Source organism: Streptomyces humicola (assembly GCF_024436035.1).
Lineage (GTDB): Bacteria > Actinomycetota > Actinomycetes > Streptomycetales > Streptomycetaceae > Streptantibioticus_B > Streptantibioticus_B humicola.
In genome coordinates this window covers 113,228-169,250 of record NZ_JANFNG010000003.1, presented here as the reverse complement: position 1 = coordinate 169,250, position 56,023 = coordinate 113,228, and the positions used below count along the sequence as shown (strand labels likewise).

Annotated in this window: 52 protein-coding genes, 1 tRNA gene, 1 pseudogene and 1 riboswitch (2 of these 55 cut by a window edge); of the genes and pseudogenes, 23 read left to right on the top strand and 31 right to left on the bottom strand. The window is 70.5% G+C overall.

What is annotated here, in order from left to right; all coding sequences use genetic code 11:
- The 5 genes from NGB36_RS06785 to NGB36_RS06765 form a co-directional block, all read right to left on the bottom strand.
- Window positions 1–901, bottom strand: partial view of an SIS domain-containing protein gene (locus NGB36_RS06785; RefSeq protein WP_255919188.1) — the 5' portion only. The gene continues 212 nt to the left of window position 1, outside the view; only the first 901 of its 1,113 coding nucleotides appear in the window; the start codon lies at window positions 899–901; its stop codon lies beyond the left edge, outside the window.
- 40 nt (window positions 902–941) lie between these two features.
- The gene (locus tag NGB36_RS06780) at window positions 942–2,528 is read right to left on the bottom strand and encodes a glycoside hydrolase family 3 protein (RefSeq protein WP_255919187.1); all 1,587 of its coding nucleotides are present in this window, start codon (window positions 2,526–2,528) and stop codon (window positions 942–944) included.
- Window positions 2,525–3,352, bottom strand: a complete 828-nt coding sequence (locus NGB36_RS06775; protein WP_255919186.1) for a carbohydrate ABC transporter permease — start codon at window positions 3,350–3,352, stop codon at window positions 2,525–2,527. The genes NGB36_RS06780 and NGB36_RS06775 overlap by 4 nt, the downstream gene beginning before the upstream one ends.
- Entirely contained in the window at window positions 3,349–4,389 is a 1,041-nt protein-coding gene (locus NGB36_RS06770; protein WP_372509386.1) for a carbohydrate ABC transporter permease, read from the bottom strand. Before NGB36_RS06770 ends, NGB36_RS06775 begins: the two co-directional genes overlap by 4 nt.
- Before the next feature lie 91 nt (window positions 4,390–4,480).
- Entirely contained in the window at window positions 4,481–5,776 is a 1,296-nt protein-coding gene (locus NGB36_RS06765) for an extracellular solute-binding protein (protein WP_255919184.1), read from the bottom strand.
- Window positions 5,777–6,096: 320 nt separating this feature from the next.
- Between NGB36_RS06765 and NGB36_RS06760 the strand changes: the two genes are divergently transcribed.
- The 3 genes from NGB36_RS06760 (at window position 6,097) to mctP (ending at window position 8,948) form a co-directional block, all read left to right on the top strand.
- Entirely contained in the window at window positions 6,097–6,909 is an 813-nt protein-coding gene (locus NGB36_RS06760) for a GntR family transcriptional regulator (protein ID WP_255919183.1), read from the top strand.
- A 126-nt stretch (window positions 6,910–7,035) separates the two neighbouring features.
- On the top strand, window positions 7,036–7,323 hold the full coding sequence (locus NGB36_RS06755; RefSeq protein ID WP_255919182.1) for a DUF3311 domain-containing protein: 288 nt from the start codon (window positions 7,036–7,038) through the stop codon (window positions 7,321–7,323).
- Window positions 7,320–8,948, top strand: a complete 1,629-nt coding sequence (gene mctP / locus NGB36_RS06750; RefSeq protein ID WP_255919181.1) for a monocarboxylate uptake permease MctP — start codon at window positions 7,320–7,322, stop codon at window positions 8,946–8,948. Before NGB36_RS06755 ends, mctP begins: the two co-directional genes overlap by 4 nt.
- 38 nt (window positions 8,949–8,986) lie before the next feature.
- Here mctP and NGB36_RS06745 read toward each other — a convergent pair whose 3' ends face one another.
- Window positions 8,987–10,144 carry an L-talarate/galactarate dehydratase gene (locus NGB36_RS06745; RefSeq protein WP_255919389.1) on the bottom strand — a complete coding sequence of 386 codons (1,158 nt, stop codon included), beginning with the start codon at window positions 10,142–10,144 and terminating at the stop codon, window positions 8,987–8,989.
- A gap of 59 nt (window positions 10,145–10,203) precedes the next feature.
- Here NGB36_RS06745 and NGB36_RS06740 point away from each other — a divergent pair.
- The 5 genes and pseudogenes from NGB36_RS06740 (at window position 10,204) to NGB36_RS06720 (ending at window position 16,149) form a co-directional block, all read left to right on the top strand.
- Window positions 10,204–11,148, top strand: a pseudogene (locus NGB36_RS06740) (LysR family transcriptional regulator).
- 54 nt (window positions 11,149–11,202) lie between these two features.
- The gene (locus NGB36_RS06735) at window positions 11,203–11,703 is read left to right on the top strand and encodes a GNAT family N-acetyltransferase (RefSeq protein WP_255919180.1); all 501 of its coding nucleotides are present in this window, start codon (window positions 11,203–11,205) and stop codon (window positions 11,701–11,703) included.
- A 28-nt stretch (window positions 11,704–11,731) separates the two neighbouring features.
- A riboswitch (cobalamin riboswitch) is annotated at window positions 11,732–11,889 on the top strand.
- A 120-nt stretch (window positions 11,890–12,009) separates the two neighbouring features.
- Window positions 12,010–14,367, top strand: coding sequence for a ribonucleoside-diphosphate reductase subunit alpha (locus NGB36_RS06730; RefSeq protein WP_255919388.1), 2,358 nt, complete (start codon window positions 12,010–12,012; stop codon window positions 14,365–14,367).
- Window positions 14,367–15,374 carry a ribonucleotide-diphosphate reductase subunit beta gene (locus NGB36_RS06725; protein ID WP_255919179.1) on the top strand — a complete coding sequence of 336 codons (1,008 nt, stop codon included), beginning with the start codon at window positions 14,367–14,369 and terminating at the stop codon, window positions 15,372–15,374. Before NGB36_RS06730 ends, NGB36_RS06725 begins: the two co-directional genes overlap by 1 nt.
- A gap of 127 nt (window positions 15,375–15,501) precedes the next feature.
- Window positions 15,502–16,149: a hypothetical protein gene (locus tag NGB36_RS06720; RefSeq protein WP_255919178.1), complete on the top strand. Its 648-nt coding sequence runs from the start codon at window positions 15,502–15,504 to the stop codon at window positions 16,147–16,149.
- Window positions 16,150–16,164: 15 nt separating this feature from the next.
- On the opposite strand, the gene def is transcribed toward NGB36_RS06720, so the two are convergent.
- The 6 genes from def to NGB36_RS06690 all read right to left on the bottom strand — a co-directional run bounded on the left by def (window position 16,165) and on the right by NGB36_RS06690 (window position 21,056).
- On the bottom strand, window positions 16,165–16,803 hold the full coding sequence (gene def / locus NGB36_RS06715) for a peptide deformylase (protein ID WP_255919177.1): 639 nt from the start codon (window positions 16,801–16,803) through the stop codon (window positions 16,165–16,167).
- 82 nt (window positions 16,804–16,885) lie between these two features.
- Complete coding sequence (locus tag NGB36_RS06710) at window positions 16,886–17,896, bottom strand: tetratricopeptide repeat protein (RefSeq protein WP_255919175.1); 1,011 nt, start codon at window positions 17,894–17,896, stop codon at window positions 16,886–16,888.
- Window positions 17,897–18,205: 309 nt separating this feature from the next.
- Window positions 18,206–18,520: a mycothiol system anti-sigma-R factor gene (gene rsrA / locus NGB36_RS06705; RefSeq protein ID WP_255919173.1), complete on the bottom strand. Its 315-nt coding sequence runs from the start codon at window positions 18,518–18,520 to the stop codon at window positions 18,206–18,208.
- Window positions 18,517–19,362 carry a sigma-70 family RNA polymerase sigma factor gene (locus NGB36_RS06700; RefSeq protein WP_269469877.1) on the bottom strand — a complete coding sequence of 282 codons (846 nt, stop codon included), beginning with the start codon at window positions 19,360–19,362 and terminating at the stop codon, window positions 18,517–18,519. Before NGB36_RS06700 ends, rsrA begins: the two co-directional genes overlap by 4 nt.
- Before the next feature lie 138 nt (window positions 19,363–19,500).
- The gene (locus tag NGB36_RS06695; RefSeq protein WP_255919172.1) at window positions 19,501–20,169 is read right to left on the bottom strand and encodes an alpha/beta hydrolase family protein; all 669 of its coding nucleotides are present in this window, start codon (window positions 20,167–20,169) and stop codon (window positions 19,501–19,503) included.
- A complete protein-coding gene (locus NGB36_RS06690; protein ID WP_255919171.1) occupies window positions 20,169–21,056 on the bottom strand; it encodes an SOS response-associated peptidase in 888 nt (295 codons plus the stop codon). The genes NGB36_RS06695 and NGB36_RS06690 overlap by 1 nt, the downstream gene beginning before the upstream one ends.
- Before the next feature lie 54 nt (window positions 21,057–21,110).
- Between NGB36_RS06690 and NGB36_RS06685 the strand changes: the two genes are divergently transcribed.
- From NGB36_RS06685 to NGB36_RS06665, 5 genes are all read left to right on the top strand, one after another.
- Complete coding sequence (locus NGB36_RS06685) at window positions 21,111–21,824, top strand: M50 family metallopeptidase (protein WP_255919170.1); 714 nt, start codon at window positions 21,111–21,113, stop codon at window positions 21,822–21,824.
- Between the two features lie 129 nt (window positions 21,825–21,953).
- The gene (gene aroA / locus NGB36_RS06680; RefSeq protein WP_255919168.1) at window positions 21,954–23,306 is read left to right on the top strand and encodes a 3-phosphoshikimate 1-carboxyvinyltransferase; all 1,353 of its coding nucleotides are present in this window, start codon (window positions 21,954–21,956) and stop codon (window positions 23,304–23,306) included.
- A gap of 9 nt (window positions 23,307–23,315) precedes the next feature.
- Window positions 23,316–24,320, top strand: coding sequence for a ribosome small subunit-dependent GTPase A (rsgA, locus tag NGB36_RS06675; protein ID WP_255919167.1), 1,005 nt, complete (start codon window positions 23,316–23,318; stop codon window positions 24,318–24,320).
- 104 nt (window positions 24,321–24,424) lie between these two features.
- Window positions 24,425–24,748, top strand: a complete 324-nt coding sequence (locus NGB36_RS06670; RefSeq protein WP_255919166.1) for a DMT family transporter — start codon at window positions 24,425–24,427, stop codon at window positions 24,746–24,748.
- 44 nt (window positions 24,749–24,792) lie between these two features.
- Window positions 24,793–25,248, top strand: a complete 456-nt coding sequence (locus NGB36_RS06665) for a GNAT family N-acetyltransferase (protein WP_255919165.1) — start codon at window positions 24,793–24,795, stop codon at window positions 25,246–25,248.
- Here the strand turns inward: NGB36_RS06665 and NGB36_RS06660 are convergent.
- Window positions 25,229–25,801, bottom strand: coding sequence for a TetR/AcrR family transcriptional regulator (locus NGB36_RS06660; RefSeq protein ID WP_255919164.1), 573 nt, complete (start codon window positions 25,799–25,801; stop codon window positions 25,229–25,231). The two genes, NGB36_RS06665 and NGB36_RS06660, sit on opposite strands and share 20 nt — an antisense overlap.
- Window positions 25,802–26,004: 203 nt before the next feature.
- Between NGB36_RS06660 and hisN the strand changes: the two genes are divergently transcribed.
- Both hisN and NGB36_RS06650 read left to right on the top strand, forming a co-directional pair.
- Window positions 26,005–26,811 (top strand): histidinol-phosphatase, encoded by an 807-nt coding sequence (gene hisN, locus NGB36_RS06655; RefSeq protein WP_255919163.1) that lies wholly within the window; start codon window positions 26,005–26,007, stop codon window positions 26,809–26,811.
- A gap of 162 nt (window positions 26,812–26,973) precedes the next feature.
- The gene (locus NGB36_RS06650) at window positions 26,974–27,357 is read left to right on the top strand and encodes a CBS domain-containing protein (protein ID WP_255919161.1); all 384 of its coding nucleotides are present in this window, start codon (window positions 26,974–26,976) and stop codon (window positions 27,355–27,357) included.
- A gap of 78 nt (window positions 27,358–27,435) precedes the next feature.
- Here NGB36_RS06650 and NGB36_RS06645 read toward each other — a convergent pair whose 3' ends face one another.
- Window positions 27,436–28,902 carry a catalase gene (locus NGB36_RS06645; RefSeq protein ID WP_255919159.1) on the bottom strand — a complete coding sequence of 489 codons (1,467 nt, stop codon included), beginning with the start codon at window positions 28,900–28,902 and terminating at the stop codon, window positions 27,436–27,438.
- 137 nt (window positions 28,903–29,039) lie between these two features.
- On the opposite strand from NGB36_RS06645, the gene NGB36_RS06640 reads away from it, so the two are divergent.
- Window positions 29,040–29,477: a Fur family transcriptional regulator gene (locus NGB36_RS06640; RefSeq protein WP_255919157.1), complete on the top strand. Its 438-nt coding sequence runs from the start codon at window positions 29,040–29,042 to the stop codon at window positions 29,475–29,477.
- On the opposite strand, the gene NGB36_RS06635 is transcribed toward NGB36_RS06640, so the two are convergent.
- Window positions 29,416–31,062, bottom strand: coding sequence for a HEAT repeat domain-containing protein (locus NGB36_RS06635; RefSeq protein WP_255919156.1), 1,647 nt, complete (start codon window positions 31,060–31,062; stop codon window positions 29,416–29,418). The two genes, NGB36_RS06640 and NGB36_RS06635, sit on opposite strands and share 62 nt — an antisense overlap.
- A 211-nt stretch (window positions 31,063–31,273) precedes the next feature.
- Between NGB36_RS06635 and NGB36_RS06630 the strand changes: the two genes are divergently transcribed.
- A complete protein-coding gene (locus NGB36_RS06630) occupies window positions 31,274–32,134 on the top strand; it encodes a trypsin-like serine peptidase (RefSeq protein WP_255919155.1) in 861 nt (286 codons plus the stop codon).
- A gap of 78 nt (window positions 32,135–32,212) precedes the next feature.
- On the opposite strand, the gene NGB36_RS06625 is transcribed toward NGB36_RS06630, so the two are convergent.
- From NGB36_RS06625 to NGB36_RS06615, 3 genes are all read right to left on the bottom strand, one after another.
- Window positions 32,213–32,286 (bottom strand) — tRNA-Met (locus NGB36_RS06625).
- A 60-nt stretch (window positions 32,287–32,346) separates the two neighbouring features.
- A complete protein-coding gene (locus NGB36_RS06620; protein WP_255919154.1) occupies window positions 32,347–34,161 on the bottom strand; it encodes a tetratricopeptide repeat protein in 1,815 nt (604 codons plus the stop codon).
- 145 nt (window positions 34,162–34,306) lie between these two features.
- Window positions 34,307–37,183 carry a UPF0182 family membrane protein gene (locus tag NGB36_RS06615; RefSeq protein WP_255919386.1) on the bottom strand — a complete coding sequence of 959 codons (2,877 nt, stop codon included), beginning with the start codon at window positions 37,181–37,183 and terminating at the stop codon, window positions 34,307–34,309.
- 143 nt (window positions 37,184–37,326) lie between these two features.
- Between NGB36_RS06615 and NGB36_RS06610 the strand changes: the two genes are divergently transcribed.
- Window positions 37,327–37,911 carry a PPA1309 family protein gene (locus NGB36_RS06610; protein ID WP_255919153.1) on the top strand — a complete coding sequence of 195 codons (585 nt, stop codon included), beginning with the start codon at window positions 37,327–37,329 and terminating at the stop codon, window positions 37,909–37,911.
- Window positions 37,912–37,947: 36 nt separating this feature from the next.
- On the opposite strand, the gene NGB36_RS06605 is transcribed toward NGB36_RS06610, so the two are convergent.
- From NGB36_RS06605 to NGB36_RS06590, 4 genes are all read right to left on the bottom strand, one after another.
- Entirely contained in the window at window positions 37,948–39,021 is a 1,074-nt protein-coding gene (locus tag NGB36_RS06605; protein ID WP_255919152.1) for a YlbL family protein, read from the bottom strand.
- Between the two features lie 85 nt (window positions 39,022–39,106).
- Window positions 39,107–39,286: a hypothetical protein gene (locus NGB36_RS06600; RefSeq protein ID WP_255919150.1), complete on the bottom strand. Its 180-nt coding sequence runs from the start codon at window positions 39,284–39,286 to the stop codon at window positions 39,107–39,109.
- A 153-nt stretch (window positions 39,287–39,439) separates the two neighbouring features.
- Window positions 39,440–39,895, bottom strand: a complete 456-nt coding sequence (locus NGB36_RS06595; protein WP_372509385.1) for a molybdenum cofactor biosynthesis protein MoaE — start codon at window positions 39,893–39,895, stop codon at window positions 39,440–39,442.
- Window positions 39,896–39,963: 68 nt separating this feature from the next.
- Window positions 39,964–41,076: an SDR family oxidoreductase gene (locus NGB36_RS06590; protein ID WP_255919148.1), complete on the bottom strand. Its 1,113-nt coding sequence runs from the start codon at window positions 41,074–41,076 to the stop codon at window positions 39,964–39,966.
- 210 nt (window positions 41,077–41,286) lie between these two features.
- Here NGB36_RS06590 and NGB36_RS06585 point away from each other — a divergent pair, with 210 nt between their 5' ends.
- Both NGB36_RS06585 and NGB36_RS06580 read left to right on the top strand, forming a co-directional pair.
- Entirely contained in the window at window positions 41,287–42,750 is a 1,464-nt protein-coding gene (locus NGB36_RS06585; RefSeq protein ID WP_255919147.1) for a zinc-dependent metalloprotease, read from the top strand.
- Entirely contained in the window at window positions 42,747–43,289 is a 543-nt protein-coding gene (locus NGB36_RS06580; protein ID WP_255919146.1) for an NUDIX hydrolase, read from the top strand. Before NGB36_RS06585 ends, NGB36_RS06580 begins: the two co-directional genes overlap by 4 nt.
- Here the strand turns inward: NGB36_RS06580 and NGB36_RS06575 are convergent.
- A complete protein-coding gene (locus NGB36_RS06575; RefSeq protein ID WP_255919145.1) occupies window positions 43,286–43,885 on the bottom strand; it encodes a M48 metallopeptidase family protein in 600 nt (199 codons plus the stop codon). The genes NGB36_RS06580 and NGB36_RS06575 overlap by 4 nt on opposite strands.
- Window positions 43,886–44,075: 190 nt before the next feature.
- Between NGB36_RS06575 and NGB36_RS06570 the strand changes: the two genes are divergently transcribed.
- Both NGB36_RS06570 and NGB36_RS06565 read left to right on the top strand, forming a co-directional pair.
- Window positions 44,076–45,194 carry a ThiF family adenylyltransferase gene (locus tag NGB36_RS06570; protein ID WP_255919144.1) on the top strand — a complete coding sequence of 373 codons (1,119 nt, stop codon included), beginning with the start codon at window positions 44,076–44,078 and terminating at the stop codon, window positions 45,192–45,194.
- A gap of 61 nt (window positions 45,195–45,255) precedes the next feature.
- A complete protein-coding gene (locus NGB36_RS06565) occupies window positions 45,256–46,605 on the top strand; it encodes an ABC1 kinase family protein (RefSeq protein ID WP_255919143.1) in 1,350 nt (449 codons plus the stop codon).
- On the opposite strand, the gene NGB36_RS06560 is transcribed toward NGB36_RS06565, so the two are convergent.
- From NGB36_RS06560 to NGB36_RS06540, 5 genes are all read right to left on the bottom strand, one after another.
- Complete coding sequence (locus NGB36_RS06560) at window positions 46,606–46,815, bottom strand: hypothetical protein (RefSeq protein WP_255919142.1); 210 nt, start codon at window positions 46,813–46,815, stop codon at window positions 46,606–46,608.
- Between the two features lie 137 nt (window positions 46,816–46,952).
- Complete coding sequence (locus tag NGB36_RS06555; RefSeq protein WP_255919141.1) at window positions 46,953–47,270, bottom strand: putative WhiB-interacting protein; 318 nt, start codon at window positions 47,268–47,270, stop codon at window positions 46,953–46,955.
- On the bottom strand, window positions 47,267–47,623 hold the full coding sequence (locus tag NGB36_RS06550) for a WhiB family transcriptional regulator (protein WP_308288810.1): 357 nt from the start codon (window positions 47,621–47,623) through the stop codon (window positions 47,267–47,269). Before NGB36_RS06550 ends, NGB36_RS06555 begins: the two co-directional genes overlap by 4 nt.
- Window positions 47,624–47,802: 179 nt before the next feature.
- Window positions 47,803–48,099 (bottom strand): hypothetical protein, encoded by a 297-nt coding sequence (locus NGB36_RS06545; protein WP_255919140.1) that lies wholly within the window; start codon window positions 48,097–48,099, stop codon window positions 47,803–47,805.
- A 149-nt stretch (window positions 48,100–48,248) separates the two neighbouring features.
- Window positions 48,249–50,468 carry an ATP-dependent DNA helicase UvrD2 gene (locus tag NGB36_RS06540; RefSeq protein WP_255919138.1) on the bottom strand — a complete coding sequence of 740 codons (2,220 nt, stop codon included), beginning with the start codon at window positions 50,466–50,468 and terminating at the stop codon, window positions 48,249–48,251.
- Window positions 50,469–50,610: 142 nt separating this feature from the next.
- On the opposite strand from NGB36_RS06540, the gene NGB36_RS06535 reads away from it, so the two are divergent.
- Window positions 50,611–50,868, top strand: a complete 258-nt coding sequence (locus NGB36_RS06535) for a mycoredoxin (RefSeq protein WP_255919137.1) — start codon at window positions 50,611–50,613, stop codon at window positions 50,866–50,868.
- Between the two features lie 230 nt (window positions 50,869–51,098).
- Here the strand turns inward: NGB36_RS06535 and nudC are convergent, their stop codons facing one another.
- The 3 genes from nudC to NGB36_RS06520 all read right to left on the bottom strand — a co-directional run.
- On the bottom strand, window positions 51,099–52,007 hold the full coding sequence (gene nudC / locus NGB36_RS06530) for an NAD(+) diphosphatase (protein ID WP_372509388.1): 909 nt from the start codon (window positions 52,005–52,007) through the stop codon (window positions 51,099–51,101).
- Window positions 52,008–52,116: 109 nt separating this feature from the next.
- Window positions 52,117–53,532 carry a dipeptidase gene (locus NGB36_RS06525; protein ID WP_255919135.1) on the bottom strand — a complete coding sequence of 472 codons (1,416 nt, stop codon included), beginning with the start codon at window positions 53,530–53,532 and terminating at the stop codon, window positions 52,117–52,119.
- A 139-nt stretch (window positions 53,533–53,671) separates the two neighbouring features.
- Window positions 53,672–56,023 carry the 3' portion of an ATP-dependent helicase gene (locus tag NGB36_RS06520; RefSeq protein WP_255919134.1) on the bottom strand. Its footprint extends 942 nt past the window's final position, so 2,352 of the gene's 3,294 nt are visible here — the last part of the coding sequence; the start codon falls outside the window, past its right edge — the gene reads right to left on this strand; the stop codon is at window positions 53,672–53,674.

Genomic DNA, 56,023 nt, shown 5'->3' with positions numbered 1-56,023 from the left:
CGCGCAGCCGGTCGAGCACCGGCTGCAGCGCCTTGCCGCCCTTGCCGTCGGTGACGATGGCGATCACCGGCGAGACGTTGTCGACCATCGCGAGCGGACCGTGCAGCAGATCCGCGCCGGAGAAGGAGAGCGCCGGGATGTAGCTGGTCTCCATCAGCTTCAGCGCCGCCTCCTTGGCGGTCGGGTAGCCGTAGCCGCGGGAGGTGAGGACCAGCCGCTCGGCGAAGCGGTAGCGGCCGGCGAGCGCCTTGACCTCGTCCTTGCGGGCGAGGATCTGGTCGGCGAGCTCCGGCAGCCCCTTGGCCGCCGAGCCGTCGCCGCCGCGCAGTCCCTCGACGAAGAGGTAGAGCGCGAGCAGCTCTGCGGTGTACGTCTTGGTGGCGGGCAGCGCCTTCTCCGGTCCCGCGAGTACGTCGATGTGGAACTCGGAGACCTCGGCGAGCGGCGAGTCGGGGTTGTTGGTCACCGCGAGGGTGATCGCACCGGCGGCACGGGCGGCCTCGGTGGAGGCGACGAGGTCGGGCGAGCCGCCGGACTGGCTGACGGTGATCACCAGCACGTCGGTGAGGTCCGGGCGGGCCCCGTACGCGGTCGTGGTGGACATCGAGGTCAGACCGGCCGGCTTGCCGAGCAGCACCTCGATCAGGTACTTCGCGTACAGGGCGGCGTTGTCGGACGTGCCGCGCGCGGTGAGCAGGACGAACCGCGGGTTGCGTGCCGCGATCCGCTCGGCGATCTCGCGGATCCTCGGCGCGCCCGCGTCGAGGATGCGGCGCAGCACTGCAGGCTGCTGGGCCATTTCGCCGGACATGATCCGTCCCGGCTGTCCAGCGGTTTCGGGCTGCACAGCGGCACCGGTCCCGGGGGCAGGAGCCTGCGGGGTCGGGTTCGTGGCGGACATGCGATGAGCCTCCAGGCTGTGTTGACTTCTCACCCGCGGCTCACAGGCCGGCTCCGTCGCCGGCGATGACTTCCGCGGCTGCGCGCCCGCAGACGCGGGCAGCGCCATGGGTCGCGATGTGCAGCGCTCCGGCCGGGGGCGCCTGCGGCACGCCCATCTCGACGACGACCGCATCGGGTCGTGCGGCGAGCAGGGCATGCAGTGCAGCCGCCATCCACCCGTGACGGTGAACGTCGCGAACCACGATGACGATCCTACGGTCCGCGGCTGACCGGAGCACATTTGCGACCAACGAGGTCAGACCCCTTTCCTGGGCGTCGGACTCGCGGTACGTGGCCGTGCCGGTGCCGGGCAGGAGGCGCTCCAGCTCGGCGCCGACCCCCCAGGGAGTGGTGTCGCCGACGGCGATGTTGGCCACGGGGGTGAAGGCGGCGACGTACACCGGGCCGGTGGGCGGATCGTACGGGCCTGCGTTGCGGGTCACACGCAGCGCCCGCCGCGCGGCGACCAGCCCGATCTGCCCGTCCCCGAACCTGCCGTCCCCGGGGCCGGGCGCGCTCCCCTCCCGCGCGCCCGGCCCCCGTGCACCCTGGGCTTCCCGTGCGGCTGTGCGCGCCCATGCGCCGAGCGCCCTGACCCGTGCCGCGGCCTGCGCCAGCCGTTCCTCCGGCAACTCGCCCTCCCGTACCGCCCGCACCAGCGCGTCGCGCAGCCGCAGCACGGTCTCCTCGTCGGCGAGGCCGCCGCCCACGCAGACGGCGTCAGCTCCGGCCGCGAGCGCGAGCACGGTGCCCTGCTCGATGCCGTACGTCGCGGAGATGGCGCGCATCTCGACGGCGTCGGTGGCGATCACCCCGTCGTAGCCGAGCCCTCCCTCGCTCACGGGAGAGCGCAGCAGGCCGGTGAGGGCCGCGGGGCTGAGGGTGGCGGGCAGCAAGCGGTCCACGGCGGGCAGCAGGATGTGGGCGCTCATGACGGCTTTGGTGCCCGCGGCGAGCGCGGCCCGGAACGGCACCAGCTCACGGGCGTAAAGCGTCGTCAGGTCGGCGTCGATGCGCGGCAGGTCGTGGTGGGAGTCGACCGAGGTGTCGCCGTGGCCGGGGAAGTGCTTGGTGCATGCGGCCACCCCGGCCTGCTGCAGCCCCTCGACGTACGCGGCGGTGTGACGGGCGACCAGCTCGGGGTCGTCGCCGAACGACCGTACGCCGATGACCGGGTTGTCGGGGTTGGAGTTGACGTCGGCGGACGGCGCCCAGTTGAGGTTGACGCCGCAGGAGGCGAGGCGTCGTCCCAGCTCGCGGGCGACGGCCCGGGTGAGGTCGGTGTCGTCGACGGCGCCGAGCGCATGGTTGCCGGGGAAGGAGGATCCGCTGCGCGCCTCCAGACGGGTGACGTCGCCCCCCTCCTCGTCCGCGGCGACGATCACCTCGGGAGCCTCCGCGCGCAACCGGGTGGTGAGCGCTGCGAGTTGTCCGGGAGTCTCGATGTTGCGGGAGAAGAGCGCGACCGAGCCCAGCCCTTCGCCGAGCCTGCGCAGCAGCCAGTCGGGCGCGGTGGTGCCGGTGAACCCCGGCTGGAGAACGGCGAGCGCGTCGCGGGTGAGGGTATCCGTGATCAGCGTGGTCATCCCTTCACCGCCCCGGCCGTCAGGCCGCCCACGGCCCGGCGCTGCAGGACGAGGAAGACGATCAGCACGGGAATCGTGAACAGCGTGGAGGCGGCCATGGTGGCTCCCCAGTCGTCGCCGAAGGTGGTCTGGAACTGCGTCAGCCACAGCGGCAGCGTCTGCCCGCTGTCCTTGTTGAGGATCAGCACGAGCGGGAACTCGTTCCAGGCGGTGATGAAGCCGAACAGCGAGGTGGCCATGAGTCCGGGAGCGAGCAGCGGGAAGACGATCCTGACGAAGGCCTGCAGGCGGGTGCAGCCGTCGACGAGTGCGGATTCCTCCAGTTCCTTGGGTACGGCCGCGACGAAGCCGCGGAGCACCCAGATGGTGAACGGCAGGACCATCATCATGTAGAAGAGGATCAGCGGGACGACGCTGTTGAGCATGTTCCGGTCGCGGACGATCAGGTAGATGGCGATCGGCAGCACCTGCCAGGGCGCCATCTGCGCCACCATGATCAGCAGGATGAACGCTTTGCGTCCTCTGAACCGCATCCGGGCCACGGCGAACGAGGCGAGCAGCGCGATCAGCAGCGACAGTGCCACCGCGCCGAGTGTCGCGGTGAAGCTGTTACGGACCAGTGTCCAGAAGCCGGACGCGTCGACCGCCTTGGCGAAGTGCGTGAGCGTGGCATCGAACGGGATGAAGACAGGCGTCTTGCTGATGATGTCGAGGTCCGGCTTGAAGGCCGTGACCACCATCCAGTAGACGGGGAAGATGAAGAACAGGAAGAGGACGACGGCGATGGCATTGGGCCAGACGCGTCCGAAGAGCGAGCGCCTCACAGGTCGTCCTCCTGCCTCAGGATGATCCGGAAGTAGTACGACATCATCACCAGCAGCATCAGGATGGTCAGCACCGAGATGGCAGCCCCCATGCCGTAGTGCTGGTTGCCCGCGCCCTCGATGAAGGCGTAGACGGGAAGGGTCTCGGTCAGTCCCTGGGGACCGCCCTGGTTGAGGGCGTAGATCTGGGTGAAGGCTCCGAAGACCCAGATGATCTCCAGGAAGGTCGTGCTCAGGAAGAACGGTTTGAGTATCGGGAAGGTGACGGACTGGAAGGTGCGCCACGCCGTGGCGCCGTCCATCCGAGCCGCCTCGAAGAGCTCGGTGGCGATGGTGGTCAGCCCCGCGTACAGGTTGAGTGCGACGAAGGGGATCGACTGCCACACAATCATCAGGGTGATGACGGCGAACGTCGACATCTGGCCGCTGAACCAGTCGTACTGCGCCATCGAGTGCCAGCCCAAGCCGCTGAGGAACCAGTTGACGACGCCGTACTGGGTGTTGAAGAGCCACTGGTACACCGTGGTGCCAGCGACGATCGGCATCGCCCAGGCGAAGACCAGGCCGACCGAGAGGAACAGCCGCATGCGCTTGCCGAGACGGTTCAGCAGCAGGCCGACGAGGGTGCCGCCGAGCATGATCAGGACGACGTTGGCGGCGGTGAAGCCGACCGAGCGGAGCGTGGTGTGCCAGAAGTCGCCGCTGGTCAGCAGGTATGTGTAGTTGCTGAAGCCGTTCCACTGGGTGGTGTGCTGGATCAGCTGGAAGGGATCCAGCTTCTGGAACGAGATCAGCAGGTTGCGCACCAGCGGGTAACCGAGCAGTACCGCAGTGACCGCCAGGGTGGGCAGGATCAGCAGGTAGGGGGTGCTGCGCTCGACGAGCCCTTTCCCAGCGCGTCGTTGCCTGCCCTCGGTTGAGGTGACACGTACTCCGCCGGTGACGCGTGAGGGCGGGGCCTGCGCAGGTGTCTCGCCCGACGCCTCTTGCGTCGTCTGCGTCGTCTGCGTCGTATCCGGTCGAGCGGCCATGCTCATGCCTTCCTCGGCTTTTCTCACCGTGCGTCAGCTCGCCCGCGCGGCACGCTCCCCTGACGGGTGCAGGCCGCGCCGGGCGTCGTCGCTGTCGCTACTGCTGCTGGCTGAGGAGCTTGGTGATCTGTGCGTCGGCTTTCTGGGCCGCGGAGGAGGGGTCCGTTCCCTGCAGCACGGGAGCCATGTAGAGCGTCTTGATCGGGTTCGGCGGGTTCTCGACGTTGCCCCAGGTCGGGATGAGCGGGGTCGTTCCGCCGTTCGCCGCGGCGGCGGCCGCGACGGTGCCGTAGGCGCTGCTCGCGAGGTTCGAGTTGAGGGAGGCCTTGTTGGGGATGATGCCGTTCTGCTTGGCGAGCTCGCCCTCGAACTGGTCCGACATCGCGAGCTTGAGGAAGTCCTGGGCCAGCTGCTGGTTCTTGCTGTTCTGGGCGACGGCCAGGTTCGAGCCACCCAGGAAGACCTTGGCCGGGGTGCCCGCGGTCGAGCCCGGGATCGCGAAATAGCCGATCTGGCCGTTCAGCTTCGGGTTGGCGGCGACGGCCGAGGCGGCCTCCCAGCCGAGACCGATCATGGAGCCGACATTGCCCTTGGCGAAGACCGTGTACTGCTGCGGGGTGGCCTCGTCGGTGTCCTTGGGCGCGGTGCCGTAGGAGTTGAGCTTCTTGTAGAGGTTGATCGCGGCGGCGGCCTGCGGCGTGTCGAGGTTGCCGACGTACGCGCTGCCCTGCTGCTTGACGATCTGTGCGCCCTGGTCGAGGAGGAAGCCGTCGAAGGCGTACCAGTTCTCACCGGGCAGGTAGAGAGCGTCCTGGGTGCCGCTCGATTGGATCTTGGCGAGGTCGGACTCGAACTCGCTCATCGTCTGCGGGGGGCCGGTGATGCCGGCCTTCTGCCAGATCTGCTTGTTGTAGATGACGACGCGGTCGGCGAAGTACCACGGCGCCGCGTACTGCTTGCCGTTGTAGACGGCGGACCCGTTCAGCGACGGCACCCAGTCGTTGCCGCCCAGGTCGGACTTGATGCTGCTCAGGTCCATCAGGCCGCCGGTGGATGCGTAGTACGGCGTCTGGGTGTTGCCCACCTCGAAGACGTCCGGCGGGTTGCTCTCCGACAGGGCGGTGGTCAGCTTCTGCTGGATGCCGGTCCACTGCTGCACCTGGACGTTGAGCTTGGCGCCGGGGTGGTCCTTCTCGAACGCGGCGGTGATGTCCTTCGTCCATCCAGGGGGGTTGGATCCGCTCATGAACCAGACCGTCAGCGTCTTGCCCTTGAAGTCGTTCCCGGAGCTCGCGTTGTTGCTGCTGCCACCGCTCGACCCGCACGCCGCGACCGACACGGCCAGCACCGCGGCCCCCAGTACGGCCGCCGCCGCTCTGCCCTTGCGCTTCATGCCATCCTCCTCAGGGATGCCCGAAACTCCCCCCATCGCCCGAAATCGCCGCCACCGCTAGGTCATCGCGGACGCGTTGTGCTCGTGGGTCTGGGTACTGGTCTTTAATGGTTTAGACCAGTACCCGCGAGCTTGGCCTAGACCTTTAGGGGTGTCAAGGGTGTATAAGAGCGGCAGTCGAGTCCGTTACCGGACCGACACCTCGGCGAGGACGCCGTCTTGCGGCTGCTCGACCGGACAAGCCGTGCCACCATGTGAGCCGCTACGGGACGACGGAGGAGCCGGTGACGGCAGCTGAGAGGGGATCGGGAGCACACCGCATGGAGACCGAACCAGGCGCCGCGGCGTCGGCAGCGGAGGAACCGCAGGGTCCGCAAGAACCGCAGGACACCGGGAGCGGCAACGGAACAGGCGTCCGCACCACGCGCGTGCCCAAGTACTACCGGCTGAAACGGCACCTGCTCGACATCACCCAGACCATGCCGCCCGGCACCCCCGTACCGCCGGAGCGCACCCTCGCCGCCGAGTTCGACACCTCGCGCACCACCGTGCGCCAGGCACTGCAGGAGCTCGTCGTCGAGGGCCGCCTCGAACGCATCCAGGGCAAGGGCACCTTCGTCGCCAAGCCCAAGGTCGCCCAGGCGCTGCAACTCACTTCGTACACCGAGGACATGCGGGCGCAGGGGCTCGAGCCGACATCCCAGCTGCTCGACATCGGCTACGTCACCGCCGACGACCGGCTCGCCGAGCTGCTCGACATCAAGCCGGGCGGACGGGTGCTGCGCATCGAGCGACTGCGGCTGGCCAACGGCGAACCGATGGCGATCGAGACCACCCATCTGTCCGCCAAGCGCTTCCCGGCGCTCCGCCGCAACCTCGCCAAGCACACCTCGCTGTATGCCGCGTTGGCCGAGGTGTACGACGTCCACCTCGCCGAGGCCGAGGAGACGATCGAGACCTCGCTCGCCACCCCGCGCGAGGCCGGGCTGCTCGGCACCGACGTCGGGCTGCCGATGCTGATGCTGTCCCGCCATTCGATCGACACCACGGGCGAACCCGTCGAATGGGTCCGCTCGGTCTACCGCGGCGATCGCTACAAATTCGTCGCGCGCCTGCAGCGGCCCTCTACCTGATGGCCGATCCGTTTCCGTACCGATATGCGGACGGGTAGTGACGGGGTGCTCCATTCTGGCCTACATTGCCTGCGCATTACACAGGCAAGAGTCGGTCAAAGAAGCGAAAATCGGGGAGCCGCCGCCATGACTGTGCAGTCGGAGCCACAACCATCGCAGGCCAGACGGGTACCGGTGGTCACCGGCGCCCGTGTGGGTGCTGCCGTGTGTCTCATCCTTCCGTTGGTGTCAATGCTGTGGGTGAATTCGTACGCGCGGTTGAAGCCGACGTTCATCGGGATCCCGTTCTTCTACTGGTACCAGATCTCCTGGGTGCTGATCACCTGTGCGCTCACCGCGGTCGCGTATGTGCTGATCCGTCGTGACGAACGCGCGCGGCGCGGGCAGGACGAGGCTCAGGGGGGTGCGGCATGAAGCACGGGATCAACGGTGTCGCGCTCGCCGTCTTCGTCGTTTTCTTCGTGCTGGTCAGTGTGCTGGGGTTCCTGGCGGCGCGGTGGCGGCGGGCCGCCAACGCCGAGACCCTGGACGAGTGGGGGCTCGGCGGGCGCAGTTTCGGTACGTGGATCAGCTGGTTCCTGCTCGGTGGTGACCTGTACACGGCGTACACGTTCGTGGCGGTTCCTGCGGCGGTGTACGCGGCCGGGGCCTCGGGGTTCTTCGCTGTGCCGTACACGATCCTGGTCTATCCGCTGATCTTCTGCTTCCTGCCGCGGCTGTGGTCGGTGGCGCACCGGCACGGCTATGTCACCACCTCGGACTTCGTGCGCGGACGGTACGGGTCGAAGGGGCTGTCGCTGGCCGTGGCCCTGACCGGGATCCTGGCCACGATGCCGTATGTGGCCCTGCAACTGGTGGGCATCCAGGCGGTGCTGGACGTCATCGGCATCGGCGGCAGCGCCTCGTCCAACGCCTTCGTCAAGGACCTGCCGCTGCTGATCGCCTTCGCGGTGCTGGCCGCCTACACCTACTCCTCCGGGCTGCGCGCCCCGGCGCTGATCGCGTTCGTCAAGGACACGCTCATCTACATCGTCATCGCGGTGGCGATCATCTACATCCCGATCCGCCTGGGCGGTTTCGCCCACATCTTCCACATCTCCGAGCAGGCGCTGACCAAGGTCAGCCCGGCCACCGGCAAACCCCGCGGCGAGCTGGTCAGCAGCGCCAAGAACCAGTGGGCCTACGGCACGCTGGCCCTGGGCTCGGCGATGGCGCTGTTCATGTACCCGCACTCGGTCACCGCGACCCTGTCCGGCCGCAGCCGCGCGGTGGTCCGGCGCAACACCATCATCCTGCCGCTGTACTCCCTCATGCTCGGCCTGCTGGCCCTGCTGGGGTTCATGGCCATCGCCGACGGCGTGGGCAAGGGCATCAAGGGCTACAACTCCCAGCTGGCCATCCCTCAGCTCTTCGACAACCTCTTCCCCTCCTGGTTCGCCGGCGTCGCCTTCGCCGCCATCGGCATCGGCGCCCTCGTCCCGGCCGCCATCATGTCGATCGCCGCCGCCAACCTGTTCACCCGCAACATCTACAAGGACTTCCTGCGCCCGGATGCCACCCCCGAACAGGAGACCCGCGTCTCCAAGCTCGCCTCCCTGGTGGTCAAGGTCGGTGCCCTGGTCTTCGTCCTGACCATGGACCAGTCCGCCGCCATCAACTTCCAGCTGCTCGGCGGCATCTGGATCCTGCAGACCTTCCCCGCCCTCGTCACCGGCCTGTACACCCGCTGGTTCCACCGGTGGGCCCTGCTCGCCGGCTGGGCCGTCGGCATGGTCTACGGCACCTGGGCGGCCTGGACCGTCGCCAGCCCCACCCAGGCCCACTTCGGCGGCAGCTCCAAACTCATCCCCGGCATCGGCAAACTCGGCTACATCGGCGTGACCGCCATCGTCCTCAACATCGCCGTCGCCGTCGTCCTCACCCTCGTCCTGCAGGCCGCCAAGGCCCCGGCCGGCACGGACGAGACCACACGCACCGACTACACCGCCGAAGCAGGCGAGGAAGGCGTCGAGGAGCTCCCGCTCGCCGAGGCGCACTGAGCCGTACGCCGTCGCCGCACGCCGTGCGTGTGCACGTGTCAGGGGCGCTTGCCGAACTCGCACTCCTCCGTGGTCCAGGCCCGCGCCTGGTCGCTGAGGGTGAATCCGAGTCCCGGGCGCCCCGGCACGTGCATCCGCCCGTCACGGATGTCGAGCCGCTCGTTGAAGAGCGGTTCGAGCCACTCGAAGTGCTCGACCCACGGCTCGTGCGGGTAGGCGGCCGCGAGGTGGAGATGGATCTCCATCGCGAAGTGCGGCGCCAGCTGCAGGTGGTGGTGGTCGGCGAGCGCGGCGAGTCTGAGGAACGGGGTGATGCCGCCGATGCGCGGGGCGTCGGGCTGGATGACATCCGCGGCGCGGCCCCGGATGAGCTCCCAGTGCTCGGCGACGCTTGCCAGCATCTCCCCCGTCGCGACCGGGGTGTCGAGCGACGACGCGAGGGCGGCGTGGCCCTCGACGTCGTAGGCGTCGAGGGGCTCCTCGATCCAGACCAGGTTGAACGACTCCATCGCACGGCCCATGCGCTGGGCCGTGGGCCGGTCCCACTGCTGGTTGGCATCGACCATGAGCGGAACGCCGTCACCGAGGTGTTCGCGCACGGCGGCGAGCCGGCACAGGTCCTCGGCGGTGTCGGGCTGGCCGACCTTGATCTTGATGCCGCTGATGCCGCGGCCGAGCGATGCGGTGGCGTTCTCCAGGACCTGCTCGATCGGCGTGTGCAGGAATCCGCCGGAAGTGTTGTAGCAGCGTACGGAGTCGCGATGGCTGCCCAGCAGCTTGGCGAGCGGCAGGCCGGCCCGCTTGGCCTTCAGGTCCCACAGGGCCACGTCGACGGCGGCAATGGCCTGGGTCGCCAGCCCGCTGCGGCCGACGGAGGCCCCGGCCCAGACGAGCTTGGTCCAGATCTTGGCGATGTCGCTGGGATCCTCGCCGATCAGTACGGGGGTGATCTCCTTCGCGTGGGCGTACTGGCCGGGGCCGCCGGCGCGTTTGGAGTAGCTGAAGCCGATGCCGTGATGGCCCTCCTCGGTGGCGATCTCGGCGAACAGGAACGCGATCTCCGTCATCGGCCGCTGCCGTCCGGTGAGGACCTTCGCATCACTGACCGGCGTCGCCAACGGGAGGCGGACGGCAGAGAGCCTGACCCAGGAGATGCGGTCCAGGGTCGCCTCGCCCGGCTGGAAGGCGGCTTGAATCGAAGCGGCTGCACCTGCAGCTGTACCTGCGGCTGTCGTCGTCACATGACGACGCTAGGATGACCGATCGATCCAAGTCCAACACCAATTTTAGATCTATCGATACCTTGAACGCATCGAGGACACTGGCGTGTTCACGCTACCAGCTGGCGAACTTCGTGGTGGTGGCCGAGGAGCTGCACTTCGGCCGGGCCGCCGAGCGGCTGCGCATGACCCAGCCCCCGCTGAGCCGCCAGATCCAGTTGCTCGAAAGCGAACTGCGCGTCCAGCTCTTCGACCGCAGCAACCGCACAGTGCGCCTCACCCCGGCCGGGCGCGCCTTCCTCGTCGAGGCACGCCGGCTGCTGCGCCGGGCCGAGCACGCCGCCGTGTCGGTACGCCAGCTGTCATCGGGAGAAGCAGGCACCATCACGATCGGCTTCACCGCGGCGAGTGCGTACGCCATGCTCGGCACGCTGCTGGAGACCACGCGCACGGCCATGCCCAACGTGGACGTGGCGTTGCGGGAGATGGTAACCATGGACCAGCTCCAGGCCCTGGCCGAGGGCGGCCTCGATCTCGGCCTGGTCCGGCCGCCGGTCACCAGCGCCGAGCTGGACTCCCGCACGGCGCTGCGCGAGCCGCTGCTCGCCGCGGTGCCGGTCGGCCATCCGTTGAGCGGGAGGGAAGGGCCGCTGCGGATCCCCGACTTCGATGCGCAACCGTTCATCATGTAGCCACCGATGGAGGCGCGCTACTTCCACGAGCTGCTGATCAGCATCTTCTGCGAGGCGGACACCTCCCCGGTGTACTCGCAGTACCTAAGCCAGGTGCACAGCATCCTGGCACTGGTGGGCGGGGGGTGGGGCGTCGCCCTGGTACCGGCGGCCGCAGCGCAACTGCGCTACGCGGGGCTGACGTTCAAGCCGGTGGAGCTGCCCGACCCCGAGCCGGTGCGACTGTCCCTCGCATGGCGCCGCAACAACGACAATCCCGCGCTGCACGCGCTGCTCGGGCATTTGTGAGCCGGGGCCTGAGAGCGGGCCGCGATGTCAGTGGCCTCGTGCAGACTTCGGTACATGGACATCATCGTGCGGGGCGTACGGCCCGATGAGCTCGACACCGTCGGCGAGATCACGGCCGAGGCCTATCTGGGCGACAGGTTGCTCACCTACGGGGAGAAGGACCCGTATCTGAAGACACTCCGCGATGCGCGTCACCGGGCCGAGCACGCGGAGGTGCTGGTCGCCGCCGACGCGGCGAGCGACCGGGTGGTGGGGGCGGTGGCGTTCGCCGCGCACGGCACGCCGTACGCGGAGCTGGCACAGCCCGGCGAGGGCGAGTTCCGCATGCTCGCCGTCGCCCGCGCCGCGCGCCGCCGCGGTGCGGCCGAAGCGCTGGTGCGCGCCTGTCTGGACCGGGCGCGTTCGCTGGGCCTGGAACACGTCGTGATCTGCAGCCAGCAGACGATGCACACTGCGCACCGGCTGTACGAGCGGCTCGGTTTCATACGCCTGCCGGAGCGGGACTGGGAGCCCGTACCGGGCGTATCCCTGCTGGCGTTCACGGTGGCACTGTAGTACGTCCACACCCGAAGGCGACACAACATCTGGGGCATCTTCCGAAGGTCACCACTAGATGTATGCTCAACTCCGCTGTCGCCGCAGGGGAACCCGGTGCGAATCCGGGGCTGCCCCGCAACGGTGTACGGGCATGCCTGCGCGCTGCCCGTGAGCCCGAGCACCTGCCGACGGCGCGCCCGCCGGAACGCCCGGAGGGCTGCTCACGTCCGGGCCTCGCGGGTTGGGTCTGCGGACGCGATGCGGCATGCCCGCATGCGCCCGCTCATCCCTCGCGGCGAGGCCGTCAACGAGGGAGAGACCGCCGTGACCATCGCGCCCGCAGAACCCGCCTCGGCAGCACCGCCCACCGACGAAGCGCCCACCGACGCACCGGGCACCGCGCTGCTGCGCACCCTGACGGAGCTGACCGCCGACCTTCCCGAAACCGACCCGGGGCGGGTCGCGGCCTCCGCGCTGCGCGGCCGGCACGCGGGGTCCGACGAGGCCGAGTTGCGCGAGCTGGCGACGGAGGCGGCCGCCGGGCTGATCCCCGACGACCCGCAGTACAGCCGCCTCGCGGCCCGGCTGCTCGCCCGCACCATCGGCGACGAGGCGGCCCGCGAGGGCGTCATCGCGTTCTCCGATTCCATCGGCGTCGGTCACCGCGAGGGCCTCATCTCCGACACCACAACGAAGTTCGTCCGCGCGCATGCCGCCCGTCTCGACGCGCTGATCGACGCCGGAGCGGACGACCGCATCGGCTACTTCGGCCTGCGCACGCTCCACACCCGCTACCTGCTGCGCAATCCGACGTCGCGTCAAGTGATCGAGACCCCACAGCACTTCATGCTGCGCGTCGCCTGCGGCCTCGCCGAGGACGACTCACCGCGTGCGCTCGACGATGTCGCCGCGCTCTACGACCTGATCAGCCGCCTCGACTACCTGCCCAGCTCCCCCACGCTCTTCAACTCCGGCACGCGCCATCCCCAGATGTCGTCCTGCTACCTGCTCGACTCGCCCCTCGACCAGCTCGACTCGGTCTACGAGCGCTACCACCAGATCGCCCGTCTCTCCAAGCACGCGGGCGGCATCGGCATCCCGTACACCCGCGTGCGCGCCCGCGGTTCGCTGATCCGCGGCACCAACGGGCACTCCAACGGCGTCGTGCCGTTCCTGCGCACGCTGGACGCCTCGGTCGCCGCCGTCAACCAGGGCGGCCGGCGCAAGGGGGCGGCCTGCGTCTATCTGGAGACCTGGCACGCGGACATCGAGGAGTTCCTGGAACTGCGCGACAACACCGGCGAGGACGCCCGCCGCACCCACAACCTCAACATCGCCCACTGGATTCCGGACGAGTTCATGCGCCGCGTCGAGGCCGACGCCCTGTGGTCGCTCTTCTCCCCGTCCGACGTTCCCGAGCTCCCCGATCTGTGGGGCGAGGAGTTCGACGCCGCCTATCGCAGAGCCGAGGCCGAGGGGCGTTTCGTACGGCAGGTGCCGGCGCGTCAGATCTATGCAGGCATGATGCGCACCCTCGCCCAGACCGGGAACGGCTGGATGACGTTCAAGGACGCGGCCAACCGTACGGCCAACCAGACCGCCGAGCCCGGCCGGGTCGTGCACTCGTCCAACTTGTGCACCGAGATCCTGGAGGTGACCGACGACGGCGAGACCGCGGTCTGCAACCTCGGCTCGGTCAATCTCGCCGCCCACCTCGGCCCGGACGGCCGGATGGACTGGGAACGGCTCGACGCGACCGTCCGCACCGCCGTCACCTTCCTCGACCGTGTCGTCGACATCAACTTCTACCCGACCGAACAGGCCGCAGCCTCCAACGCCCGCTGGCGCCCGGTGGGCCTGGGCATGATGGGCCTGCAGGACGTCTTCTTCCGGCTCCGTCTGCCCTTCGACTCCCCCGCAGCCCACCGCCTGTCCACGCAGATCGCAGAGCGCATCATGCTCGCCGCCTACGAGGTCTCCTGCGACCTGGCAGAACGTCACGGCCCCCACCCGGCCTGGTCCGGGACGCGCACTGCTCGCGGCGTGCTCCACCCCGACCACTTCGACGTCACCCCGCACTGGCCGCAGCGGTGGGCCGCGCTGCGCGAGCGCATCGGCGCCACCGGAATGCGCAATGCGCTGCTGCTGGCCATCGCACCAACGGCGACGATCGCCTCGATCGCCGGGGTCTACGAGTGCATCGAGCCGCAGGTCTCCAATCTCTTCAAACGCGAAACGCTCAGCGGCGAGTTCCTGCAGGTCAACTCCTATCTGGTCGACGACCTCAAGCGGCTCGGCGCCTGGGACGCGACCACCCGCGAGGCGCTGCGCGAGTCGGGCGGCTCGGTGCAGGAACTGACCTGGCTCCCGGAGGAGCTCCGCACGCTCTACCGCACGGCCTGGGAACTCCCCCAGCGGGCCCTGATCGACATGGCGGCCTCCCGTACCGCGTATCTCGACCAGAGCCAGTCGCTGAACCTCTTCATGGCATCGCCGACCATCGGAAAGCTCAGCTCGATGTACGCATACGCCTGGAAGAAGGGGCTGAAGACCACGTACTACCTGCGGTCCCGCCCGGCGACGAGGATCGCCCGCGCCGCGTCCGGCCGGCCGGCGGCCATGACCGACGAGGCGATCACCTGCTCCCTGACCGACCCCGAGTCCTGCGAGGCATGCCAGTAATGACCACCCAGAACCTTCTCGACCCGGGTTTCGAACTGACGCTGCGTCCGATGCGTTACCCGGCCTTCTACGAGCACTACCGCAACGCGATCAAGAACACCTGGACGGTTGAGGAGGTCGACCTCCACTCCGACGTGGCCGACCTCGCCAAGCTCTCCCCGGGCGAGCAGCACCTGATCGGCAGACTCGTCGCCTTCTTCGCCACCGGCGACTCCATCGTCGCCAACAACCTCGTGCTCACCCTCTACAAGCACATCAACTCCCCTGAGGCCCGCCTCTACCTCTCCCGGCAGCTCTTCGAGGAGGCGGTGCACGTCCAGTTCTATCTGACACTGCTCGACACGTACCTGCCCGACCACGACGACCGGGCGGCGGCCTTCGCCGCGGTGGAGAACATCCCGTCCATCAGTGAAAAGGCACGGTTCTGCTTCCGGTGGATGGATTCTGTCGAGGAGATCGACCGCCTTCGCACCAGGGGGGACCGGCGCCGGTTCCTGCTCAATCTGATCTGTTTCGCCGCCTGCATCGAGGGCCTGTTCTTCTACGGCGCGTTCGCCTACGTCTACTGGTTCCGCTCCCGCGGGCTGTTGCACGGCCTGGCCACCGGGACCAACTGGGTCTTCCGCGACGAATCCATGCACATGGACTTCGCCTTCCACGTCGTGGACACCGTGCGCGAGGAGGAACCGGATCTCTTCGACGAGGAGATGGGCAAGCAGGTCGCCGCGATGCTCGAGGAAGCCGTCGAGGCGGAGCTGCTGTTCGCCCGCGATCTGTGCGGCGACGGGCTGCCCGGCATGAACACCCACTCGATGCGCGCATACCTGGAGTGCGTCGCCGACCAGCGCCTGGCGCGCCTCGGGCTGCCCCCACGCTACGGCTCGCAGAACCCGTTCTCGTTCATGGAGCTGCAGGGCGTGCAGGAGCTGACCAACTTCTTCGAGCGCCGCGCCTCCGCTTACCAGATCGCGGTCGAGGGGTCGGTCTCCTTCGACGACGACTTCTGAGCCCGGTCCACGAGGGTGGGACCGGGCGTGCCGGTCCCACCCTCGTGGCCGCGCTCGGGTGGCCCGTACAGTGCACCCATGCAGCACATACGATCACGATCCGCTTCGACGGGGTCACGGACCGCCCATGGCTGACTGGGCAACCATCTCCTCCCTGGCCACGGCCGCAGGCACGTTGGTGCTGGCCGGGGCGTCGTTCGCCTCCATCCGCTCCGCCGACCGCGCCGCCCTGTCCGCCGAGCGCGCCGTCCAGGCATCGTTGCGTCCGCTGCTGATCGCCTCCCGCATCGAGGCCCCGAAGCAGAAGCTGATCTGGTCCGACGGCCACTGCACGCATCTCGCGGGCAGCGCCGGATACGTGCGCATCGAGGACGATCACCTCTACATCGCGGCCTCGATCCGCAACATCGGCCCCGGCCTCGCCGTGATCCACGGCTGGCGCCTCGCCGACCACCCCACCTACGCCGACCAGGCGCATCCCGCCCCGGAATCGTTCCGGCCCCAACTGCGCGATCTTTACGTGGCTCCTGGCGACACCAGTTTCTGGCACGCAGCGATCCGCGACCGGCAGGATCCCGACTTCGCCGCCCTGCTCGACCCGGTGAAGAACAGGGCACGCATCAACGTCGACCTGATGTACGGGGATTACGAGGGCGGGCAGCGCACCGTCAGTCGGCTGTCCCTGATACCGCGTCACGACGACGAGGACGGCTGGATCTGCCAGGTGGTCCGCCACTGGAACATCGACCGCCCCGACCCGAGAGCGCGGCCCTGAGCCGACCGCCGATACTCAGTCGTTCGGCACCGTCTCGTACTTCGGGGTGAGCTCGGCCATCTGACGCAGGGCGTCCTTGCGCTCCCGCTTGGAGAGCCGGTCGATGTAGAGGTAGCCGTACAGGTGGTCCGTCTCATGCTGGAGGCAGCGGGCGAAATAGCCCGTGCCATGGACGGCGATCGGATTGCCGTGCATGTCCTGGCCTCGGACGATCGCGTAGTCGGGGCGCGGCAGCGGCGCGTAGGCACCGGGGACGGAGAGGCAGCCCTCGTCGGAGTCGTCCAGCACCCGGCTTTCGACGGGGAGTTCGTCGAGGACGGGGTTGACGACGTGGCCGACGTGGCGCACACCGTCGTCGTCCGGGCAGTCGTAGACGAAGACGCGCAGGTCGACGCCGATCTGGTTGGCGGCGAGGCCGACGCCCTCGGCGGCGCGCTGGCTGGCGAACATGTCGTCGATGAGCTGGGCCAGCTTGTCGTCGAACTCCGTCACCACCTGGCACGGGCGGTGCAGCACCGGGTTGCCGACGACGGTGATCGGGCGGGCCGTACCGCGCTCGCGGTGGGCCGCCTCACGCGCCTCGGCGTCCGTCACATCGTCGATGAACTCCGACGACTGCTCCGGTGCCTCGTCGATCTGCTCGTGCTCGGTCATGGGTTGCTCGTACGCCTTCCTGGTCCGCTCGTCCGATCCAAAGGGGCCTGGTCCACAAGGGTACGCAGGTCGCCCGGACGGCTCAGCAGACCTCTTCGAGATCGCGCCAGTCGCGCGTGTCCGGGCTGTCGGCGACCCAGCCGTCGAGCAGGCCGCGTACGAGCGCCGCCGGCGCCGCTATCCCGCACTCGCGCTCGGGCACCCACAGTGCGCCCGCGCTGCGGTGGCTGAGATGCCCGGGGTGACCGGGCTCACCGTGGTCGTGGGGGTCGCGGGAGGCGTTGGAGCCGTCGTCGGTCGGCATCCGGCTCTCCGAGCACGAGCGGCACAGCAGCCGCACCGAGGACGACCAGTCCTCCGCCGCGAACCCGGCGTCCGCGGCGAGCCGCTCCAGCGCGTCGCGGTCGGCCTCGGTGGCGGCTTCGAGCAGGACGAGCCAGGTGGGGACCGGGGAGGGCGCCCACAGCTCGATCTCGTCGAAGACGGGGTAGGCGCCGCCGTCGGCGGCGACGCGCTCACCGTGCGGTACGCCGTCGTGCAGCACGACCTCGCCCCAACGGCGCCCGGAGGACGGCAGCGGAATGCTCAGCACCTCGATGCGGGCCGGGTCGAGCCGACGGCCCCACACCACCTCGGCCTCGCCCTCGGGCGAGAGGCGCACCGTCGCACTGCCCAGCGGCATCCGCACGGGGGTGTCCGATGCGGCCGCGGACTCGGCGGCGGGCAGCCGCAGCCCATACGCCTGCCAGGCGCGGCGGGCCAGCGGCCAGTCCTGCAGCGCCGTCGCGGCGATGCCGATGTTCCACCAGTCCGGGGCGCCGGCGTCGCGATCGAGCAGGGCGACGGCGCGCAGCCCTGCGGTGCGGGCCTGCTCCCAGTCGTGCCGGAACTTGTGCAGCAGCGCGAGGTTGTACCAGGACTCGGGGAGCCAGGGCTCGAGGTCGGCGGCGCGGGTGAGCAGGGCGCCCGCGTCCTCGTAGCGCCCGTCGTCGATCAGTGTGAAGGCACGGTCGGTCGCCTGCCGCCACGTGGCGGAGGGCCTGTGCCGCACTCTGCCGAAGATCCTCACGATCCCTGCCTGCCGGTCAACCATTGCTCGGTCGGACGACAACCTGCCACATATCGGCCGCCTCTTCCTCCGGATTCAACGGGCCGCCCGGTTTTCCTTCGCTCACCACTCTTCCTTGCCAGCGGACGGGGCCGTCACACCCTGTCCCTGTCAGTGGTCCCGGTACCCGGTCCCTGTCGACGCATCCAACCATGTCCGTCGGTGCGCTCGCCTCCTACCACCGAGTTCAGCACAACGGGCGCGGTCCGTCCTCCCCTGCGGGTTCGTGGGGAAGGTCCGGACCGCACCCGTGAATGCATGAGCATGAGGCTGCAGAGCCGCAGCGTGATCGCGTCAGGTGGCTGCCGCAGGGCCGGCGTCGCCCGCCGACCGCTCGGAGACCGGCGGAATCTGGCCCGATCGGATCAGCTCGATTCGGGTGAGCACCTTGGCCCGCAGGTCGCCGGGAACGTCGTCGTGCCCGCAGCACCGCTTGACCAGCTTCTTCACCGCTTGCTCCAACCCGTACTTCTCCAGGCACGGGCTGCACTCGCCAAAGTGTTCCTCGAACTTGTGGCGTTCTACATCGGACATCTCGCGGTCGAGGTACTCGTAGAGGTGGTCAAGTACCTCGGAGCAGTCCGTCTCATGCGGTTCGCCGCAGCTCATGTGTCCGAGCCTTTCCGATCGTGCTCGCCCAGCACGGCGCCCGCCGGGACGAGTCCCCGGTCGCGTGCGTAATCCTCAAGCAGGCCTCGCAGCTGGCGTCGCCCGCGGTGCAGCCGGGACATCACCGTGCCGATGGGTGTCCCCATGATGTCGGCGATCTCCTTGTAGGCAAAGCCCTCGACGTCCGCCAGATACACGGCGATCCGGAACTCCTCCGGGATTGCCTGCAGCGCGGACTTCACGTCCGAGTCGGGCAGGTGGTCGAGCGCCTGCGACTCGGCGGAGCGCAGTCCGGTCGACATGTGCGACTCGGCGCGCGCCAGCTGCCAGTCCTCGATCTCCTCCGTGCCGCTGCGCTGGGGCTCGCGCTGCTTCTTGCGGTAGGAGTTGATGAAGGTGTTGGTGAGGATGCGGTAGAGCCAGGCCTTGAGGTTCGTGCCTTCCTTGAACTGGTGGAAGGACGCGTATGCCTTCGCATACATCTCCTGGACCAGATCCTCTGCGTCGGCCGGGTTGCGCGTCATGCGCAGAGCCGCCGAGTACATCTGGTCGAGGAAGGCAAGGGCGTCCCGTTCAAAGCGCGCACTACGCTCTGCCGAGGACTCCCGCGCGTCGTCCTCGGGGCGCGGCTGTTCGCCCGTCGTACCGTTGTCGGTCCCTGTGACCGGACCCACCTCCTCCGACACCGGGGCGAGACCGGGAGCGGCATCACCCGATTCGGAGAATATCCCGGACGCGAGCGGGCCGCCGGACTGGCCTGCGGACCCGCCGCCCGCCGATGACCACTCGGGCCACGACAGATACGGGGCCTCCGCACGAGCGGGGCACACGACTGAAACCATGCGGGCTGCCTTCCTCACGTCTTGCGTCCGTGCCTGCCTCCGGGGGGGAGGTGCGCTCCCCCTGCCTCCGGCGGGAGGTGCCTTCATAACGCGGCGAGGCCGGCGCTCATTCCCGGGCCGGTCGCGCGGGTCCGCAGGTCAGCGCGGCGGGCCGGGCAGGCCGTCGAGCCACTGCGCCACGGCGGAGGTGAGCACGGCGAGTGCGTCGTCCTGCGTGAGGTCTGCGGACTTCGGGACGGCAAAGCCGTGATCGCCGTACGGGACCTCGGCGATGCGGGTGCCCCGCGGGAACTCCTCCGGCCGTCCGAAGGGGTCGCGCCCGCCCTGGACGACCAGCGTCGGCAGTCCGGCCGCCGCCAGTTCCTCGGCGCGGGACTTCTCCGGCTTGCCCGGAGGATGCAGGGGAAAGGAGAGCGCGAGCACGGCATGGGCGCCGAGCCCCTGGGCGGTGCGGCAGGCGACCCGGGCGCCGGCGCTGCGCCCGCCCGCGATCACCGGCAGGCCGCGCTCGACGAGCGCGGGCCACAGCGCCGTCCACGCCGCGTCGAGGGCCTTCGGCGCGGGTGCGAGCTTCTTGCCCGCCACCCGCCACGGCTGCTCGACGAGTGCGACGCCCCAGCCGAGCGGCGGCAGGGTGGCGGCGAGCGCCTGCAGGTCCCGGGCCTCAATGCCGCCCCCGGCACCGTGGCCGAGGGCTACCACGGCGCGCGGCTTCGGGGAGCGGCGGGGCGGCAGGTGCCAGGTGATGCGGGCGTCGCCGGCCGGCGTCGTCACGGTCTCGGCGCTCGGTGTCAGCACGGCGGTCATCAGAACAACGTTTCCTCTTCAGGCACGGGGAGCGGTTCGACGAGTTCGGGGCCGTTGTTGCGGACGTTGCTCACGGCCGTCGAGACCGGGTACGCCCGCATGAAACCGGGCGGCGGCGGTGCCAGCAGTCCTCGCAGGTCGTCGATATCGGTGCGGGACGGGTCGAGCCAGGCGTCCCAGCGGTCCGGCGTCAGCACGAGCGGCATGCGCGGGTGTATCTCGGACAGGGAGCGCGGGCCCTGGCCTGCGCCGTCCCCCGCGCCCACGCCTTCGCCTGCGCCGTCCCCCGCGCCCACGCCTTCGCCGGCGCCTTCCGCTGCGCCGCCGGCGAGCGGCGTGGTCTCGGCGTCGGTGGTGATGACGGCGCAGGTCACCCACCAAGCCCTGGGGTGGTCGTCGGGCAGCGTGCGGTCGCGCCAGAACTCGTAGAGGCCGGCCATGGCCATCACCGAGCCGTCGGCCGGGGTGACGAAGTACGGCTGCTTGCGTGGACGCTTCTTCTTGCCCTGCTCTTCGAGCTGCCGCTCGTCCTTGCTGGTCATCCACTCGTAGTAGCCGTCGGCAGGGAGCAGGCAGCGGCGGGTGACGAACGGCCGCCGGTAGGACGGCTTCTCGTGGACGCTCTCCGCGCGGGCGTTGATCATCTTCACGCCGACGTCCGGCGACTTCGCCCACGACGGCACCAGACCCCAGCGCAACGCCCGCATCTGGCGCACCGGCACCGGTGAGCCGGACTCCTTGTCGGGCCGCTCCAGGACGGCATAGACGTCGGCAGTCGGCGCCACGTTCCAGTCGGGCGCCAGCGTCTGCGTGGGCTCCCACTTGGACACGTGGAAGAGGCCGACGAGATCCTCCGGTTTCCTGCTCGCTGCATATCGACCGCACATGAGTGCAACACTGCCACGGCACTGGCCGAGGACGTCGCTCGTTGCAGGGGTGAGATGAACACGAACAGCATCACCGGTGTGTGGGACCGGGTTGTCGGGGTCCAGCCGCACCCGTCGGGGTGGCTGGTCGCCGCCACCTGCGTGGCGGCGCTCGCGGCGGTCCTCCCGCACGGCATCTGGCAGGTGACGCGCAACGCGGTCACCATCGCGCACGAGGGCGGGCACGGCCTCGTGGCGCTGCTCAGCGGGCGGCGGCTCGAAGGCATCCGGCTTCATTCGGACACCTCCGGGCTCACGGTCTCGCGCGGCAAGCCGCACGGGCTGGGGATGGTGTTCACCGCCGCCGCGGGCTACACCGCACCGTCGCTGCTGGGTCTCGCAGGTGCCTGGCTGCTGGCGGCCGGGCACATCACGCTGCTGCTCTGGGGCGCGGTGGCGCTGCTCGCCGCGATGCTGGTGATGATCAGGAATGCGTACGGGCTGCTCACCGTGGTGCTCGCGGGTGCGGCGTTCTTCCTCGTCTCGTGGCTGACGACGGCGGCCGTGCAGGCGGCGTTCGGCTATCTGGTGGTGTGGTTCCTGCTGTTGGGCGGGGTGCGGCCGGTCTTCGAGCTGCAGCGCAAGCGCCGGTACGGAGGAGCTCGGGACTCGGACGCCGACCAGTTGGCGCGGCTGACCCACCTGCCGGCCGCGATATGGCTCGTGCTCTTCCACACGGTGGCGCTGTGCTCGCTGCTGGGCGGCGGCCGGTGGCTGCTCGGCGTGTGAGAGCACACGCGATCGCGCATTTGAACGGTTTCTGCTGCGCGTAGGCTCATACCAAGCCCCTGTTTCGCTCAGGTTTCGACCGATTCGATCAAGATTCTTCGCTCCGTGGAGCCACTACAGTTGCTTCCCATGACCGGTAACCCCGCGCACACCCCGCTCTGGCCCGCACCGACCGCGACCGGCGCCGTCGACGCGACCGTCACCGTGCCCGGATCGAAATCGGTCACGAACCGTGGACTCGTGCTCGCCGCGCTGGCATCGGAACCGGGCTGGCTGCGCCGCCCGCTGCGCAGCCGCGACACCCTGCTGATGGCCGAGGCGCTGCGCGCGATGGGCGTCGGCATCGAGGAGCAGGTGAACGCCACCGGCGGCGAGGCGTGGCGGGTCATCCCCGCCGGACTGCACGGCCCGGCCCACGTCGACGTCGGCAACGCCGGCACCGTCATGCGCTTCCTGCCGCCGGTCGCCGCGCTCGCCGACGGTCCGGTCCACTTCGACGGTGATCCCCGCTCGTACGAACGCCCGCTGCACGGCGTGATCGATGCGCTGCGCGCGCTCGGCGCCCGCATCGACGACGACGGGCGCGGCGCGCTGCCGCTCACCGTGCAGGGCGCGGGATCGCTGACCGGCGGCCGGGTCGAGGTCGACGCCTCCTCGTCGTCCCAGTTCATCAGCGCGCTGCTGCTCTCCGCGCCGCGTTTCAACCAGGGCATCGAGCTGCGGCACGTCGGCCGGACGCTCCCGTCGCTGCCGCACATCCGGATGACCATCGACATGCTGCGCATGGCCGGTGCCCAGGTGGACTCGCCCGACGGCGGCGGCGAGCGCGATGTGTGGCGGGTCGCGCCGAGTGCGCTGCTCGGCCGTGATCTGACCGTGGAGCCCGATCTGTCGAACGCTGCGCCGTTCCTGGCGGCGGCACTGGTCACCGGCGGCCGGGTCACCGTCCCCGACTGGCCGGAGCGCACCACTCAGCCCGGTGACGCGCTGCGCGAGATCTTCACCCTGATGGGTGGCGAGTGCGAACTCGACGACGCGGGCCTGACGTTCAAGGGCACCGGCCGCATCAAAGGCATCGACGTCGATCTGCACGACGTGGGCGAGCTCACCCCGGTGATCGCCGCCGTCGCGGCGCTCGCCGACTCCGAGTCCGTGCTGCGCGGCATCGCCCATCTGCGACTCCACGAGACCGACCGGCTGGCCGCGCTCGCCAAGGAGTTCAACGAGCTCGGCGGCGATGTGTCGGAGACCGAGGACGGGCTGAGGATCCGTCCGCGGCCGCTGCACGGCGGGGTGTTCCACACCTATGAGGACCACCGCCTCGCCACCGCGGCCGCCGTGCTGGGCCTCGCGGTCGACGGCCTCGAGGTGGAGAACATCGCCACCACCGGCAAGACCCTGCCGGAGTTTCCCGAGCTGTGGAGCGGCATGCTCGCCGGCCGCAGCGATGCACCGGCGTCCTACGCGGCGCGAGGAGTCTGACATACCGTCATGCGGCGCTATGGCAAGGACGCTGACGAGGAGGACGTGAGGGTACGCCCCGGCCGACGGGGCAGCCGTCCACGCACCCGGATCCGCCCCAAGCACGAGGATGCCGCCGAGGGGTTCGTGCTCACCGTCGACCGCGGCCGGATCACCTGCCTCGTCGACGACCGCCAGGTCACCGCTATGAAGGCCCGCGAGCTGGGCCGCAAGGGAATCGCGGTCGGCGACCGGGTCGACATCGTCGGCGACCTGTCCGGCGCGAAGGACACCCTGGCGCGCATCGTGCGGGTGCAGGAGCGCAGCTCGGTGCTGCGGCGCACCGCCGACGACGACGATCCGTTCGAGCGCGTGGTCGTCGCCAACGCCGACCAGCTGGCGATCGTCACCGCGCTCGCCGACCCGGAGCCGCGCCCGCGGCTGATCGACCGCTGTCTGGTGGCCGCCTACGACGCGGGCATCACCCCGCTGCTCGTGCTCACCAAGGCCGATCTGGCGTCGGCCGAGCCGCTGTTGGCCTCCTACATTCCGCTCGGCGTGGAGTGCGTGGTCACCCGCCACGACGAGTTGGACGGCGCGGCGGCGGAGCGGGTGCGCGAGCGTCTTGCGGGGCGGATCACGGCGCTGGTGGGTCACAGCGGGGTGGGCAAGACGACGCTGGTCAACGCGCTGGTGCCGGAGCGCGCCCGGGCAACGGGCATGGTCAATGCGGTCACCGGCCGCGGCCGTCACACCACCACCTCGGCACTGGCGCTGCCGCTGCCCGACGGCGAGGGCTGGGTGATCGACACCCCTGGCGTGCGATCGTTCGGGCTCCATCACGTCAACCCGGCACGGGTCATCCATGCCTTCCCCGATCTGGAGCCGGGCACGGCCGAGTGCCCGCGCGCCTGCAGCCACGACGAGCCGGACTGCGTCCTGGACGCATGGGTGGAGGCGGGGAACGCCGACCCGGCGCGGCTCTACTCGCTGCGCCGGCTGCTCGCCACCCGGGAGCGCCGCGAAGGCGACTGAGGAATACGCCCGTTCGGGCGCGTCGCCCGACGTGGCACACGCACCCCCGTATGACAATCGACGCGGGATGATCGACCGGAGCTGCGCTGAACGGGAGGCACGGGATGGCATGGCTGCTCGTCGTGGTCGCAGGGCTGCTGGAGACCGGGTTCGCCGTCTGCCTCAAGATCTCCCACGGCTTCACCCGGCTGTGGCCGACGCTCGCCTTCGCCGTCTTCGCGCTCGGCAGCTTCGGGCTGCTGACGCTCGCGCTGAGGAAGCTCGACGTCGGCCCCGCCTACGCGGTGTGGACGGGCATCGGCGCGGCGGGCACCGCGACCTACGGCATGATCTTCCTGGGTGACCTGGTCAGCACCTTGAAGATCGTCTCGATCAGCCTCGTCGTCGTCGGGGTGATCGGCCTGCAGCTCTCCGGCAGCTCTCACTGACCCCCGGCGCACGCCCCGGGGCGCGCGGGTGATGGGATGCGGCCATGGACGAGATCACCTTCCGGCGTGCCACCGAGGCCGACGTCGCACGCATCGTCGCACTGCTCGCCGACGACTCCTTGGGGGCCGTCCGCGAATCCCCGGAGGATCTGGCCCCGTACCGGGCCGCCTTCAAGGAGGCCGACGAGGACCCGCGGAACATGATCATCGTCGCCGAACGGGACGGCGCGGTGATCGGCACGGCCCAACTGACGATCATCGCGGGACTGTCCCGCAGGGCGGCCAAGCGCGCCCAGATCGAAGGGGTACGGGTGGCGGCCGAGGCGCGCGGCACGGGGCTGGGCTCGCAGCTGATCGAATGGTGCGTGGAGCGGTCCCGCGACGAGGGGTGCACGCTGGTCCAGTTGACGTCGGACGCCACCCGCATCGACGCGCACCGCTTCTACGAGAAGCTCGGCTTCCAGGCCAGCCACATCGGCTTCAAGCTGCCGCTCCGTTGAGCAGTCCGCGCACCAGGCGCGACACCTCCAGGCACGCGTCCTCGTCCGACGGTGCGGGCACCAGGACATAACTGAGCGTCAGCCTCGCGGCGGCGTCGCAGGCCCGGCCGATGTCGGCCGCGCCGCACCTCGGGCCGCACTGCTCGACGGCGCCCACGGCACGGCCGCGCAGCGCCTCGACCAGGTCGCCGGGCGAGGGGTCGGGCGCCGCCGGCAGCCTGCGGCCGCGGCAGCCGGTGAGCGCCTCGCGCAGCAACGCGCTGCGGCGGGCCGCGTGCAACGTCCATGCGGTGGCGGCCGCGAGGCACTCGCCGGCGTCGGCGCCGCGCCGCCCGGCCGCGGCAAGGACGTGTTCGACACCCGCCAGATAGTCGTCAGCCGCACGGCGTACCAGGGCGCGGGCGAGTCCGTCCTTTCCCCCGAACTCGTTGTAGAGCGTTTGCCGTGACACACCGGCGGCGGCCGCCACCTCGACCATCCGCACCGTGTCCCACGGACGCTCCTCCAGGGCGCCCAAAGCCGCATTCAGTAAGGAATCGCGCGCTGTCGGCATCTTTGCCTCCAAGGCCGTCAATGCGGCCGTGCGCAAAGAATTGACGCGGGACTACACGCTGTCAAGACCGCCGGAGCGACGCACGCGATGCGACGCGCCGAATGCGCTCGCGCTCCGCCATTCCGCTCCTTCGTGTGTCCTTACTACTGTCGTCGGCCATGCCGCGTAGCCCTGGCGTGGGCACGATCGCTACTGTTCGCACCATGGCCGACTTCTACGACGATCTGCGCCTCGCCCACATCCTGGCCGATGCCGCCGACGCCGTCACCATGGAACGCTTCAAGGCGCTCGACCTGAAGGTCGAGACCAAGCCGGACATGACGCCGGTCAGCGAGGCCGACAAGGCGGCCGAGGAGCTGATCCGCAGCCAGCTGCAGCGGGCCAGGCCGCGCGACGCCGTGCTCGGCGAGGAGTTCGGCAGCGAGGGCCAGAGCGCGCGGCGCTGGATCGTCGATCCCATCGACGGCACCAAGAACTACGTGCGCGGCGTCCCGGTGTGGGCGACGCTGATCGGGCTCGCGGTGCGCGGCGAGGGCGGCCCCGAGGGCGACGACGGAGTGGTGGGCCTGGTCTCGGCGCCCGCGCTCGGGCGTCGCTGGTGGGCGGCGAAGGGCGGCGGCGCGTACACCGGACGGAGCCTGTCGTCCGCGACACGGCTGCACGTCTCGAGGGTGGACGACGTCGCGGACGCCTCCTTCGCGTACTCCTCGCTCAGCGGCTGGGAGGAGCTGGGCCGCCTGGACGGGTTCCTCGACCTGACCCGGGCCTGCTGGCGCACCCGCGGCTACGGCGACTTCTGGCCGTACATGATGGTCGCCGAGGGGTCCGTGGACATGTGCGCCGAGCCCGAGCTCAATCTGTGGGACATGGCCGCACCGTCGGTGATCGTGCGGGAGGCCGGCGGCCGCTACACCGACCTCGACGGCCGGCCGGGCCCGTACGGGACGAACGCGGCGGCCTCGAACGGCCTGCTCCACGAGGAGCTGCTGGGCTACCTCAGCCAGGTCTAGCCAGATCTGGAGCGGACCGGCCGGCTCTGACGCGTGCCTGTCACGCACTGCACCCTTGCCAGGCCGTGCGACCGGTGTGACTATGAGAGTCCCCGAGCTTGTGAACTTGTGAATTCCTTCTCAAGTTCATCCCCAGTGAGCCGCCGACCCAAGGGGAGTCCAATGCTCGTATCGGACGCGATGAGCACCATCGTCCTCACCATCGGCCCCGACCACACACTCCGCCAGGCCGCCCGGCTGATGTCCGCCCGCAAGGTGGGCTCGGCGGTCGTCCTCGATCCCGACACCTACGGCCTCGGCATCCTCACCGAGCGCGACATCCTCAACTCGGTCGGCGCGGGCCAGGACCCGGACCACGAACGCGCCGCCGCCCACACCACCACCGACGTCGTCTTCGCCGCGCCCGAGTGGACGCTCGAAGAGGCGGCGGCCTCCATGGTCCGCGGCGGCTTCCGCCACCTCATCGTGCTCGACGGCCACGAGCTCGTCGGCATGGTCTCCGTCCGCGACATCATCCGCTGCTGGGCCCCGGCGCTGGCTGCGTGACCCGGGCTCACCCGGGGCAGACGAAGAGGCCGGAGCCCCATGGCGTCCGGCCTCTTCGGTTGGTACGGCAAGCGTCCGTCAGCCGCGCAGGGCCTGGACCGCGGCCTCCAGCCGCTTGCCGTAGTCAGCGTCCGCCTGGCGGAAGTTGTTGATCGCCCGCTCGGCGATGTCGTCGCGGGAGACCTCGGCGATGAAGCCCGCGAGGTTGGCGATCAGGCGCTCCTTCTCGTCCTCCGACATCAGGCGGTAGAGGTTGCCCGCCTGGACGAAGTCGTTGTCCTCGGCGTGCGAGGGTGCCTCGTGCTTACCGGTGGGGCCGCTGACCGGGACCGGCTGCCACAGTGCGCGGCCGGTCTCCTTCGGGCCGTCGAAGCTGTTGGGCTCGTAGTTCTTCATCCCGGTGTGCCGGCCGTCGTAGAGGTAACCGTCGCGGCCGTAGGTACGGGCCTCGGTGGCGTGCGGGCGGTTGACCGGCAGGTGGTCGGCGTTGATGCCGACGCGGTAGCGGTGCGCGTCCCCGTAGGCGAACAGCCGGCCCTGGAGCATCTTGTCCGGGGACGGGCCGATGCCGGGCACGAAGTGGATCGGCGAGAAGATCGACTGCTCGACCTCGGCGAAGATGTTCTGCGGGTTGCGGTTGAGCTCCAGCCTGCCGATCTCGATCGGCGGGTAGTCCTCGTGCGGCCAGACCTTGGTCAGGTCGAACGGGTTGAAGCGGTAGTTCGCCGCCTCGGCCGCCGGCATGATCTGCACCTGCACGGTCCAGCTCGGGTACTCGCCGCGCTCGATCGCCTCACGCAGGTCGCGCTGGTGACTGTCCGGGTCCTCGCCCGCGAGCTTCGCCGCCTCCTGCGAGGTGAGGTTCTTGATGCCCTGGTCGGTCTTGAAGTGGTACTTGACCCAGAAGACCTCGCCGGCCTCGTTGTTCCACTGGAACGTGTGCGAGCCGTAGCCGTTCATGTGGCGGTACGAGGCGGGGATGCCGCGGTCACCGAACAGCCAGGTGACCTGGTGCGTCGACTCCGGGCTCAGGCCCCAGAAGTCCCATACGTTGTCCGCCTCCTGGGAACCGGTGTACGGGTCACGCTTCTGGGTGTGGATGAAGTCCGGGAACTTGATGGCGTCCTTGATGAAGAAGACCGGGGTGTTGTTGCCGACGAGGTCGTAGTTGCCCTCCTCGGTGTAGAACTTGAGCGCGAAGCCGCGCGGGTCGCGCACCGCGTCCGCCGAGCCGAGGTTGCCGGCCACGGTCGAGAAGCGCGCGAAGACCTCGGTCTGCTTGCCGATCTCGGAGAGGAACGTGGCGCGGGTGTACTTGGTGACGTCCGCCGTCACGGTGAAGGTGCCGTAGGCGCCGGCGCCGCGCGCGTGGACGATGCGCTCCGGGATGCGCTCGCGGTTGAAGTGCGCGAGCTTCTCCAGCAGCAGTTGGTCCTGGACCAGGACCGGGCCGCCGACGCCCGTCTGCTCACTGTTCTGGTTGTCCGCGACGGGAGCCCCTGACTCCGTGGTCAGCGGGCCGGCTGTCGTGTCCCGAGTCGTCACGTGCGCCTCCTCAGACGTACTTTCCTGCCCCTGGGCTATCGCCGGAACCGATCCTACAGTAGACACAGTCTAAGTCAAGAAGAGGCTCAGATCCGTACGGATTCAGATTCCGGACTCCTCGCTGTTAGGCTGTAGCCATGAGTGACCTGCTGGAACGGCTTCGCGGACGCGGCTGGCGGCTGACCGCACAGCGCCGGGTCGTCGCCGAGGTGCTCGACGGTGATCACGTACACCTGACCGCGGACGAGGTGCACGCGCGCGCCGCCGCACGGCTCCCGGAGATCTCCCGCGCCACCGTCTACAACACCCTCGGCGAGCTCGTCTCGCTCGGCGAAGTGCTCGAGGTGTCCACCGACGGCCGCGCCAAGCGGTACGACCCCAATGCCCACCGCCCGCACCAGCACCTGGTGTGCTCGCGCTGCGGCGCCATCCGCGACATCCACCCCGGCGGCAATCCTCTGGCGGACCTGCCGGCGGGCGAGCGCTTCGGATTCACCGTCTCCGAGGTCGAGGTCACCTACCGGGGGCTGTGCCCGGGCTGCGCACGGGCTGCGCACGGGCCTGACCCGGCCTGAGCCGGGAGAGGATGAACGCCAGACCGTCGCGGTCGGCGGCCGGCAGACCGGCCCGGTCGAGCAGGCCGCGGATGCGCTGGAGTTGATCCGCATCAGGAAGCTCGTAGACCTGCGTCCGCAGCCAGGTGCGGACATCCGTCCGCCCGCGGGCGGCCAGCTCGGGCCGCGGATCGGCGGCCGCGTTCAGGGACAGCTCCAGACGATCCCACGGAGCGGTGGCGCGCGCCGCCCGCAGCGCCGCTCTCCACACCGGCGGCTCCGGGCGCGCCAGCGCGCTGCGGACCGGCTGGGGTGCGGCCGCACCCGCCGCCGCAAGCGCGTCGAGCGCCTCGCGGGCGAGGCTCGGCGCGGGGTCGGCGCTGATCGGGCCCAGCGCGGCGGCCAGCTGTTCGGGGCTCCCGAGCCGCCCCAGCGCCCGCACGGCGGCCCTGCGCACCACCGGGGCCCAGCTCTCGTCCCGGGCCAGCACCTCCAGCATCGGCACATCGCAGGCCTCCCCGCACTCGCCGAGCCCGGCGGTGAGCCCGGCCACCAGACGCGGCTGCGTGGAACGGCCGCAGCGCCGCAGCTGCTTGCGGTAGACGTCGACCGGCGGTTCGCCCCGCTTGTACAGCTTCCAGCGCGCCTGGGCACGCACCATACGGGAGCGGTCGGCGAGCGGCGCGACGAGCCGGGTGGCCGGTACGTCGTCGGGCAGCGCGGCGACCGCCAGCTCCCGCACCGCCGCGGACCGCGCCCCCATCAGCCGTCCCGCCTGGTCGGGGTCGAGTTCGAGCAGCCGCTCGGCGCAGAGCGCGCGGCACACCTGGTCACGGTCGTGGAGCGCGGTACGGGCGAGGTCGCCGCGTACGTACTCCCCCAGATCCAGGGCGAGTTCGACGCCGAAGCGCCGCACATGGGGATCGGGCTCCGCGGCAAGGCGGCGCACCGTGCGGCGGCGCTCGGGCCGGCAGAGCGCGGCGCGGTACGCGTCGAGCACCCCGCCCGCGCGACGACGCCGGTCGAGACGCGAGAGCAGTCTGATCGCGACAGCCGCCTCGTCGGGGGCGACATGGTCGAGCAGTGCCGCCACCGCCGGCTCCCGCACCTGCTCCACCCAGTCGTCGGTGCGCAGGGTGAGCGCCATGGCGACGAACCGGCCGCTGCGACGGGCGAGGCGTTCCACGGCGGCCTGGCGGACCCGGCCGTCCGCGTCGAACGAGGCGAGCACGAGGTGGAGCGGGTCGGCGTCGGCGGGCAGACCGCGGCGCCGGGAGAGACCGGACGAGCCGGAGCCGTATGAGCCGCGGCGAGCGAAACGGTCGAGGTGCAGCCACAGGTGCGGCGGGGCCGCGAGCAACTGCTCCAGGACGCGCCTGCGCTCCTGGGCCGTGCCGCCGGCGTCTACCGCCCACACCTCGTCGAGGAGCACATCGGCGGCGGCGCGGCGTCCGGTGGAGGCCTCCCGGCACAAGCGCTCCCAGCGGCCGGTGTCCTGCGCCTCAGTCTCGGGGGAAGTACTCCGGCGGCGCAGAACCGATCGGGCCTGCCCTCTGCGCAGCAATGCCGCCTCCGCCCGTTCGCCCGTCCGCCTCTTGCCGCCCACACGCTGCTCACAGGCAAGCATCACTCAGCGCGGGTCCCGGCTCCAAGGGAGTTCGCTGGGCTTTGCCCAGGCCATACCGCTCCTCTACCGAAGCGTGGAGCGACACACCATTGAAGATCCGCGTAATCGTTATAAGCCTGTTCTCAGACACTGCACTTATCCTTGCTCAAGCCGAGCCGACGCCACATACGCAGCAGACGGGAGGGCCTGGGTGCGCCGTCGCAGTCGTACGAGAGCCGCCATGCTGTGCGCGGTGGGAGCCCTCGCGGTGGCCGGTCTCATCCAGTACGCACCCGACGTGCTCGCCCTCGCCGAGCCCAAGCACCACATCTCCGAGGACGCGGGGCCGCCCACCGACTGGAACAAGAAGGGCACCTATCTGAGCGCCGCTCAGGCGTACCCCAGCGTGGTGCGGTTGCTGGGCAGCGACGGCTCCCCGTTCTGCAGCGGCAGCGTGGTGCACAGCCCCGGTGCGGACATCGTCATCACCGCTGCTCACTGCGTGTACAGCGGCGGCACCTACAACACCGGAGTGAGCGTCGCGCCGGGCACCACCGGCGGCGCGGACCAGCACGGCACCTGGAACGTCGACAGGATCTGGGTCGACCCGCGATACACGCAGGGTGACGAACGGTACGACTACGCGTTCCTGCGGGTCTCGCGGCCCGGCGGTCCCGAGATCGAGGACGCGGTCGGCGGGAACACCCTCACCGTCAACGAGCCGTTCGACCTCCGCGGGGTGACGACCACCGGCTACCCGGACAGCAGCAACCCCGGTGACCAGCAGATCACCTGCACCATGAACACCTACCAGTCCGGCGCCCACGACCAGTACCGGGAGATGCGCTGCGGCGGCTACTACGCCGGTGTCTCGGGCGGCCCGTGGGTGCTGCTCAAGCCGGGCGCCCGGACGGGCGCGCTGATCGGGGTCGTCGGCGGGTACAACGGCGGCGGACCGTCGGACGACGACGCGCACGCCGACGCGATCTCCTACAGCCCGTACTTCACCAACGACACCATGGCGCTGTACCAGCAGGCGGTGGACGACGACGGTGGCCAGGACGCGGGCTGAAGCGACGCGCCACGACGCACAGACGCACAACAGAAGACGGAGGCCCGGAACCGTACTGGTTCCGGGCCTCCGTGTCAGTAGCGGGGACAGGATTTGAACCTGCGACCTCTGGGTTATGAGCCCAGCGAGCTACCGAGCTGCTCCACCCCGCGTCGTTGTGTGCCCAGTGTAACCAGGTGCCACCGAGGCGGGCAAATCACGTGCCCGCGCGCCTATGCACTGAACGCGCTCAGCTCCTGACGCAGCGCGTCAGCGAGCCGGGCGGCGCGCTCGGCGACCTCCGCGGGGCCCAGTTCGACCGCACGGCCGCACCAGCGCTCGGCCTCCCCCAGCTCACCGTGGCGGGCGGCGAGCAGCGCGAGGCGCAGCGCGGCACGGCCGTGACCGGCCTCGGCGGCGCGCTTCCACCACAGCGCGGCCTCCGGCTCGCTGCCCTCCCGGGCGAGGAGCAGGCCGAGGTTGAAGGCCCCGTTGCGGCTGCCGGCCTCGGCGGCGCGCCGGTACCAGCGCGCGGCGTCCTCCGTGTCACCGCGACGGGCCGCGCACATGCCGAGCCGGACCTGGGAGCGGCGGTGCCCCCGGTTGGCGGCGCGCTCGTACCACTTCTCGCTCTCCGGCGACTCCTGGTCGAGCAGGGAGCCCAACCGGAAGGCGGCCTCCGCGCTGCCGGCCTCGGCGGCACGCCGCAGATGCGGCTCGGCGCCGGCCGCATCGCCCTCCCGCTGCAGCGCTATGGCGACCTGCAGCGCGGCCTCGGTGTGACCCGCGGCGGCGGCGCGCTCGTACCAGCGGCGGGCGGCCGCCGCGTTCTCGGCGCCCTCGCGGCCCGCGCACAGGATGCCGAGGTTGAAGGCGGCGTCCACGCTGCCGGCCTCGGCCGCCTTGGAGAACCACGGTTCCGCGCCCGCCGCGTCGCCGCGCTGCAGGAGCAGCACGGCAAGCGCGTTGGCGGCCTCGCGGTGGCCGGCGTAGGCGGCGCGCCGGTACCACTGCTCGGCCTGCGCGGTGCTCCCGCGCTCGGCGCAGAGCAGGCCGAGGTTGTATGCGCCGTTGTCGTCGCCTGCGTCGAGCGCGACCCGGTACCAGCGCTCGGCGGTCTGTGTCTCGCCCTCCTGTGCGTGCAGCGCGCCGAGTGCGTTCGCGGCCTGGCCGTCGCCGTCCAGGGCGGCACGGCGCCACCACTCGGCGGCACCGTCGATGTCGCCCGCGTCGCGCAGCAGGAACCCGAGGGCACAGGCGGCCTTCGGGTCGCCGTCGCGCGCCGCGGTCAGATACCAGCGTCCGGCCTCCGTCACGTCGCCGCGCGCTTCGAGCAGAGCGCCGAGGCGCAGGGCGGCGCGCCGGTGGCCGCGGGCCGCGGCCTGCCGGAACCACTGCTCGGCCTCCGCCTCCTCGCCGCGGTCGGCGCAGATGCGGGCGACGCGGTAAGTCGCCTCGCGGTGGCCGTGCTCCGCGGCCGCCCGGTACCACCGCTCGGCGCCCACGTCGCGCCGGTGGTCGAGCAAGTCGGCGAGAGCGTACGCGCCGAGGACGTGGCCGGATTCGGCGGCCTGCCGCAGCCAGTACTCGGCGCCGGGCTCGTCACCGCGGTCGCGGTAGTGGCGGCCGAGCGCGTGCGCGGCCGATGTGCTGCCGGCGACGGCGGCGATCCGCCACCAGGCGGCGGCCTCGTCGCCGTAACCGCGCTGGTGGAGCAGCAGCCCGAGGTTGTTGGCGGCGGCGCGGTCACCGGCTGCGGTGGCGCTGCGCAGATAGGGCTCGGCCCCGTCGAGATCACCCCGGCGCAACAGTGACGTGCCGATCATGCTCTGGGCGTTGGGGTCGCCGAGTTCGGCGGCGCGGCGGTAGCGCGCCTCCAGCTCGGCCTCCTCCCGCGCAGACAGGACGTCGTCATCAAGTGCAACGTCGGCCTCGGTCCCGGTCTCGACCTCAGCGTGAACTTGAGCGTGCACCACGACGTCGGGGCGGGTCGCTTCCCCGTCCCTGGCCGGGCCGCGTGGCTCCAGCAGTTTTGCACCATCCCCCATGGGATCCATCGTCGCACCACCTGCAACCGGCGTACACCAGGTATACCGCAGCCCTTGAGGTCACTTCAGCGTTTTGTCGACTTCCCGACTTCCCGACACGCCGACACCTCAAACCACAATGGCCACAGTCCCCCCGCACAAGCGATCAGGAGCGGCGTCCAGTTGACGCGTCCTCTGCTCGCTTGAGCGCCGCCTGCAGTTCTGCCTGGGCCGTGCCGTAGGCCGCCCAGTCACCCCTCTTCAGCGCCTGCTGCCCGGCATCGAAGGCCGCCTGAGCATCGGCGAGCGCCTGTTTGACGGTCGGATCCGCGGATTGCGACCCGCCTGTGCCGGGCGGCGGCTGCTGCCGACCCGTCGGTTCCGACGTGGGCGCCGCGAACACGTCGTCGAGCGCCTGCGAGAGGGTGTCGTCGAACGCCGTGCTGTCACCGTACGTCACCAACACCTTCTTCAGCAGCGGATAGTTGGTACCGGCGCCGCGTACGTACACCGGCTCGACGTACAGCAGTCCGCCGTCGAGCGGCACGGTCAGCAGGTTGCCGTACTCGACCTCGGAGTCGCCCTTCTGCCAGATGTTGACCTGGTTGGCCACTGCGGGATCGGAGTTGAACTTGCTCTGCACCTGCTTCGGCCCGGAGACCGTGCTGGAGGTGGGCAGTTGCAGGAGCCTGATGGTGCCGTAGTCCGGGCTCGTCGCATCGGCGTCCACGGCCATGTACGCGCCCAGGTTGTCCCGCCCGCTGGGTGTGAACGTGGTGGTGAGCGAGAACGCCTGCGCGCTCTGGCCCGGCATCTTCAGGCTCTGGTAGTACGGCGGAACCGCGGCGCCGTCCCGCTTCGACGGGTCGTCCGGCACCTGCCAGACCTCGCTGCCGCTGTAGAACGTCGAGGCGTCGGTGACGTGGTAGCGGGTCAGCATCTGGCGCTGCACCTTGAACAGGTCCTGCGGATAGCGCAGATGCTGCATCAGCTGGGGGCTGATCGCGCTGCGCGGCAGGACCGTGCCCGGATACGCCTTCATCCACGTCTTCAGCACCGGGTCGCCGGTGTCCCACTGGTACAGCTTCACCGTGCCGTCGTAGGCGTCCACTGTCGCCTTGACCGAGTTGCGGATGTAGTTGACCTCGTCCTGCTGAGCGAGCACGGAACGGCCGCCTCCGGTCAGCGAATCGGCCGTCGTGTCCCCGAGCGTCGTGCGCGAGGAGTACGGATAGCTGTCGGTGGTGGTATAGCCGTCGACGATCCACACAATGCGCCCGTTCACCACCGCCGGGTACGGGTCGCCGTCGATCGTCAGCCACGGCGCGACCGACTCGACCCGCTCCTTCGGGGTGCGGTTGTACAGGAGTCTCGACCCCTTGCCGATCGCCTGCGAGTACATCAGCTGCGGCTCGTCCATCTGCACCGCGTATGCGGCCCGCGTGACGGGGTTGGCCAGGCTCACCCCGCTTCTGCCGGTGTAGGTGTAGCTCTTCTCCCCGTTGTCGGTCGAGTAGTCGATCTCCTTGGTCGGACCGCCGACGATCGACCACTGCGTGGTCTGCTCGCCGTAGTAGATCCGCGGCTGGTACGAGCCGAGCTGCCCCTGCGGTGGAAGGTTGGACTCGGTGAAGGAGGGCGCTCCGGTGTCGGTGACCGCTGTGCCGTTCGCCGCGACCAGTCCGTATCCGTGGGTGTACTTGAAGTGGTCGTTGATCCAGTTGCTGTCCGGAATCCCCTTGATGTTCAGTTCGCGCAGGCCGACCACGGTGTCCTGCGTGTTCTGCGTCCCCTGCTGCCCGCCGCCCGCCGGATAGCGGTCCACGGCGAGCGGTGAGTTGAACGAGTAGTAGCTGCGCATCTGCTGCAGCTGTTGGAAGGTGGGCGAGACGACGTTCGGGTCGAGCAGCCGGATGCTCGCCGTGGTGTTGGCATCCGCGCGCAGCGTGCTGTTGGGTGTCGAACCGCTGGTGCCGGGGTAGTCGGTGGCCTTCGTGCCGTCGATCCCGTATGCGGCGCGTGTGGCGTTGATGTTCCGCTGGATGTACGGGCCCTCCTTGGCCGCCTCGTCCGGCTGCACCTGGAATTTCTGAACGATCAAGGGGTACAGCCCGCCGATGAGGATCGCGGAGAGCACCATCAGCCCGAAGCCGATCACCGGAAGGCTCCAGGTGCGCCGCCACAGCGTCGCGAAGAACAGCAGCGCGCAGATGATCGCGATGCAGAACAGGATCGTCTTCGCCGGCAGATAGGCGTTGGCGTCCACATAGCGCAGGCCGGTCCATCCCGTGGCCGCCTTGAAGCTGCTCGACTTCACCGCGAGCCCGTAACGGTCGAGCCAGTACGCAACCGCCTTGAGCGACACGAAGATGCCGAGCAGCACCGACAGATGGCCGGTCGCGGCCGCCGTCGCCCGTGTGCCCGGAGCGCTGATCCGCAGCCCCCCGTACAGGTAGTGCACGACCGCGGCGGCGATCAGGCTCAGCACCACGGCGGCGAAGCCGAATCCGAGCAGGAACCGGTACCACGGCAGGTCGAAGACGTAGAAGGAGACGTCCTTGTGGAACTGCGGGTCCTTGGTGCCGAACGGGACGGCGTTGACGTAGCTCAGCCACGTGCTCCACTCGCCGGAGGCCGACGCACCGGTGACCAGCCCCACCAGCAGACTCACCGTCAGCAGCACCCATCCGCGGTAGGGCGCGATGCCGAGCCGGTAGCGGTCGAGGCTCTGCTGCTCGACGGACATCGCGCCGAGCTGCGGACGCAGCCGGTGCGCGAGATGGATGTTGAGGCCGACGGTGACGGCCATCACCAGGCCGAAGACGAAGAACAGGCCGAGCCGGGCAGTGACGGTGATGGAGAAAACGGAGGAGTAGTGGACCGACCGGTACCACAGCCAGTCGGTCCAGAAGCCGGAGAACATCACGAACGCCATGGCCGCCATCACCAGCACCGCGAGCGTCAGGAACAGCGTCCGGGCATGCCGCGACGGTCGTACCGCTCCGGTCCGCGGACGCGATGGGCCCGCGCCGCGCTCCGGCATCTGGAAAGCCAAGATCGCCCCTCGAAATCCGCGCTCTGCCACCTGGTACCCGAAGGGTGTCCGGCCCGGACACCCATCCATGCAACTTACTCAGGGATGGCACGGTTCCCGCCCGGGGGCTCGGAACGTGCAGGATGTTGCCCATGTCCAACATTTCCAGCGAGGGCACCCCCCTCGCCGCCAACCCGCTCACCCGCGCCGTACTCGAGATCGACGACTACGCCTCCACCCTCGGCTGGGACCAGCCCGCACGGCTCTTCGCCCTGGTCGACACGGCGCGGCTGCGCGCCGAGGAGCCGGAGCTGAGCCGACAGCTCGGCATCGGCGAGGACGGGGACGGAGACGGCGGTGGGACGGCCGGCTCGCTGACCCCCGTCGAGCAGGACGAGATCCCGGCGGACGCCCCGCTCGACGAATTCCTCGCCACCATCGCCTGGCCCGACGTCGTGGTGGGCTGCGCGCTCACCGTCGAGCGGCTGATGCTGCCGCCGTCGGCCGAGGAGTCGATGCCTGCCGCGCTCGACGAGGCCGACGAGGCCTCGCTGGCCAAGTGGGTCGCCGAGCACCCGGACCGGCAGGAGGTACGGATGACCGTGGGCGTCCTGCGCGACGGCAGCCGGGAGTCCGCGATCAGGCTGCGTGGGAAGGACTCACCGACCGAGGTACTGACGGGATCCTCGCTGGTGCCAGGGCTCGCCGAGGCGCTCTCCGCGACCTTCGAGGAGTAGGGCCCGGCAGCCGCCTACGCCCGCGCGCCCGTACGGTCAGCCTGCCGTGCAACTCGGCAGGTCGGCCGTCTTCCCCTGACGGATGTCGGCGAGGGCGTCGAGCGCCCCCTTGAGGGTGGAGACCTTCACCAGCCGCAGCCCGGACGGGGTGTTCTTCGACGCCGCGCCGCAGTTGTCCTGCGGCGTGAGGAAGTACTGGGCGCCGGCGTCCCGTGCGGCGATGATCTTCAACGCGATGCCGCCGATCGGGCCGACATTGCCGTTGTCGTCTATCGTCCCGGTCCCCGCGATGAACTTTCCGCCCGTCAGGTCGGTCGGCGTCAGCTTGTCGATGATGCCCAGCGAGAACATCAGGCCCGCGCTCGGCCCGCCGACGTCGGCGAGCTGGACATTGACGGTGAACGGGAACTGGTGGCTGCTCTCGGCCTGGATGCCGACGATGGCCCGGCCCGTGCCGTCCTGTGCCTTCTCGGTCCTGATGGTGACCTGGCGGGCGGGCGCACCGGGGTTGGTGGCGTCGTTCGCCGGGACGACGGTGAAAACCACGTCCTGGCCGGGCTTGTGCTTGGTGACGAGCTTGGCCACGTCCGTGGGCTGGACGACCGCCGTGCCGTCCACGGCCTTGATCACGTCTCCCGCGTGGAGCCTGCCCTCCGCCGGGGCACCCTTGACCACGCTCCCGACCACGACATCCGAGCCCACGTGGTACCCGAGCTCCTTCAGCGCCGCCGCCTTGGCGCTGTCCTGGGACTGGGTGAATTCCTCGGCATTCTGTTGGTCGACCTGCTGTGCGGTCTGGCCGGTGGGGTAGAGGGTCTCCTTCGGGACGACTTCGTCGTCGTTGGACAGCCACCCGCTGATCGCTTCGAGCAGGTTCATCGAATAGTCGGAACCCGTCACCCGGACCGTCGTCATGTTGAGATTGCCGGTCGTCGGATACGTCTTGTGCCCGGAGATCTGGAGCACCGGCTGGCCGACGTTCTCGCTGAGCGTATTGACGGTGGGCCCCGGCGACATTTCGGCGTACGGCACAGGCATCAGCACCCCGATGCACAGCAGCGCTATGAGCAGCAGCGTAGAGGTGAGCATGGTCGCGGTACGGCGTGGCATGGCACGACAGTACGGGACGAGCCCGCACGATGCGCCGTCGGGCCGCGCATCGGGGCCGGGCGGAGGATCGTGCGTCGGAGGATCGTTACACCACGTCGGAGCCGGAGTGCGTGTGCGTCCTCGTCATGGCCTCGCGGAACCGCTCGTAGCCCGCGAGCGAATCGGTGTCGTCCTGTGCCCGACGGGTACGGCTCGCCCAGCCGGCCCACAGGCTGGCGGCAATCGCACCGATGACCGGAATCAGCAACCAAACGAGCGCCGCCATACCGGCCTCCCGACCAACGCACTCACCGATGAAGGACCTATGAGCAGATTAACCGCTCGACATTCCAACGCTCAGGCCGGGTCGCGAGTTACGCAACCCGTGCGCAGGGAAAACACCGGAAAAGAGTCATCAAGGTGAGGCGCCAGTGGGCCGCTACGCGCCCACCCATTCCTCGGTGCCGTCGGCGAAGGTCTGGTGCTTCCAGATCGGCACCTCTCGCTTGAGGTCGTCGATCAGGCGGCGGCAGGCGGCGAACGCCTCACCCCGGTGCGGGCACGAGACGGCCACGACGACCGCCAGATCGCCCACGTCGAGGTCACCCACGCGGTGCACGGCAGCCATCGCCCGTACGGGGAAATCCGCGGCGACCTTCTCCGCCACCCGGCGCAGCTCCGCATCGGCGGTGGGGTGCGCGGAGTAGGACAGACCCGTCACCTCGGAGTCCCCATCGCGGTCGTGGTCGCGTACGGTGCCCACGAAGAGCGCCGTGCCACCGGCCGCGTCGTCACCGACCGCGCCGAACACCTCGTCCACAGAGAGTGGAGTGTCGCGAATGGCGAGGAGCCGGATGGGGTCCTGACCGTCGTACATGCGTGCCATGGACGCCATGGTGCCCCACCGCCCCTCCCTACGGAAAGGGGCTTCCGTCCCGCACACGACAGGGCGCCTCGCCCCGCTCAGCCGCCGCGCCGCTTGCGCGCCCGCCTGACCAGGGCCGCCGTGCCCACCAGCGCCACGGTGGCACCGGCCGCGCCGAGGGTTGCCGCGTCCTTGCGGCCGAGGCGGCGGCCTCCGACGGTATGCCGGCCCTCGACCTCCTCCAGCAGCTCCGCGAGCACCTCCTCGTTCGTCCACTTCGGCCGCCAGCCCGCTTCGTGAAGCCGGCTTCCGCTCACCACCCAGGGGTGCATCGTGTACGCGAGGTCACCGGCCGGGGACGGGGTCAGGCCCAGCCGGTGCAGCCGGGCGGCCGCGCCGAGCGCCACCGACTGCGGCAGCTCCATGCGCCGGATCCCGGAGAGCTCCTCGACCTCCTCCTGCTCCAGCCAGCCGTCGCAGCCGACCGCCATCTCGCCCTCAGCCTTGCCGAGCGCCGCGTACTCCAGCGCCGAGACGAGATCCTCGACGTGACAGAACTGCCAGCACGGGCGGCTGCCGGCCACCACGAGCAGGCGCGGCGACTCGAAGTAGCGGGTGAGCGCGGTGTCGGTGCCGCCGACGAGCACCGCGGGCCGCACGACGCTGACGTTGAGGCCGGGGTGGGCGCGCGGCGCGCGGCGGCCCAGGCGTTCGATCTCCAGCAGGTCGCCGACGCAGGTGGCCTCCGCGGTGGCGCGCAGCGGGGCGTCCTCGGCGAGCGGTACATCGTTGTCTTCGAGCGCCCCGTAGACCATCGCCGAGGTGACGAGCACCACGCGGTGCACCCCGGCAGCGGCGGCCGCAGTGAGCACGGTCTGCGTACCCCGCACGTTGAAGGCGGTGCGTGCCTTGGGGTCGGATTCGAGGTCCAGGTCGAGGGCGAGATGCACGACGACGTCGACGGGGTGGCCCTCGGCGCGCAGCCGGTCCGCGATCGCCGGATCCCGCACGTCCAGGACACGCCACTGCACACCCGGGACGTCACCGCGCCGCTCGTCGATCGCGACGACCTTCTTGACCTCGTCGGATTCGGCGAGGCGCCGTGTCAGCAGCAGCCCGACGCCGGACGCGGCACCCGTGACCGCGACGACCGGCCGCCGCGAGGCTGCGGCGCTCCGCCCAGAGCGAACGTGCGGCGATGGGGAACTCACCGGGTGTCTCCCACTGTTGTTGCTGGTACGAGGTATGTACAGGATGCGCAGGTCCCATCCTGCCCGAGACGTGTCTAGGCTGGTGGTACAGGCCCCTGCGCGTAACGAGCCGTATCGAGTGGTGACGAACGCAGCTGACGCACGCAACGGTCGGAGCGCAACTCCGTACGCACAGACAGAATCCACTGACACATAGAGCCGAGGAAGCCCGTGAGTGACACCCCATTTGGATTCGGCGTCCCTCCTGAGGAGCCCGAGGACGGGGACGAGGGCAAGAAGAAGGGTCTGCCCGGCGGTGGATCCAGTGGTGCGGGGGGTTCTGGCGTGCCCGGCAACCCCTTCGGTTTCGGCGCAGGGGGCTTCGGCGGCGGGTCGGGCCAGGGCGGCGACAACCCGCTCGCCGCGATGTTCGGTTCGCTGAACCCGAACGATCTCGGCGCGGCCTTCCAGCAGCTGGGCCAGATGCTCTCCTACGAGGGCGGCCCGGTGAACTGGGACATGGCAAAGGACATCGCCCGCCAGACCGTCGCCCAGGGCGCGCCGGACGGCTCCAAGGACGCGAGCGTCGGGGCGAGCGAGCGCGCGGCGGTCGAGGAGGCGGTGCGACTCGCCGATCTGTGGCTGGACGACGCGACGTCGCTGCCCTCGGGCGCAGGGTCCGCGGTCGCCTGGAGCCGTGCGGAGTGGGTCGAGGCGACGCTGCCGGCCTGGCAGGAGCTGGTGGACCCGGTGGCCGAGCGGGTCGGCACCGCCATGAGTGGAGTGCTCCCCGAGGAGATGCAGGCCATGGCCGGCCCGCTGCTCGGCATGATGCGCTCCATGGGCGGCGCGATGTTCGGTACGCAGATCGGGCAGGCGCTCGGGGTGCTCGCGGGCGAGGTGGTCGGCTCGACCGACATCGGCCTGCCGCTCGGCCCGGCGGGCAAGGCCGCGCTACTCCCGGCGAACATTGCGGCGTTCGGGGCGGGACTCGGCGTACCCGGGGGGGACGTGCGGCTGTACCTTGCGCTGCGTGAGGCGGCGCACCAGCGGCTGTTCGCGCATGTGCCGTGGCTGCGGGCGCACCTGTTCGGTGCGGTCGAGGGATATGCGCGCGGGATCAAGGTGGACACGGCGAAGCTGGAGGACGCGGTCGGGCAGCTCGACCCGTCGAACCCGGAGGCGCTGCAGGAAGCGCTCCAGCAGGGGATGTTCCAGCCGGAGGACACCCCCGAGCAGAAGGCGGCGCTGGCTCGTCTGGAGACGGCACTCGCACTGGTCGAGGGCTGGGTGGACGCGGTGGTGCACGCGGCGGCGGCACCGCATCTGCCGTCGGCGAGCGCACTGCGCGAGACGCTGCGGCGGCGCCGGGCGACCGGCGGTCCTGCCGAGCAGACCTTCGCCACGCTGATCGGTCTCGAGCTGCGGCCTCGCCGGCTGCGGGACGCCTCGCGACTGTGGGCCTCGCTCACCGATGCCCGCGGCGTCGACGGGCGGGACGGGTTGTGGGCGCACCCGGACATGCTGCCGACGGCGCACGATCTCGACGATCCGGACGGTTTCGTACACCGCGAGCCGACGCCGGAGGACGAAGGCATCGATTTCGACGCGCTCGACAAGTTGCTGGGCGAGGCCGCACGCAAGGACGACGGCAAGGACGGCGGCGAACGGAACGAGGGCGACGGCGAGAAGTGAGCCCGCACAGCCTGTACGCGGACTCGGCGCGCGTCCTGACCCACTGGAAAGCGCCGCACGACGCTCCAGGTCAGGAGCAGCTGCGGCTGGAGTATCTCGGCCACCTCGCCGCACACCCTGACGGGATGTGGAAGTCCTGCCGCGACGGGCACATCACGGCGAGCGCGCTCGTCGTCGACGCGGACCGCGGGCGCGTACTGCTCACGCTCCACCGCAAGCTGCGCAAGTGGCTGCAGATGGGCGGCCATTGCGAGCCGGACGACGCCACCTTGGCGGACGCGGCGCTGCGCGAGGCGACGGAGGAGTCCGGGGTCCCCGGCCTCACGCTGCTCGACGGCGGCCCGGTGAGGCTGGACCGTCATCGCACGCCGTGCGCCTGGCACTTGGATGTGCAGTACGCGGCCATCGCACCTCCCGGCGCCGTGGCGGCGATCAGCGATGAGTCGCTCGACCTGCGCTGGTACGCGTACGCAGAGGTCGCGTCGGTGGCCGACGAGTCGGTGGTACGGCTCCTCGACCGCACCCGCGCGCTGGTCTAACGCTCCTCGCGCTGCCCGCCGCGTCCGTCGCGGGCCGTCGGCAGACAGGGCAGACGGGCCGCCGCGACCACCCCTTCGAGATAGCCGCGCGCCCGTTCGGTGCGTGGATACGCCTCCAACAGCGCCCAGAAGCGCGGCCCGTGGCCGGGGACGAGCAGGTGCGCGAGCTCGTGCAGCAGCACGTAGTCGACGACGTACTCGGGCATGCCCTGCAGGCGGTGGGAGAGCCTGATGCTGCCCTCGGCAGGGGTGCACGAGCCCCAGCGGGTGTTCTGGTTGGTGACCCACCGTACGGTGTCGGGCCTGGCGCGTCCGTCGAGATATTGCTCGGACAGCCATGCCGCGCGTTCGGCGAGCTCGTCGTCGCCGAGCATCCGTTTGCTCTCCTGGGCGGCGAGCTTGTCGAGCATCACGGCGACCCAGCGCTGCTCCTCGGCTGCCGACATCCGGGCGGGGATCAGCACGATGGTGCGATTTCCCTCGCGGTACGCGGAAACCGTTCTGCGGCGGCGCGCGCTGCGCCGTACCTCCACTGCGGTCGCCCGGGAGCCGAGGGGATGACTGCGGGATGCGGGGGATACGGGCTCGGCGGACACGCCCCGACGTTACCGGCTGGGGTGCGGATAAGTCGCGCGTCCCGGGCTGACGCCTATGAAATGACTAATGCCCACAGCCTGTGGATAACTTCCGGCAGGGCCCGGGAGGAGCGTGCATTCTGGAGCCGACCGGAGGAAACCCGGCACAGGACAACGAGAAAACGGGATAACGGGACAAGGGGGACGTGTCATGCATCCGATGCTCAAGCCCGCACTGCGGCGCAGCTGGCGGGAGCGCACGAGCCTGCAGTTCGGGGTCGGCCCGGAGCAGGCAGTGGTGCTGGAGTCGCTGGACGGCCCGGCATCGCGCTTCCTCCGTCTGCTCGACGGGACACGCGGCCTCGGCCTGCTCTACCAGGAGGCCGCGGCGCTCGGCCTCGCGCCGGATCGCGCCGAGCGGCTCCTGGACGAGCTCGCACGCGGCGGCGTGCTCGACGACGCGGACAGCACGGGAGGGCTCAGCGACGTCATGGGGAGCGGGACGGGTGCGCTCGAACGGCTGCGGCCGGATCTGGCGTCGCTTTCGCTGGTCCACCGCGAGCCGGGTGCTGCCGCCGCGCGGATGGCGGCTCGGCGTGCCCTCCGCGTCAGGGTGCGCGGCGCCGGGCGGGTGGGGGCGTCGCTCGCCGCGGTGCTCTCGGCCGCCGGTCTCGCCCGCGTCGATGTGCAGGACGGCGGAAAAGCAGAGCCGTGGGACGCGGCGCCGTGCGGCATCCCTGCGATACAGGTGGGAGAGCGCAGGGAGTCGGCGGCGCGCGCCGCGGTCCGGCGCGCCGCGCCCGACCCGCGGCCTGCCTCGTCCCGCTCCGGGCGCCCAGCGGGTTCCGAACCCGCTCTGGGGTTGATGGTGCTGGCGCCGCGCGACGGTCTGGCGGCGTACGCACCCGACCCCGCGGAGGCGGAGCCGCTGGTCATGGCCGGGATCCCCCACCTGTACGCGGGCGTTGTCGAGGGTGTCGGATTCGTCGGGCCGCTGGTGGTGCCGGGCCGCTCGCCGTGCGCCGGGTGTCTTGAGCTGGGCCGCGCCGACGCCGATCCTGCGTGGCCGAGGATCCTCGCCCAGCTGCGCTCCGGCCGTCCGCCGGCGGTGCCTGCCTGCGACGTGGCCCTGGCGACACTGGTCGCGGGGCTGGCGGGCACGCATGCGCTCGCCTTCCTCGACGGCGGCACTCCGCCCAGCGTGGGGGCGCGCCTGGAGTTCTCCTTGTCCGGACTCGGCCTGAGGCACACGCGGATCGCGGCGCATCCCGAGTGTGGTTGCGGGTGCAGTGCTTCACAGTCGGCAGCACGCGCGACAATGGCCGGGTGACCACCCGGCTCACCGTGAGCGACTGGGCAGTTGCTGTGCCATCCCGACCGAAAGAGGGCGCATGTCGGATCTTCCTCGTAAGGCCATGACCCGTACCGCGAAGTTGGCCGCGCTGCCGCTCGGCTTTGCAGGCCGTGCCACCATCGGGCTCGGCAAGCGGATCGGGGGCCGGCCGGCCGACGTGGTGGCGAGCGAGCTGCAGCAGCAGACCGCTGAGCAGCTGTTCAAGGTGCTGGGCGAGCTCAAGGGCGGAGCCATGAAGTTCGGCCAGGCGCTGTCAGTGTTCGAGGCAGCGCTGCCGGAGGAGGTCGCGGGGCCCTACCGGGCCGCGCTCACCAAGCTGCAGGACGCCGCGCCGCCGATGCCAGCGCGCACCGTTCACGACGTGCTGGCGAAACGGCTCGGCGAGGACTGGCGGGATCTCTTCGAGAACTTCGAGGACAAGCCCTCCGCAGCCGCATCGATCGGCCAGGTGCACCGCGGCGTCTGGCAGGACGGGCGCGAGGTCGCGGTGAAGGTGCAGTATCCCGGGGCCGGAGATGCGCTGCTGTCAGACCTGTCCCAACTCAGCCGGGTGGCACGGCTGTTTGGTCCGCTGATTCCGGGCATGGACATGAAGCCGCTCATCGCGGAGCTGCGCGACCGGGTCAAGGAGGAGCTGGACTACGCGCTGGAGGCTTCGGCCCAGCATGCGCACGCGGTCGAGTTCGCGGATGACCCGGATGTGGTGGTGCCCGACGTCGTGCATCAGGCCGACGAGGTGCTCGTCACCGAATGGCTGGAGGGGGTGCCGCTGGCCGAGGTGATCTCCCGTGGCAGTGCGGAGGAGAGGAACAGGGCGGGGCAGTTGCTCGCGCGCTTCCTCTTCGCCGGTCCGGCCCGCACCGGGCTGCTGCACGCCGACCCGCATCCGGGGAACTTCCGGCTGCTCGTCGACGACGGCCCGGCGGAGGGATGGCGGCTGGGCGTTCTGGACTTCGGCACGGTCGACCGCCTGCCCGAGGGGCTGCCGCTGCCGATAGGCACATCGCTGCGGCTGGCCCTGGAGGACGAGGCTGAAGAGGTGCTTGCCATCCTGTGCGACGAAGGGTTCGTCAGGCCGACGATCAAGCTCGACCCCGACGCCGTACTGGACTACCTGCGGCCGGTGATCGAACCTGCCCGGGTCACGGAGTTCACTTTCGGCAGGGCGTGGATGCGCGCCCAGGCGGCACGCGTGGCCGATCCCCGCTCCCCCGCCTACCAGTTGGGCAAGCAGCTCAATCTGCCGCCGTCGTACCTGCTCATCCACCGCGTGACGCTCAGCACGATCGGCGTGCTGTGCCAGCTGGACGCCACCGTGCGGCTGCGCGACGAACTGCTGGAATGGCTGCCCGGATTCGCCCACCCGGAGCAGACCGAGACGGCCTGACTACCACCAGGCGGAGTCGAGCCGTCCCTCGATGCTGCGCAGATGGGTGCGGCCGCAGTGGTCGCAGAAGTAAAGGCGTACCCCGCCCTCCACGGAGCAGGTCCAGGTGATGGGCAGGTTGTCGCTGGTGGCGCCGCAGCGCGCGCACACGGCCGGGGCCGGCCGAGCGGTCCGGTCTTCAGAAGCGGTTTGCTGAGTCTTCTGATCCACCTGCCGACGATACCTCCACCTACCGCGCGGACTACGACGCAACGCACCGCTGGGCCGGTCCCGTTCGGAACCGGCCCAGCGGTGGCCGACCTTGCTTTGTCGCCGACAGGTTTCGGAGTGCGAGCCTCAGGCGGCTGCTACTGCATCACCGCGAGGGCGATGGCGCGGCGGGCCCGCAGCGACGCGCGCTCGGCGCGGCGCTGCAACCGCCTGGCCCGGGCCAGACGGAGGGCCCTGCGTTCGGATTCGGCCTCGTACAGCCGCGAGCGGTATTGAGCCCGGGCCAGGGCTTCGTGCATCAATTGCATCTGACGGGTCCTGTTCTGGCGCGACGCCTCGGCGTCGTTTCGGCGGACGGGCGTGTCGGTGGCGGACGGGTTCATAGGGGCTGCCTGCTTCTGCGGATCGTGCGTCAGGGGGTTGTCGATGGTTCCGACGGCCGTACGGGCGTTCATGCCACGACCTCGTGCTTGCGCGGACGTCCCCGCGGCCGCTTCCGGGCGACCACGACGCCCTGGACGAAGAGCTCGCCGCCCCAGACGCCCCACGGCTCGCGGCGGGCCTTGGCCCCGGCGAGGCAGGCCTCACGCACCGGGCAGGTCTGGCACAGCGACTTGGCGTACTCGACGTCGGCCGGGGTCTCGGCGAAGAAGACCTCCGGGTCGTACGACCGGCACGGGACGGGTACGCCGAGGCGCTCGATCTCGTCGTCGAGCTCGGACAGGGGCAGCAAGGGAACCTCCGGAGGGACAGGCGGCGGGATCGTTTCGGAATGCGGCACTGACGGGGCGTGCGCTTCGGGATGCACGGTCTGTGTCTTCCTGTCTGTCGGCCGGCCGGTGGGCCGGTGTCTGTCGGTACCGGGTCGGTGCTGCTCCGAGGCCCCTCCACCCGCTTTCACCTGGGCTTTCACCCGAGAAAACAGAAGGGCCGCGGATCCCGGTTCACGGGTTCCGCGGCCCTGGAAGGCGCCGACCTGATGTCCTATCAGGCTGGATCTCTCCAGGGTTCGAGCCCGCGGAAGGCCCGCATCATCTGGTGCTGCTGCGTCGTTACGGTCGGTTCGCTGGTGCCGGCACCATTGGCCGCGAACGCATAGGCGGAGGCCTGCGCTGCCGCCGCTGCCGCCGGTGCCTTGGTCGGTCGCTCGATGAGCGGAAGGACCCCAAAGGCGCCCGGACGCACGGACTCGACGCCGGACAGACCGGTGCCGCGGAGGCGGGAACCGGACAGACCGCAGGCGGCGGCCGAACGAACGGCGGTCATTTTCGTGAAGCTGATCATCGGGCTCGCCTCCTCTCGGCGTCTCGTAGGGCGTATGGGCCAGTACAGCACGGCTTCAGCGGTCCCGTGAAGGGCCCCGCCGCGTCAGCGGCTGGTGTCACTGCGACCGTGCTCACGCAGGCTATGGGTATTCGCGTGGCGCGCGCAAACTATTTTTCCGACGAATCCTCAGCGGTTTCATCAGCGGATTCTCCGGAATCCGGGATTCCGGCCGGTGCCCCGGCACACAGTGCCAATACATCCGCCCCGAACCTCTCCAGCTTACGTGCGCCCACCCCGGCGATGCGGCTCAACGCGGCTTCGTCGCCAGGCACGTTCTCGGCGATCGCCAGCAGCGTCTTGTCGGTGAACACGCAGTATGCGGGCTGCCCGAGCCGCTTGGCCTGTGCCGTACGCCAATCGCGCAGCCGCTCGTAGAGCGCCTCGTCGAGGTCGGACGGGCAGTCCTCACACCGCATCAGCTTGATCTCGCCGGCGTCGGACAAGGTGCGTCCGCACACCCGGCAGTGCACCGGCCCCCGCTTGCGGCGCCCGCCCGAGCCGCGCTCCACCCCGCCACCCGTCAGGCCGGCCCCACCGCCGCCGCGGGCCGACGGCCCCGGACGCAGTCCGGTGAGGAAGCGGGACGGCCGCCGCCCGCCGCGCCCGCCGGGCGCACGGGAGAGCGCCCACGACAGTGCCAGATGGAGCCGGGCCCGCGTCACCCCGACGTAGAGCAGCCGCCGCTCCTCTTCCACCTGCTCCTCGGTCCTGGCGTAGGTGATCGGCATCATCCCCTCGGTGAGGCCGACCAGGAACACCGCGTCCCACTCCAGACCCTTGGCCGCGTGCAGCGAACCAAGGGTGACACCCTCCACGGTCGGGGCGTGCTGGGCGCCCGCACGCTCGTCGAGCTCGGCGACGAAGCCGGCGAGTGTCGCGTCCGGCCGGGCGCCCGCGAAATCCTCGGCCAATCGGACCAGGGCTGCCAGCGACTCCCAGCGGTCGCGCACCGCGCCCGATCCCGCGGGCGGCTCCGGCGACCAGCCGCGCGTGCCCAGCACCGCGCGGACCTGGGACGGCACATCGGCCTCGTCGAGAGCGGGATCCGAGGTGCCCCCGGCGCGGGCGGCCCCGCGCAGCAGCATCCCGGCCTCCCGCACCTCGGGCCGTTCGAAGAACCGCTCGGCGCCGCGCAGCTGATACGGCACCCCGGCGTCCGCCAGCGCCTGCTCGTACACCTCGGACTGCGCGTTGATCCGGTACAGCACGGCGATCTCGCTGGGCCGGGTGCCCGCGTCGATGAGCTGCCGGATGCTGCGCGCGACGCCCTCCGCCTCGGCCGGCTCGTCGGTGTACTCGGTGTACGAGGGCTCCGGGCCGGTCTCGCGCTGCGAGACCAGTTCGAGGCGGTGGGTCGCGGCCTGGCCTCGGGCCTGCGCCAGCAGCCCGTTGGCGAGGTGGACCACCTGAGGGGTCGACCGGTAGTCGCGCACCAGCTTGATCACGGTGGCCTGCGGGTGCCGGGTGCGGAAACCCAGCAGGTACTCCGGGGTGGCGCCGGTGAAGGAGTAGATGGTCTGGCTGGCGTCACCGACCACGCACAGGCTGTCCCGGTCACCGAGCCACAGATCGAGCAGCCGCTGCTGCAGCGGGCTGACGTCCTGGTACTCGTCGACGACGAAGTGCTGGTACTGGGCACGCACTTGATCGGCGACATCCGGGCGCTCTTCGAGCACCCCGACGGTGAGCAGCAGCACGTCCTCGAAGTCGATCACCGAGCGGTCCCGCTTGAGCTGCTCGTACGTGGTGTAGATGCGGGCGATCTCGGCAGCGTCGCGCGGCGTCTCACGGCCCGACTTGCCGGCGGCCGCCGGATAGTCCTCGGGCACGGTCTGGGTGACCTTCGACCACTCGATCTCGCCGGTCACATCGCGCAGCTCATTGCGGTCGAGCCGGACACGGCAGCGCGCGGCGGCCTCGGCGACCAGCTGGATCTTGCGCTCCAGCAGCCGGGGCAGCTCGCCGCCCACCGCGCGCGGCCAGAAGTACTGCAGCTGCCGCAGCGCGGCCGAGTGGAAGGTGCGGGCCTGCACCCCTCCGGCGCCGAGCTGACGCAGCCGCCCGCGCATCTCGCCCGCGGCCCGTGCGGTGAAGGTGACGGCGAGCACATTGCCGGGCTGCAGCATCCCCGCCCGCACCCCGTACGCGATCCGGTGGGTGATCGCCCGCGTCTTGCCGGTGCCGGCGCCGGCGAGCACGCACACCGGCCCGTGCAGCGAGGTGGCCACCTCGCGCTGCTCGGGATCGAGCCCGTCGAGCACCGCGTCGGCGGAGGATGGTGCCTCCGGGAAGGCCGGGAAGGGCAAGGCGTCCGTTGCTGCAGTCACCCCGCCATGCTGCCAGGTCCTGTGAGGCGGCAGGGAAAGTTATCCACAGGCGTGGTGTGATCATGGGACCGCAGGAATGCGGGGCCCCTGGGTTAGCGTTCCCTCCCCGGAGGACCACCCAGCCACACGAAGCGAGGATCCGATGTCGGGCACCGTGACCATGTACAGCACCACCTGGTGCGGCTACTGCCGCCGCCTGAAGAGCCAGATGGATCGCGAAGGCATCGCCTACACCGAGATCAACATCGAGCAGGACCCGGACTCGGCCGCGTTCGTGGAAAAGGCCAACGGCGGCAACCAGACCGTCCCGACGGTTTTGGTGATTCCTGCCGACGGCGGCTCCGAGGTCGTCATGACCAACCCCTCTCTCGCCCAGGTCAAGCAGGCTCTGAGCGCCTGATCGTCCCCTGCCGCGCGCCCCCCGACCGGCCTTCGCGGCTCGTCGGGGGTTGCCGCGTCCTCCACGTGCCAACGTGCCGTGTCTACCTGTCGTATCGGGCGCGCAGGCCACGAGGGCCCCAGCGGGCCGGTGACGTCACGGGGCTCCGTCATCGATGCGTCGGCGACGATCACTTCGGGGCGCGGGAGGACTTCAGCCGGACAGCCGGGCAGCATGTCACGCGGCTCCGGCTACGGCTGGCGCGGGGCCGCGGGCAGCGGCTTGCCGTACCACAGCTCGATCAGGCGCGCCGCGATCGAGATTCCCGACGGGGGCAGGATCTCGCCCGACTCGATGCCCTTGCGCAGGTCGTCGCGGGAGAACCAGCGCGCCTCGTGGATCTCCTCGCCGTCCACCTGGATCTGCGAGGTGGTGGCGCGCGCCGTGAAGCCGAGCATCAGGCTGGAGGGGAACGGCCACGGCTGGCTCGCGACGTAGGAGACCTCACCGACCCGCACCCCGGACTCCTCCAGGACCTCGCGGGCGACCGCCTGCTCCAGCGACTCCCCCGGTTCCACGAAGCCGGCGAGGGTGGAGAAGCGGCCCTCGGGCCAGTGCAGTTGGCGGCCGAGGAGCGCGCGGTCCTGGTCGTCGGTGACCAGCATGATCACCGCGGGGTCGGTACGCGGGTAGTGCTCAGCGCCGCACGCCGGGCAGCGGCGTACGTGGCCGGCCGCGGCGATCACCGTGCGTTCGCCGCAGCGCGAGCAGAAGCGGTGCATCCGCTGCCAGTTCTCCAGCGCCACCGCGTGCACCATCAGACCTGCGTCGCGCTCGGAGAGCAACCCGCCGACCTCGCGCAGCCCCGCCGGACGGGCGGCGTCGTCCATCCTCCCCGGCAGGGTGTCCTTCTGCAGCGCGAAGTAGCTCACCCCGTCCGCGTCGGTACCGAGGAAGTAGCGGTGGTTCTCGCTCGGGGGCGCGTCGAAGGACGGGACCATGACGAGTTCGGTGCGGCCGTCCTCGGTCTCCTCGACCAGCACCTGGCCGCCGGAGACCACCAGGACGCGGGTGGACGGGTGGCTCCATGCGGCGGCGAGCCACGCCTCGTCGAGGCGGTGGTGTGCGGCGCGGTCGACGGCTGCGCGGGTGAGCGCCAGCGGCCTCGTGACACGTGCTTCGGCAGGTGCGTTACGGCCGGTCAGGTCACTGCGCGACAAGGCGGACAAGGCTGCTTCCAACTCCCCGTAGGACGTGAGTGATCAACGGTCAGCGTGCGGTCCAGTGCTCGGCGAGATCGCTCCACAGGTACGCGGACGTCTCCACGCCCTTGAGCAGCAGGTCGAGTTCGACCTTCTCGTTCACTGAGTGCCAACCGTCGGACGGCACGGAAATTCCCAGGAACAGGACGGGGACATCAAGCACGTCCTGCAGTTCGGCGGCCGGTCCCGAGCCGCCCTCGCGGGTGAAGAGAACCTTCTGTCCGAAGGCACGGCCCATCGCGCGCACGGTGGACTGCAGCGCCGGGTGGTCGAGCGGGGTCAGGCAGGGCCGCGTCGCTCCCCAGAAGGTGATCTCGTGCCGGATGCCGTCGGGCAGCCTGCTCGCGACCCACTGCCGCACCGCCTGCTGCACCTTCTCCGCGTCCTGCCCGGCGACCAGCCGGAAGGAGAGCTTGAGCTGGGCGGAGGCGGGGACGATCGTCTTGCCGCCGGGACCGCCGTAGCCGCCGTGGATGCCGTTGACCTCGGCGGTCGGTCGGGCCCAGATCCGCTCCAGGGTGCTGTATCCCGCCTCGCCCATCGCCGCGTGCGACTTGGCGGTGCGCAGCCACGCCTCCTCGTCGAAGGGCAGCTCGGCGAAGAGTTCGCGCTCGCGGTCGGTGAGCTCGGCGACCCCATCGTAGAAGCCGGGGATGGCGACGCGGCGGTGCTCGTCGTGGAGGGCGGCGACGAGCCGGGCGGCCTCGGTGGCCGGGTTGGGCACGGCGCCGCCGAAGGAGCCGGAGTGGATGTCCTGGTCGGGCCCGGTCAGGTCGATCTGGCAGTCGGTGAGCCCGCGCATGCCTGTGCAGACCGTCGGGGTGTCCTCGGCCCACATGCCGGTGTCGGAGACGATCACGGTGTCGCATGCGAGGCGCGCGGCACGCTCGCGGATCAGGGCGCCGAAGTGGGGCGAGCCGGATTCCTCCTCGCCCTCGATGATCAGCTTGAGGTTGACGGCGGGGGCGTGGCGGCCGGTCGCGGCGAGGTGCGCGCGGACGCCGAGGGTGTGGAAGAAGACCTGGCCCTTGTCGTCGGCGGCACCGCGCCCGTACATCCGGCCGTCCCGTACGACGGGTTCGAACGGCTCGCTGTCCCAGCCGTCCTCGCGGGCCGCGGGCTGGACGTCGTGATGTCCGTAGACGAGGACGGTCGGGGCGTCCGGGTCGCCGGAGGGCCACTCGGCGAAGACCGCGGGCAGGCCCGCCGTCTCCCAGACCTCCACCACGGGGAAGCCGGTCGCGCTGAGCTCCGCCGCGAGCCATTCGGCGCTGCGCCGCACGTCGTCCGCGCGCTGCGGGTCGGCGGAGACCGATGGGATGCGCAGCCATGCCGCCAGATCGTCGAGGAAGGCGGCGCGGTGCGTGTCGATGTAGGCGCGGACCGCGGTGTCCGGTGCCTGGTCTGCGAAGGCGGTGCTCATGCGCCGGCCTCGCTGCGCTCGGCCGCGCCGTCGCACGGTGCGGACCTTCCCATGATTCTTCCCCAGCCTTCGGCCGGGGATACCCTCACACTGCGCTCGCTCATGTCCCCGAGCCTATCCGGCGCCGGTCCTGCGCCGGTCAGGGCCTTTCCCCCAGGAGGAGCCGCTCGAGAGCCGGCCGGTCGGGCAGGTCGTCGGGTCGGACGGTCTGCCCGGTGCGTACGTAGACGAATGCGGCGGCGACCCGCCGCGGCGGCAGGCGGTGCTGCTCGGCCCAGGCGAGGCGGTAGACGGCGAGCTGCAGAGGGTCGGCGGTGGGAGCGTGGTTGGTCTTCCAGTCGACGATCTCGTAGCCGCCGGTCTCCTCGTCCTTGTACACCGCGTCGATGCGGCCGCGGATGACGCGGCCCGCGAGACTCAGCTGGAACGGGGCCTCGACCCGGTACGGGGTGCGGTGGGCGTACGAGGTGCGCAGGAAGGCCTCCTTGAGCATGTCGAGGTCCTTCTCGTCGGCGATCTCCTCGGCGCCGCCTTCCTCCATGCCGGGCAGCTCGTCGAGTCCGAGCAGCGGCAGCTCGTCGAAGCGCGACTCGACCCAGGCGTGGAAGCGGGTGCCACGGCGGGCCGCGGGCTGCGGTCGGCGCGGCATCGGCCGGGCCAGGTCGCGGGCGAAGTCGTCGGGGTCGGCGGCGAGCCGCATCAGCTGGGAGGCGCTGAGGGATGCCGGGAGCGGGACCTCGCGTACGGCGGTGCGCGATCGGCGCAGCTCGCCGGCGAGCGCTTCGAGGTCCCGGTCCCAGGAGGCGACGAGCCGGGCCTCCTCGGGCGGCAGTTCCGGCGCCGCTTGATCTTCCGTCGCCGTCGCCGTCTGCATCGCCGTCTGCGTCGCCAGCTGTGTCGCCGTCAGCGTTCGCGCCTGCGCGCCGTCGGGGTGCTCGAGGTGCGCGAGGACGGTCTTGGCGGCCCGGCGGCGGCGGTCCAGCGCCTCGGGGTCGAGCGGCAACGGCCAGGCATACTCGGTGGTGCGGTCGAGCGCGGGGTTCTCGGTGTCCGGTGCCGGCTCCGCGGCCCAGTGCTCGATCTCGCCGTGGCCGGCTTCGCAGTGCTCGCGCAGCCGCCGGAGGAAGGAGGACGGGCCGCGCGGCTTCTTCTGGGACGGCCCCCACCAGTGCCCCGATGCGAGCAGCAGCGACCTCGGCCGGGTGAAGGTGACGTATCCGAGGCGTAGTTCCTCGGTGGAGTTGTGATCCTTCATCGCCTCCTTGAAGGCGTCGAGGCCCTGCTTGGTCCACTGCGTCACGTCGGGCAGGGTCGGCGCGTCGCCGCGCAGCGCGTGCGGGAGGACCTTGCCGTGCCAGGGCCACAGTTCGCGGACCCGCGCGCTGGGGAAGGCGTCCTCGACCAGGCCGGGGGCAGCGACCACGTCCCACTCCAGCCCCTTGGACTTGTGGGCGGTGAGCACCTTGACGGTGTTCTCCCCGCCGGGGAGTGAGCTGTCGAGGCCCTTCTCGTGCTGCGCCGCGGTCCGCAGGAAGGCGAGGAAGGCGAGGAGGGTGGCTTCCCCGTCGAGCGAGGCGAAGCCCGCGGCGATGTCGAGGAAGGACTGCAGCGTCTCACGGCGGCGGGCGGCGAGCGCGTGAGGGGACGCGGACAGCTCGACGTCGAGCCCGGTGACGGCGAGGACCTTGTGCAGGACGTCCATGAGCGGATCGGCTAGCGACCGCCGCAGGTCGCGTATCTCGGCGGCGAGGCGGGCGAACCGGATGCGCGCCTCGGGCGAGAAGGGCAGGCCGTCGTCGGGTTCTTCGGCGTGGAGGAAGGTCTCCAGGGCGTCGGCGAGCGAGACGGCCTCGGCCGGGTCGACGCCTTCCACGGCCTCCGCGAGGCGATCCGGTTCGCCCTCGGGCTGCGCGTGCCGCACCTGCAGCCGGGCCCGGCGGCCGAGCAGCGCCAGATCGCGGGGGCCGATCCGCCAGCGCGGGCCGGTGAGCAGCCGAACGAGGGAGGCGTTGGCGGTCGGGTCCTGGAGCACCTCGCAGGTGGCGACGAGGTCGGCGACCTCGGGCAGGTGCAGCAGTCCGGACAGGCCCACGACCTCCACCGGCACATCGCGAGCGACGAGCGCCGCATGCAGATCGGCGAACTGGCCTGCCGTGCGGCACAGCACCGCGATCTCACCGGGCGGGGTGCCCGTCGCGGTCAGATGCCGGATGGAGTCGGCGATCCAGGCGATCTCGTCGGCGTAGGTGGGGAGCAGGGCGCAGCGCACCACCCCGTCCCGTTCGGCGCCCGGTGCGGGCCGCAGCGCCTCGACGCCCTCGTGGCGTTCGCGCAGCGGGGCGGCGAGTGCGTTGGCGAACTGCAGCAGGCGGCCGCCGCTGCGGCGGTTCTCGCTGAGCGAGTAGCGGCGGGCCGGGGTGGAGTCGGCACCGGGGAAGTGGCGCGGGAAGTCGTCAAGGTTGGCGACGGAGGCGCCGCGCCATCCGTAGAT

Bases quoted from the DNA above. Each gene is read 5' to 3' on its own strand.
- NGB36_RS06720 (WP_255919178.1), top strand. From the start codon at position 15,502: ATGGCTGACTGGGCAACCATCTCCTCCCTGGCCACGGCCGCAGGCACG.
- NGB36_RS06565 (WP_255919143.1), top strand. From the start codon at position 45,256: ATGTCGGATCTTCCTCGTAAGGCCATGACCCGTACCGCGAAGTTGGCC.
- NGB36_RS06610 (WP_255919153.1), top strand. From the start codon at position 37,327: ATGTCCAACATTTCCAGCGAGGGCACCCCCCTCGCCGCCAACCCGCTC.
- NGB36_RS06615 (WP_255919386.1), bottom strand. From the start codon at position 37,183: ATGCCGGAGCGCGGCGCGGGCCCATCGCGTCCGCGGACCGGAGCGGTA.
- NGB36_RS06710 (WP_255919175.1), bottom strand. From the start codon at position 17,896: ATGGTTGACCGGCAGGCAGGGATCGTGAGGATCTTCGGCAGAGTGCGG.
- NGB36_RS06535 (WP_255919137.1), top strand. From the start codon at position 50,611: ATGTCGGGCACCGTGACCATGTACAGCACCACCTGGTGCGGCTACTGC.
- NGB36_RS06770 (WP_372509386.1), bottom strand. From the start codon at position 4,389: ATGAGCATGGCCGCTCGACCGGATACGACGCAGACGACGCAGACGACG.
- NGB36_RS06685 (WP_255919170.1), top strand. From the start codon at position 21,111: ATGAACACGAACAGCATCACCGGTGTGTGGGACCGGGTTGTCGGGGTC.
- NGB36_RS06600 (WP_255919150.1), bottom strand. From the start codon at position 39,286: ATGGCGGCGCTCGTTTGGTTGCTGATTCCGGTCATCGGTGCGATTGCC.
- rsrA (WP_255919173.1), bottom strand. From the start codon at position 18,520: ATGAGCTGCGGCGAACCGCATGAGACGGACTGCTCCGAGGTACTTGAC.
- NGB36_RS06650 (WP_255919161.1), top strand. From the start codon at position 26,974: ATGCTCGTATCGGACGCGATGAGCACCATCGTCCTCACCATCGGCCCC.
- NGB36_RS06695 (WP_255919172.1), bottom strand. From the start codon at position 20,169: ATGACCGCCGTGCTGACACCGAGCGCCGAGACCGTGACGACGCCGGCC.
- NGB36_RS06525 (WP_255919135.1), bottom strand. From the start codon at position 53,532: ATGAGCACCGCCTTCGCAGACCAGGCACCGGACACCGCGGTCCGCGCC.
- NGB36_RS06760 (WP_255919183.1), top strand. From the start codon at position 6,097: ATGGAGACCGAACCAGGCGCCGCGGCGTCGGCAGCGGAGGAACCGCAG.
- hisN (WP_255919163.1), top strand. From the start codon at position 26,005: ATGGCCGACTTCTACGACGATCTGCGCCTCGCCCACATCCTGGCCGAT.
- NGB36_RS06570 (WP_255919144.1), top strand. From the start codon at position 44,076: ATGCATCCGATGCTCAAGCCCGCACTGCGGCGCAGCTGGCGGGAGCGC.
- NGB36_RS06595 (WP_372509385.1), bottom strand. From the start codon at position 39,895: ATGGCGTCCATGGCACGCATGTACGACGGTCAGGACCCCATCCGGCTC.
- aroA (WP_255919168.1), top strand. From the start codon at position 21,954: ATGACCGGTAACCCCGCGCACACCCCGCTCTGGCCCGCACCGACCGCG.
- NGB36_RS06660 (WP_255919164.1), bottom strand. From the start codon at position 25,801: ATGCCGACAGCGCGCGATTCCTTACTGAATGCGGCTTTGGGCGCCCTG.
- mctP (WP_255919181.1), top strand. From the start codon at position 7,320: ATGAAGCACGGGATCAACGGTGTCGCGCTCGCCGTCTTCGTCGTTTTC.
- NGB36_RS06765 (WP_255919184.1), bottom strand. From the start codon at position 5,776: ATGAAGCGCAAGGGCAGAGCGGCGGCGGCCGTACTGGGGGCCGCGGTG.
- NGB36_RS06605 (WP_255919152.1), bottom strand. From the start codon at position 39,021: ATGCCACGCCGTACCGCGACCATGCTCACCTCTACGCTGCTGCTCATA.
- NGB36_RS06700 (WP_269469877.1), bottom strand. From the start codon at position 19,362: ATGGTTTCAGTCGTGTGCCCCGCTCGTGCGGAGGCCCCGTATCTGTCG.
- NGB36_RS06780 (WP_255919187.1), bottom strand. From the start codon at position 2,528: ATGACCACGCTGATCACGGATACCCTCACCCGCGACGCGCTCGCCGTT.
- def (WP_255919177.1), bottom strand. From the start codon at position 16,803: ATGACCGAGCACGAGCAGATCGACGAGGCACCGGAGCAGTCGTCGGAG.
- NGB36_RS06555 (WP_255919141.1), bottom strand. From the start codon at position 47,270: ATGAACGCCCGTACGGCCGTCGGAACCATCGACAACCCCCTGACGCAC.
- rsgA (WP_255919167.1), top strand. From the start codon at position 23,316: ATGCGGCGCTATGGCAAGGACGCTGACGAGGAGGACGTGAGGGTACGC.
- NGB36_RS06725 (WP_255919179.1), top strand. From the start codon at position 14,367: ATGACCACCCAGAACCTTCTCGACCCGGGTTTCGAACTGACGCTGCGT.
- NGB36_RS06755 (WP_255919182.1), top strand. From the start codon at position 7,036: ATGACTGTGCAGTCGGAGCCACAACCATCGCAGGCCAGACGGGTACCG.
- NGB36_RS06735 (WP_255919180.1), top strand. From the start codon at position 11,203: ATGGACATCATCGTGCGGGGCGTACGGCCCGATGAGCTCGACACCGTC.
- NGB36_RS06670 (WP_255919166.1), top strand. From the start codon at position 24,425: ATGGCATGGCTGCTCGTCGTGGTCGCAGGGCTGCTGGAGACCGGGTTC.
- NGB36_RS06690 (WP_255919171.1), bottom strand. From the start codon at position 21,056: ATGTGCGGTCGATATGCAGCGAGCAGGAAACCGGAGGATCTCGTCGGC.
- NGB36_RS06545 (WP_255919140.1), bottom strand. From the start codon at position 48,099: ATGATCAGCTTCACGAAAATGACCGCCGTTCGTTCGGCCGCCGCCTGC.
- NGB36_RS06640 (WP_255919157.1), top strand. From the start codon at position 29,040: ATGAGTGACCTGCTGGAACGGCTTCGCGGACGCGGCTGGCGGCTGACC.
- NGB36_RS06620 (WP_255919154.1), bottom strand. From the start codon at position 34,161: ATGGGGGATGGTGCAAAACTGCTGGAGCCACGCGGCCCGGCCAGGGAC.
- NGB36_RS06665 (WP_255919165.1), top strand. From the start codon at position 24,793: ATGGACGAGATCACCTTCCGGCGTGCCACCGAGGCCGACGTCGCACGC.